This is a genomic window from Acinetobacter sp. YK3, from assembly GCF_001729365.1.
GTDB lineage: Bacteria > Pseudomonadota > Gammaproteobacteria > Pseudomonadales > Moraxellaceae > Acinetobacter > Acinetobacter vivianii.
Genome location: NZ_LZPJ01000134.1, coordinates 1 through 54,329, shown reverse-complemented (window position 1 = coordinate 54,329; position 54,329 = coordinate 1). Strand labels below are relative to the sequence as shown.

Annotated in this window: 39 protein-coding genes and 2 pseudogenes; 26 read left to right on the top strand and 15 right to left on the bottom strand. The window is 43.8% G+C overall.

Annotated features, from left to right (window positions below; translation table 11 throughout):
* A partial coding sequence (gene gspG / locus A9Z07_RS16195) for a type II secretion system major pseudopilin GspG (RefSeq protein WP_069579849.1) occupies positions 1-377 on the bottom strand: 377 nt, incomplete at its 3' end.
* Between the two features lie 23 nt (positions 378-400).
* Positions 401-1,606 carry a type II secretion system inner membrane protein GspF gene (gene gspF / locus A9Z07_RS16190; protein WP_069579847.1) on the bottom strand — a complete coding sequence of 402 codons (1,206 nt, stop codon included), beginning with the start codon at positions 1,604-1,606 and terminating at the stop codon, positions 401-403.
* Between the two features lie 213 nt (positions 1,607-1,819).
* On the opposite strand from gspF, the gene A9Z07_RS16185 reads away from it, so the two are divergent.
* From A9Z07_RS16185 to A9Z07_RS16160, 6 genes are all read left to right on the top strand, one after another.
* The gene (locus tag A9Z07_RS16185; protein ID WP_227516947.1) at positions 1,820-4,045 is read left to right on the top strand and encodes a primosomal protein N'; all 2,226 of its coding nucleotides are present in this window, start codon (positions 1,820-1,822) and stop codon (positions 4,043-4,045) included.
* Between the two features lie 103 nt (positions 4,046-4,148).
* Complete coding sequence (locus tag A9Z07_RS16180) at positions 4,149-5,966, top strand: cation:proton antiporter (protein ID WP_069579845.1); 1,818 nt, start codon at positions 4,149-4,151, stop codon at positions 5,964-5,966.
* Positions 5,967-6,083: 117 nt separating this feature from the next.
* The gene (gene hslO / locus A9Z07_RS16175) at positions 6,084-6,959 is read left to right on the top strand and encodes an Hsp33 family molecular chaperone HslO (protein WP_005255398.1); all 876 of its coding nucleotides are present in this window, start codon (positions 6,084-6,086) and stop codon (positions 6,957-6,959) included.
* Between the two features lie 119 nt (positions 6,960-7,078).
* Positions 7,079-7,690, top strand: coding sequence for a LysE family translocator (locus tag A9Z07_RS16170; protein ID WP_005255400.1), 612 nt, complete (start codon positions 7,079-7,081; stop codon positions 7,688-7,690).
* A 140-nt stretch (positions 7,691-7,830) separates the two neighbouring features.
* A complete protein-coding gene (locus A9Z07_RS16165; RefSeq protein WP_069579844.1) occupies positions 7,831-8,775 on the top strand; it encodes a DnaJ C-terminal domain-containing protein in 945 nt (314 codons plus the stop codon).
* 11 nt (positions 8,776-8,786) lie between these two features.
* Positions 8,787-9,113 (top strand): chaperone modulator CbpM, encoded by a 327-nt coding sequence (locus tag A9Z07_RS16160; protein ID WP_004774148.1) that lies wholly within the window; start codon positions 8,787-8,789, stop codon positions 9,111-9,113.
* 372 nt (positions 9,114-9,485) lie between these two features.
* On the opposite strand, the gene A9Z07_RS16155 is transcribed toward A9Z07_RS16160, so the two are convergent.
* The 4 genes from A9Z07_RS16155 to rpsO form a co-directional block, all read right to left on the bottom strand.
* Positions 9,486-10,709, bottom strand: a complete 1,224-nt coding sequence (locus A9Z07_RS16155; RefSeq protein ID WP_069579843.1) for a magnesium transporter CorA family protein — start codon at positions 10,707-10,709, stop codon at positions 9,486-9,488.
* Between the two features lie 130 nt (positions 10,710-10,839).
* Entirely contained in the window at positions 10,840-12,159 is a 1,320-nt protein-coding gene (locus A9Z07_RS16150) for a dicarboxylate/amino acid:cation symporter (RefSeq protein ID WP_005226497.1), read from the bottom strand.
* Between the two features lie 260 nt (positions 12,160-12,419).
* Positions 12,420-14,507, bottom strand: coding sequence for a polyribonucleotide nucleotidyltransferase (pnp, locus tag A9Z07_RS16145; protein WP_171067053.1), 2,088 nt, complete (start codon positions 14,505-14,507; stop codon positions 12,420-12,422).
* Between the two features lie 258 nt (positions 14,508-14,765).
* Complete coding sequence (rpsO, locus tag A9Z07_RS16140; protein WP_004774141.1) at positions 14,766-15,035, bottom strand: 30S ribosomal protein S15; 270 nt, start codon at positions 15,033-15,035, stop codon at positions 14,766-14,768.
* 238 nt (positions 15,036-15,273) lie between these two features.
* Here rpsO and A9Z07_RS16135 point away from each other — a divergent pair, with 238 nt between their 5' ends.
* Positions 15,274-16,572: a serine hydrolase domain-containing protein gene (locus A9Z07_RS16135; protein ID WP_069579842.1), complete on the top strand. Its 1,299-nt coding sequence runs from the start codon at positions 15,274-15,276 to the stop codon at positions 16,570-16,572.
* A 700-nt stretch (positions 16,573-17,272) separates the two neighbouring features.
* Here the strand turns inward: A9Z07_RS16135 and recD are convergent.
* Complete coding sequence (gene recD / locus A9Z07_RS16130; RefSeq protein ID WP_205634341.1) at positions 17,273-19,024, bottom strand: exodeoxyribonuclease V subunit alpha; 1,752 nt, start codon at positions 19,022-19,024, stop codon at positions 17,273-17,275.
* A gap of 99 nt (positions 19,025-19,123) precedes the next feature.
* The gene (locus tag A9Z07_RS16125; RefSeq protein ID WP_069579840.1) at positions 19,124-22,837 is read right to left on the bottom strand and encodes a UvrD-helicase domain-containing protein; all 3,714 of its coding nucleotides are present in this window, start codon (positions 22,835-22,837) and stop codon (positions 19,124-19,126) included.
* 215 nt (positions 22,838-23,052) lie between these two features.
* Between A9Z07_RS16125 and A9Z07_RS16120 the strand changes: the two genes are divergently transcribed.
* Positions 23,053-24,084, top strand: a complete 1,032-nt coding sequence (locus A9Z07_RS16120; protein ID WP_069579839.1) for an OmpA family protein — start codon at positions 23,053-23,055, stop codon at positions 24,082-24,084.
* Positions 24,085-24,163: 79 nt separating this feature from the next.
* On the opposite strand, the pseudogene A9Z07_RS18145 reads toward A9Z07_RS16120, so the two are convergent.
* Together A9Z07_RS18145 and A9Z07_RS16115 are read right to left on the bottom strand one after the other, a co-directional pair.
* Positions 24,164-25,273, bottom strand: a pseudogene (locus A9Z07_RS18145) (exonuclease V subunit gamma); the annotation flags it as partial.
* Positions 25,274-25,377: 104 nt separating this feature from the next.
* Positions 25,378-27,865 (bottom strand): annotated as a pseudogene (locus A9Z07_RS16115) (exodeoxyribonuclease V subunit gamma); the annotation flags it as partial.
* A 190-nt stretch (positions 27,866-28,055) separates the two neighbouring features.
* Here A9Z07_RS16115 and A9Z07_RS16110 point away from each other — a divergent pair.
* Together A9Z07_RS16110 and A9Z07_RS16105 are read left to right on the top strand one after the other, a co-directional pair.
* Positions 28,056-28,562, top strand: a complete 507-nt coding sequence (locus A9Z07_RS16110) for a hypothetical protein (protein ID WP_004774132.1) — start codon at positions 28,056-28,058, stop codon at positions 28,560-28,562.
* Between the two features lie 265 nt (positions 28,563-28,827).
* Positions 28,828-30,120, top strand: coding sequence for an MFS transporter (locus A9Z07_RS16105; protein WP_069579837.1), 1,293 nt, complete (start codon positions 28,828-28,830; stop codon positions 30,118-30,120).
* Between the two features lie 27 nt (positions 30,121-30,147).
* Here the strand turns inward: A9Z07_RS16105 and A9Z07_RS16100 are convergent, their stop codons facing one another.
* On the bottom strand, positions 30,148-31,566 hold the full coding sequence (locus tag A9Z07_RS16100; RefSeq protein ID WP_069579848.1) for a phosphate--AMP phosphotransferase: 1,419 nt from the start codon (positions 31,564-31,566) through the stop codon (positions 30,148-30,150).
* A gap of 207 nt (positions 31,567-31,773) precedes the next feature.
* Between A9Z07_RS16100 and A9Z07_RS16095 the strand changes: the two genes are divergently transcribed.
* From A9Z07_RS16095 to A9Z07_RS16020, 16 genes are all read left to right on the top strand, one after another.
* Positions 31,774-32,481, top strand: coding sequence for an FFLEELY motif protein (locus A9Z07_RS16095; RefSeq protein ID WP_205634340.1), 708 nt, complete (start codon positions 31,774-31,776; stop codon positions 32,479-32,481).
* A gap of 211 nt (positions 32,482-32,692) precedes the next feature.
* A complete protein-coding gene (gene ubiE / locus A9Z07_RS16090) occupies positions 32,693-33,634 on the top strand; it encodes a bifunctional demethylmenaquinone methyltransferase/2-methoxy-6-polyprenyl-1,4-benzoquinol methylase UbiE (protein WP_004774123.1) in 942 nt (313 codons plus the stop codon).
* Positions 33,635-33,644: 10 nt separating this feature from the next.
* Positions 33,645-34,319: an SCP2 domain-containing protein gene (locus A9Z07_RS16085; RefSeq protein WP_069579835.1), complete on the top strand. Its 675-nt coding sequence runs from the start codon at positions 33,645-33,647 to the stop codon at positions 34,317-34,319.
* Between the two features lie 18 nt (positions 34,320-34,337).
* On the top strand, positions 34,338-35,957 hold the full coding sequence (locus A9Z07_RS16080; protein ID WP_069579834.1) for an ABC1 kinase family protein: 1,620 nt from the start codon (positions 34,338-34,340) through the stop codon (positions 35,955-35,957).
* 267 nt (positions 35,958-36,224) lie between these two features.
* Complete coding sequence (locus A9Z07_RS16075) at positions 36,225-36,824, top strand: cytochrome b (RefSeq protein ID WP_069579833.1); 600 nt, start codon at positions 36,225-36,227, stop codon at positions 36,822-36,824.
* Positions 36,825-36,932: 108 nt separating this feature from the next.
* Positions 36,933-38,249, top strand: coding sequence for an FAD-dependent oxidoreductase (locus A9Z07_RS16070; protein WP_069579832.1), 1,317 nt, complete (start codon positions 36,933-36,935; stop codon positions 38,247-38,249).
* A gap of 12 nt (positions 38,250-38,261) precedes the next feature.
* On the top strand, positions 38,262-38,642 hold the full coding sequence (locus A9Z07_RS16065) for a VOC family protein (protein ID WP_069579831.1): 381 nt from the start codon (positions 38,262-38,264) through the stop codon (positions 38,640-38,642).
* Between the two features lie 91 nt (positions 38,643-38,733).
* Positions 38,734-39,501, top strand: a complete 768-nt coding sequence (gene hisIE / locus A9Z07_RS16060) for a bifunctional phosphoribosyl-AMP cyclohydrolase/phosphoribosyl-ATP diphosphatase HisIE (RefSeq protein WP_069579830.1) — start codon at positions 38,734-38,736, stop codon at positions 39,499-39,501.
* 9 nt (positions 39,502-39,510) lie between these two features.
* Positions 39,511-41,013: a UvrD-helicase domain-containing protein gene (locus A9Z07_RS16055; protein WP_004774114.1), complete on the top strand. Its 1,503-nt coding sequence runs from the start codon at positions 39,511-39,513 to the stop codon at positions 41,011-41,013.
* Positions 41,014-41,037: 24 nt separating this feature from the next.
* Positions 41,038-42,420 (top strand): ATP-binding protein, encoded by a 1,383-nt coding sequence (locus A9Z07_RS16050; RefSeq protein ID WP_069579829.1) that lies wholly within the window; start codon positions 41,038-41,040, stop codon positions 42,418-42,420.
* Between the two features lie 250 nt (positions 42,421-42,670).
* Entirely contained in the window at positions 42,671-45,523 is a 2,853-nt protein-coding gene (locus tag A9Z07_RS16045) for a monovalent cation/H+ antiporter subunit A (protein WP_005255459.1), read from the top strand.
* Entirely contained in the window at positions 45,516-45,884 is a 369-nt protein-coding gene (locus A9Z07_RS16040; protein WP_004774108.1) for a Na+/H+ antiporter subunit C, read from the top strand. Before A9Z07_RS16045 ends, A9Z07_RS16040 begins: the two co-directional genes overlap by 8 nt.
* Complete coding sequence (locus A9Z07_RS16035; RefSeq protein ID WP_047431449.1) at positions 45,884-47,695, top strand: monovalent cation/H+ antiporter subunit D; 1,812 nt, start codon at positions 45,884-45,886, stop codon at positions 47,693-47,695. The genes A9Z07_RS16040 and A9Z07_RS16035 overlap by 1 nt, the downstream gene beginning before the upstream one ends.
* The gene (locus A9Z07_RS16030) at positions 47,695-48,225 is read left to right on the top strand and encodes a Na+/H+ antiporter subunit E (protein WP_069579828.1); all 531 of its coding nucleotides are present in this window, start codon (positions 47,695-47,697) and stop codon (positions 48,223-48,225) included. Before A9Z07_RS16035 ends, A9Z07_RS16030 begins: the two co-directional genes overlap by 1 nt.
* Positions 48,222-48,497 (top strand): monovalent cation/H+ antiporter subunit F, encoded by a 276-nt coding sequence (locus tag A9Z07_RS16025; RefSeq protein WP_069579827.1) that lies wholly within the window; start codon positions 48,222-48,224, stop codon positions 48,495-48,497. The genes A9Z07_RS16030 and A9Z07_RS16025 overlap by 4 nt, the downstream gene beginning before the upstream one ends.
* An 11-nt stretch (positions 48,498-48,508) precedes the next feature.
* The gene (locus A9Z07_RS16020; protein WP_004774101.1) at positions 48,509-48,883 is read left to right on the top strand and encodes a Na+/H+ antiporter subunit G; all 375 of its coding nucleotides are present in this window, start codon (positions 48,509-48,511) and stop codon (positions 48,881-48,883) included.
* A gap of 55 nt (positions 48,884-48,938) precedes the next feature.
* Here A9Z07_RS16020 and A9Z07_RS16015 read toward each other — a convergent pair whose 3' ends face one another.
* From A9Z07_RS16015 to rimP, 4 genes are read right to left on the bottom strand one after another with little or no spacing between them, the layout of a single operon-like run.
* Positions 48,939-49,340 carry a ribosome-binding factor A gene (locus tag A9Z07_RS16015; RefSeq protein ID WP_004774100.1) on the bottom strand — a complete coding sequence of 134 codons (402 nt, stop codon included), beginning with the start codon at positions 49,338-49,340 and terminating at the stop codon, positions 48,939-48,941.
* Positions 49,340-52,054, bottom strand: a complete 2,715-nt coding sequence (gene infB, locus A9Z07_RS16010) for a translation initiation factor IF-2 (protein ID WP_004774098.1) — start codon at positions 52,052-52,054, stop codon at positions 49,340-49,342. The genes A9Z07_RS16015 and infB overlap by 1 nt, the downstream gene beginning before the upstream one ends.
* Positions 52,055-52,064: 10 nt before the next feature.
* Positions 52,065-53,549: a transcription termination factor NusA gene (gene nusA, locus A9Z07_RS16005; protein ID WP_004774096.1), complete on the bottom strand. Its 1,485-nt coding sequence runs from the start codon at positions 53,547-53,549 to the stop codon at positions 52,065-52,067.
* A gap of 37 nt (positions 53,550-53,586) precedes the next feature.
* Positions 53,587-54,111, bottom strand: a complete 525-nt coding sequence (gene rimP / locus A9Z07_RS16000) for a ribosome maturation factor RimP (RefSeq protein ID WP_004774094.1) — start codon at positions 54,109-54,111, stop codon at positions 53,587-53,589.
* Positions 54,112-54,329 lie beyond the last annotated feature (218 nt).

Genomic DNA, 54,329 nt, shown 5'->3' with positions numbered 1-54,329 from the left:
AACGAATATAAATCAAATGGACGGCCTTCACGACCTGGAATGACATACTGCAAATCATTTTCCCAACTGTCTTTTGGATAGCCACCTTTCACGTAACCACCAGGTAACCAGTTTTTCGCTGTTGCTGGCTGGTTGACCAATGCATCTAAACCACCATCTTGCATCGATGGGTAACGACCATTGTCCAACTTATATTGATCCAAAGCACCCGCAACACCTTTTAGGGTAATACTAGTGGTATCCACTTTAGCCTTTTCACCACGTCCCATCACGTTTGGAACGATCAGTGCAGCCAAAACACCTAAAATTACAATAACGACCATCACTTCTATTAACGTGAAGCCAGATTGCTTCACATATATTTTTTGATTCTTCATATTCATCTCTTTCATGTCACTCATCAGATCATATTGTTCATATTAATAATTGGCAACATTACCGCAATCACAATCACCAATACAATTGCTGCCATAAAAATCAGCATCAAGGGTTCAAGCAAGGCCAGTAAAGTTGAAATAAAGGTGGTCACCTCACGATCCTGCATGGTCGATGCCCGATCCAGCATACGATCCAGTTCACCAGAGGCTTCACCACTTCGGATCATTTGTACCATCATCGGAGGGAAATAACCGCAGCGTTCCAGTTGTGTTGCCAAATTACCACCTTCTGTTACACGCTCCATCGCCACTTCAATGGCATCCCGAATTACCCAGTTATTACTGACTTCGGCACCAATGCGTAAGGCTTCCACCAAAGGCACGCCTGAGCGGGTTAAAATGGATAAGGTACTGGCAAAACGTGCCGCATTTATACCACGCGAAAGTTTACCAAATAGTGGCAATCTGAGCGTTAATCGGTCAAATGCATAATGCCCTGCATTGGTTCTTAAGAATCGGGTAAATAGAATGATGGCAATAAAGGCAAGAATGAGCATGCCAACCCAGGTATGCCGAATAAAGGCACTGGCTTTCATTAAAGCAACCGTGATCCACGGCAAAGCTTCTTTACTTTGTTCAAAGGTTTTGACGATTTCTGGCACGACATAAGTCATCAAGCCCATCACAATACCGAAAGACATCAGCATCAGTACAATCGGGTAAATCATCGCACCCTGAACTTTCTTCTGCATGGCAAAACGGTTTTCTGTGTAGTCCGATAACTGATCCAGAATCAGATCAAGATGACCTGAACGCTCGCCCGCAGCAACTGTTGCAATATAGAGCTCGGGAAAGCGTCCTGACTGCTGCATACTTTTTGCCAGTGAATGCCCTTCCAGTACCTTGGAACGTACTGTAATCAATAAATTTCGGACATGCGCTTTTTCACTTTGTTTACTAACCGCACGGAGCGCTTCTTCCAATGGAATTCCTGCCGCGACCAACACTGAGAGTTGCCGCGTCATCAATGCTAAATCATAAGCGCTAAAGCTTTTTTTAAACCATGAACGCTGTTGTTGTTTATCTTTTTGTTCAACCGCATCGACCGCAATTGGTGTCCATGCTTTATCGCGTAACTGTTGGCGAATCTGGCGTGCGGAATCCCCTTCCAGCACACCTTTATGTTGCTTTCCTGAGGCATCGATAGCAGTAAATTGATAAGCAGGCATGGTTCTGTTCTAATTGTCCCAAAATAGTCGTTGTTAAGTGCATCCGTGTATGGCCTGAGGAACGTTGTTCCACAAGAAATTCATCGACATAACGTACAGCACTTTAGCATAATTCTATGAGATGCCGTCATGCCTTATTTAAGTTGTTTTAAGCGATTACACAACTTAAAAGGCTGAAAATATCAACATACACTTTATATGAATGAAGCCTATATGCCGACCCAAAATTCTAGCGCTATTGTTTACCGTATTCGCGTTGCCATACCTGTATATCTGTATGACACCTTTGATTATACGGTCAGTGCAGAGCAATATGCTCAGGCACAAGTCGGTGCGCGTGTTGCCATTTCATTTGGGCGGCAAAATCTGGTGGGTCTCATCACTGAAAAAGTTGACCCAGACGAAGTATTTACAGGTCAGTTCAAACTTAAAGCCATCACGGAGTTACTCGATCAGGAAGCGATTTTAGACCAACAAGTTTTAACTTTGTTGACATGGTCAGCCCAATATTATCAATTTCCGATTGGTGAGGTCATGCAAAGCGCCTTACCGGCGTTACTTAGACAAGGTCGTGCCTTAGATATCCTGTTCCATCTATGGAAAATCACGCCACATGATGACCCTGCCTCATTATTAAAGCGTTCGCAAAAACAATATGAAGCCTATCAGGTGCTAAAGCTACATCCGCATGGCACCACTGAAAATGTCTTGAATCTTAGTAGCGTCGAGACTTCGACCCTGAAAGCACTAGAAAAGAAAGGCCTGGTCGAATGTTGTCTGGAACCGCATGATTTTACTCCGACACCCGTGCAACTGGCGCAAGTTCCATTAACACCGAATGAAGACCAGAAAAAAGCCATTCAACAGATTCTCAAGGCACAACATCACTATCAGGCCTTTTTACTGGACGGTTTGACTGGAAGCGGAAAAACAGAAGTTTATCTGCAAGTGATGCATGAGGTATTAAAACAAGGCAAGCAAGTACTGGTGCTGGTGCCTGAAATTGGCCTCACCCCGCAAACCGTTTCACGGTTTAAATCACGCTTTCATTGTGATATTGCCTTGCTCCATTCAGGTCTAAATGACTCGAAACGTTTACAGGCATGGCAACATGCGCAAACGGGCAAAGCCTCGATCATTATTGGTACACGCTCTGCAATTTATACCCCATTGCCAAATCTGGGCCTGATCATTTTAGATGAAGAACATGACCTCTCTTATAAGCAGCAAGAAGGTTTCCGTTACCATACCCGTGATGTCGCCTTATATCGAGGGCATTTGCAAAACTGTCCTGTGATTCTCGGCTCAGCCACTCCTAGCATCGATAGTTTTCATCTGGTTGAGTCAGGAAAATTACAACTTCTGGAGCTGAATCAGCGTGCAGGCGTAGCAGTTTTACCGAAAATGCATGTGGTGGATTTAAAGATTGCGAAAAAGCAGCATGGGCTCAGCCAGACCTTGATTCAGCAAATTAAGCATACTTTAGAGCGCAAAGAACAAGTCCTGATCTTTTTAAACCGACGTGGCTATGCGCCCATTCTGATGTGTGAAAGCTGCGGCTGGCAAGCCAACTGTCCGCATTGTGATGCACACTTTACCCTGCATTCACAGCCTTACCATTATTTGCATTGTCATCATTGCGGTACCATCAATCGTCTGCCAGATCATTGTCCTGAATGCAAAAAACAGAGTTTGAAAACAATTGGCGCAGGAACGGCGAAGCTTGAGGAACACCTACAAGAACTCTTCCCGCACAATGAAGTGATACGGGTTGATCGTGACAGTACCAGCCGAGTCGGTAGCTGGCAGAAAATTTATGATCGGATTCAGCAAAACAAGCCAAGTATTTTACTGGGTACGCAAATGCTCGCTAAGGGTCATCACTTCCCCCATGTGACACTTGTTGCGATTCTGGATATTGATGCAGGTCTGCTCAGCGTTGATCCGCGCGCGCCTGAACGAACAGCTCAATTGATTGTGCAAGTGGCTGGACGTGCTGGACGTGGCGAGCATAAAGGCAGTGTGTATTTACAAAGCTTACGTCCTGACCATCCGATGTTGACCACACTGATTGAACATGATTATCGTACCGTCGCCAAACAAATGCTGGCTGATCGCAAAATCGCCCTGCTACCGCCTTATCGTTATGCTGTACTGGTTCGGGTTGAATCTAAAGATCGTGACTATAGTCAACAATTTCTAGCGGATATTGCCCAGCAACTTAGAACAATGGCTGGCGATCTGGTTGATATTTGGGGCCCAATCCCTGCCCCTATGGAGCGTAAAGCAGGCCGTTATCGTGCGCACATGGTGATTTTGTCTACTGATCGGGCAAAACTGCACTTTTATTTGCGTCAATGGTGGCAACAAGTGGTACATTTACCTCGACAGCATCAACTCAGGCTTTCCATTGATGTTGATCCACAAGAGTTTAGTTAAGATACTTTAGGCATATGTTATAAAAGACACGTCACAGGATTGGTCTTTTTAACCTTTACTCATTTGAGTTAGTCTAGACAGAATAGAAAAATTGAGGCATTCGATGTCCTTACTGCTACCCATTATTTTTTTACTGGCTGCGACTTTAATTTTTGTTCCATTGGCCAAGCGCTATATGGGCACCACTGTTTTGGGTTATCTCATCGCAGGGCTGGTACTCGGTTCCAATGTCTCAGGGCTGGTTGAAGATCCTCAACTGATCCAATCATTGCTCGAACTGGGTATGATTGCGGTCATGCTCTTTCTAGGTCTTGCGTTTCGACCAGTACAACTCTGGGTAGAGCGTCGAAGTATTCTTAAACATAGCGGCTTACCACTCGCAATCATTATCCCAATTTTAATCGGTGCCTGTTTCCTACTGTTGAATCAATTGCTGACCAGTTTCATTCTTGGCTTCGCACTGGCACTCTCTACGGTTACTTTAGTGCAGCAACTACTACAGAAAAAACACCAACTGCATAACCAGTTGGGGCAAGCCTGTTTAGCCACACTGCAATTTCAGATTTTTATCACAGTGGTTCTAATTGCACTATTTCCTTTGCTGGAAGAAACCGCATCTACAAGACATGGAATTGCTTATTTTGCTGCAATTATTGCCACGATTTCGGGTCTATTTCTCGCCAGTCGCTATCTGGTACGTCCAGCTTTCCGCTTTTTAGCACAAAAAAACAGTATTCAACTTATCCCTGTGCTGAGTGCCTTGATCATTGTCTCGGTCATTCTGATTATGGATATTTTGAATATTCATGTCTTGATTGGTGCATTTTTAGCAGGCTTATTATTAGCAGAAACCGAATTTAAAGCTGAAGTTGAACGTATTCTTGAACCCTTTAAAGATGCTGCAATCGGGTTGTTTTTTCTGGCGATTGGTCTAGGTCTTTCGCTTGAACCCTTAGCTCAGACGCCATTATTAATCTTAGGTTCAATCTTTGGATTGGTACTGATCAAGGCGGGTGTTATTGCAGCAATCCGTTATTATCAGCAACGTCATGCCAGATTCAGCACATTGTTTGCAATCACCTTGGCTCAAAGTGGTGAACTCACTTTTATTCTGCTCAAACTGACAGAAAGTGAAGATCTGCTCAGCAAAGCCTTATTACACCCTGCTTTGCTAATTGTGTTCGGTTCGATGTTATTGACGCCTCTGCTGTACTGGCTCTTTGATGCAGAAATTTTGCCACGATTGCAGAAAAAAGTACCCGTTGCGCCTGAAGATGTGCCACAACATCCGATTCTGATCGTCGGTTTTGGACGCTTTGGACAAGTGGTTGCCCGAGTTTTGCACGCGCAAGGCAAACAATTCAGTGTAATTGATAGCAACCAACCTGATGCTGATTTTATTGAACAATATGGACATCGTTTTTTTGATGCCGACGTGACTCAGGTCGACAACTTACGTGCTGCAGGAATCGAATACTGCAAGCTACTAATTCTCGCAATTGATGATGTTGAAGACAGTATGAATCTAGCGCGTTATCTGCGTTTGAATCATCCCGACCTGACGCTGTTTGTGCGGGCACGCGACCGTCATCATGCCCATTTACTCAATGGTTTAGGCATTCAATATATGTGGCGTGAAACCTATGCCGCTTCGCTGGATATGGCACAGCAGGCTTTAGTCGAAACTGGCCTGACAAATCTTGATGCACAAACGCAGATGGAACGTTTTAAGCAACAGGATGAGCTGCTTCTGATCCAGCAACATTGGGTACAAGAACAGCAAGAGATTGTTGAACATTATCCAAGTGCGATTGCAGAACTTGAGTATTTGTTTGAAAACACAAAAACTTTGCAGCCAGATCGCATGCGCAATGATCAAAACACACAAAGTGATGCAAATTCACTCAATGAAACATCTTGAGTTTTAGCAAACTGACACCATTATTGACTGCATACATGCACCTTTTTATAAAGCCCTAAGTGCTTTTCAAAGCAGCGCATTGCTTTGTTTTCCCTGTGCGGGATACTGGAGAAAAATATGTCTGATTTACGCCAACGCTTTTTTATTGAGGACTGCCCTGTTCGCGGTGAAGTGGTGCATCTGGAAGAAGCATTGCAAACCATTTTGGCGCAACGTGAATATATGCCTGCAGTACAAAGCCTGTTGGGCGAAATGTTAAGTGCCACAGCATTACTTGCCAGCACACTGAAAATCCGTGGTCGTATTAGCTTACAGATTCAGGCAAGCGGCACCTTCAAATGGGCAATGGCTGAATGTAACCATTTAGGTGAAGTTCGTGCTCTGGCTGATTATGAAGAAGATCCAAGATTTGTAGAAGGTCATGATAGCCGCACGGTACTTGCAGCATTAACCAATCCGGTTCTGTTCATTAATATTGAACCTGAGCACGGCGAACGCTATCAAGGGATCGTACCGCTTGATCAACCGACCTTGGCAGGCTGCTTGACGCAATATTACGATTTATCGGCGCAGATCCCGACGCATATCGTATTGGCGACCAACAGCAAACGTTCAGGTGGTTTACTGATCCAATTACTTCCTCGTAATGATGAAGAAGAGCAAAAAATGGTGGACGAAGACCTGTGGCCTCGTCTGACAATGCTCACTGAAACCTTGAAACCAGAAGAGCTGACCGATCTTTCAGCCAATGAAATCCTCTATCGTTTGTATAACGAAGAAGAAGTACGTTTGCCTGAAATTGAACAGTTAAAGTTTGGTTGCACCTGCTCTAAAGAGCGTTGTGCCAATGCATTGATTCAGATTGGTGTAGATGCGGTACACGAAACTTTAGAAGCACAAAACCCGATCCAGATGGATTGCCAGTTCTGTAATACACGCTATGAATTTACAGCAGAAGAAGCTTTGGCTTTATTCGGTGAACATTTAAGTTAATTTACCCAATGTTCAAAAATAAAAAGAGACGGGCTTCCGTCTTTTTTTATTTTGTATTAAGGTCTACCCGATAAAACAATTTTCAAATCTCCCAATAATATCGACCTTATGATTAAGCTATGAATTACTTCGAATATTTGCTGTTTATTGTGAGTGTGGTGGTCCTCATTGCCACGCCCGGCCCTGTGATGATTCTGGTAGCCAGTGCTGGACTCAAAGGCGGTTATAAAAAAGCTTTACAGACCATCTTTGGAACCAACTTTGCCTCTTTAATCCTGATTTTTATTTCAGTGCTAATTCTCAAAGGCTTTCTCACCATTGATGAAAATTACCTGAAAGCCATTCGGGTATTAGGTTGCCTTTATATTGCCTATCTTGGTTATAGCATTATTAAAGAAGTCATTCAGGCACCGCATCCAACTGCAATTCAAACCGTATCGGCACAAAATGGCGGTTTTAAGAAAGGGTTTCTGGTCGGAATTTCCAATCCCAAAGATATTATTTTCTTCTCGGCATTTTTCCCGCAATTTATTTCAATTTCACCCAATATCAATTTTAGCCTCAGTCTATTGACCGTGACGTGGATCGTTCTGGATTTCTTGACCTTATCTTTGGTGTATCTGTTCTTCCGTCGCTTATCGCAAAGCAGTATTTATCCAAAAATTCTCGGTTTATGCGGTGCCTTGCTGGTCTTGATTGCGCTCTATGGTCTAATCGAAACCTTTATCTAGACGTTCAACCAAGCCAAATAAAATTATTTACGCGCTCTTTTCTGATTCAAACAGAACAAGTCTTATACAATCGAATCCATTGAAATCTCTTGGATTCGTTTCATAATGAAAGAAACACAACATTATTATATTTAAAGATCATGGCAAAAAATTATTATGAAGAGCTAGGTGTTTCCAGAGATGCCTCAGCAGATGAAATCAAAAAAGCCTATCGAAAACTGGCGCGTAAATATCATCCTGACATTAGTAAAGAAGCGGATGCGGAAGCCAAAATGCAGGCGATTAATGTCGCCTACGACACCTTAAGCGATAGCACCAAGAAAGCCGAATATGATCAAATGCTGGATCATCCACAAGGTTTTTCCAACTTTGGTCAAGGTAACCAAAGCGGTTTCGATGGTTCGCAGTTCTATCGCCAGAGTTCAGGTGAAGGGGCAGATTTTAGTGGCTTTGAAGACCTGTTTGGTCGTTTTGGATCAGGCTTTGGTGGCGGGCAACAACGGTCTCAACGCCAACAACGTAGCTATCGTGGTGAAGATCAACATGCCAGTATTCAGGTCGATTTAGATATCGCCTATCACGGATCAACCCAGCAAATCACGCTACAAATTCCGACTTATAACGTCTATGGTGAGCCTGAGGTTCAACGCAAAACCTTAGAAGTTAAAATTCCAAAAGGAATGAAGGAAGGTCAGCAAATCCGTCTCAATGGTCAAGGCCAGAGTGGTATCAATGGCGGCGCAAATGGCGATCTTTATATCGAGATTCAGTACAAGGATACTGACCGTATTCGTGTTGAAGGTGCTGATGTATATCAAACCATTGATGTCAGTCCTTGGGAAGCGGGTCTCGGGCAAAGTATTGAAGTCGATACCCCTGCTGGGCAGCTCAAAGTGAACTTGCCGAAAAATGCCAAGAATGGGCAACAGTTACGTTTAAAAGAGAAAGGTATTCCGAATAAGACTGCGGGGCATCTGTACCTGATTATTAATATTGTTTTACCGCCAGCGCACAGTGAGCAAGAGCAACAGGCTTATCAACAATTTGCCGAAGCCTTTGCTACATTCAAACCTCGTGCCTCATAAGGAGTAAGATCATGACAACGATTCAATACAAAGAAATTCAATATGACGGTCACTGCCAAGTTGAAATCATTGATGAACAATTGGCACTTGATCTTGAACACTTTGCAGAAGCATGTGGTCAAAGTACCGAATGGGTACTCAAACTGATCGATTATGATATTTTGCAAATCTCTGTCGATCCGCAAAGCTATCAGTTTATCGGTGAAGATGTCAGTCGCGCTCGACGTGCCTATCGCCTGCAACGTGACTTTGATGCAAGCCTGTCAGCAGTAGCCGTGATGCTGGATTTAATCGATGAAGTGCAACAGCTTCGCAAACAGCTCAAACATTTTCATTAACCAATATTCTTAATTTAACGAACAACTAGATAAAATCTGATACTCGAGGGGGTCATCCACAACCTGAGCGAAGATAAACAAAGCACTGCTTTGTCTGAAGCGCAAGACGAACAGCTATACTGTGAGTATGGTATCAAAAGTGAACCTTGCGGAGCTTTAGTCGCTCTTCATGTGGACGACGGTGCCTTTGCTCTTGCGAAGCTTTAAACGCTTCTCAGGGCGAAACCAAAGTAAGGCGAGCCTGAACGAACCAAAGCGATTAAAGCTTTGGTGAAGTGCAAGACGAAGTAGTTAATCCTGAGAACAGATGAGAACTCCGTATGACTCCACTAAAAATTACTTTTTAACAATGAAATATTTGAACGAAATCTGTTATTTCAGCTTGGTCATTTTCTCCACTTCTTTTAGCGTTTGCTTAATCGGTTCGTAGTCCAGAAACCATAGCAAATTCAGATTACGCTGTTTATGTTGCTGTGCAAGCAAATCAATCACACTCCGTTCACCGCGCCCAACCAGATGCTGACGATAGAAATAATATAGCAGCAACACGGTACTCATCAGCATCACGCCCAGCATGATCCAGAATCCGACAGGTGATTTCAGCCCTGGAATAAACTCAAAGTTCATCCCGTATACACCCGTTAATAAGGTTAATGGCGCAAAAATGGCCGTAATAATCGCCAAGATGCGCATGTTTTCATTGGTTTGATTGGCAATCGCAGAAAAGTGCAAGTCGATAGCCGACTGAATCGCATTACGCAAACGTAAGGTATGTTTCTGTACCCGTTCGACATGGCTCATCAGGTCATTCAAGCGCACCAGCAAGATGTCTTGCGCCTTATGCTTATGCTCACCCACGACATGATGATAATTATCGACCAGTTCATCTCTAAACTCCTGCAAGGTTTCAATCTGCTCCTCACATAAATTTTCGATTTGCTGAAATGCCATGTCTTCATGGAATAACTGATGCCATTGCTTAAAACGACGATTCCCCTGTAACAACTGCTGCTGCCAATATTCAACCCGACGCGTTAACGGTGTGCGCAGATTCAAATAGCCATCAATCATACTATTCAGTAAGCGCAAGCAGAGATCTGCGGGTGTCGCAGGTAATTTACGTGGTTTATTCTGCTCGGCAATCAGACGTCCCATAATGGTCTGTAGACGCTGTATATAGCTTTCGACGGCCTGATTGCCCTGCTCGCGTACACTCACCAGAAATTGTGGCGTCAGGATAAAACTCATTGGCGTGGTGGCGAGCCCAAAAACACTCTCATGGGATTCCAGAACATTCTCACTTTCAAGAATTTGGTCATCTGGGCTAATTAACTTACGGAACACCAAGAGATCGTATTCTTCAACCGTATCAAAAGCACAAGGATGCTCAATATTGAGTAAATCGCGCATATGGAATTCATTCAAAACCAATCCCGTATGCCGACAAATATCGCTTTGCCACGTCTCGGTATGATTGACCAGATCTTGCCTTAAACTATCGACCCACAAAAATTCCAGCGCGTGTTCAGCTTGTTGTTCTGTACTAATAAAAATTGTATTTTCACTGTTATGGCGATAAAAATAATAAAGCTGCATAGGACAATATGAATTTGGATAGCTACTGAAATGCTGCCATGAAGCGTCGTAAAAAGCTATCGCTATTCAACCCGCTATTTCCTGCACAATAAAAAAGCCTCATACAGAGGCTTTTTTAACAGATAAAAGATTATGCATCTTCTTTAACGATACCGTGCTTTAACGCCAGATCGAGTTGTTCTTTATCTAATGCCTTATCCCATTTCGCAACTACGATAGTTGCACATGCATTCCCGACAAGGTTGGTCAATGCGCGACATTCAGACATGAAACGGTCAATACCTAAAATCAGCGCCATACCTGCAACTGGAATTGCGGGTACAACTGAAAGTGTAGCTGCCAAGGTAATGAAGCCTGCACCAGTGATCCCTGCTGCACCTTTAGAGCTCAGCATCGCCACCAATAAAATAGTGATCTGTTGAGTCAGCGTCAATTCGATATTACATGCCTGCGCAATAAACAAGGCTGCCAAGGTCATATAAATATTGGTACCATCCAGATTAAATGAATAGCCTGTCGGAATGACCAAGCCGACCACTGATTTTTCACAGCCCGCCTTTTCCATTTTCGCCATTAATGAAGGTAATGCTGCTTCAGATGAACTGGTACCGAGTACCAACCAGAGTTCATCTTTAATATAACGAATCAGATCAATAATCGAGAAGCCGTTATAACGTGCGACTGCACCCAGAATCACAATGACAAACAGTAAAGCCGTAATATAGAAGGTCGCAATCAGTAACATCAAATTACCAATCGAGCTAATCCCATACGCACCAATGGTAAAGGCCATTGCACCAAACGCACCAATCGGCGCGAACTTCATCAACATCCCAACCAAGGTGAAAACTGGATTGGTCAATTGTTGAAGAAAGTCTGTGACTGGACGGCCTAAATCACCTGATTTTGCCAAAGCCAAACCAAATAATACGGCGACGAATAGTACTTGAAGAATTTGTCCTGATACGAATGGGCTAACCAAAGTATCTGGAATAATATTCATTAAGAAGCCAGTAATCGAAGATTCATGCGCCTTAGCTGCATATTCATCGACTTTGGTGCTGTGCAAGGTACTTGGATCAATATTTAAACCATGACCTGGCTCAATCACATTTCCGACAATCAGACCCACAATCAAAGCCAAGGTTGAAAAGGTCAGGAAGTAAATCATTGCCTTCCCGGTAACTCGTCCAACACTTCCAATATTTTTCATCCCTGCGATCCCTGTTACAACCGTCAGGAAAATCACAGGAGCAATGATCATTTTCACCATTTTAATGAATGCTTCGCCTAATGGCTTCAAGCTTTCACCAAACTCAGGAAAGAAATGACCGAGTAGTATCCCCGCAACAATTGCGAAGATCACTTGTACATAGAGAATTTGATAGAACTTTGGTTTCTTGGGAGGTTGTTGGTCATCTTGACCTGCGGCTACATGATCGACAAGCATGTGCAATATTCCTTCATATTGAGATGAACAAATAGACTTCCGACTGTCTATCTAAAACCACATAAATACGGCAGGCACGGAAATTTGGGGAATTCTACGTTAGTTGTTGGGCTCAGATTTAAAGCATTAGACTAATGTCTAATATAAAGAAATTTTATGTTTACAGTTTCAACTTTTTATACTTATAACAATCATTAACTTAATAAAAAAAGCGCATTGTTTGTACAATGCGCTTTTTTTAGTCGAAAGACTGAGCTAGCTTATGCTTGCTCGATATCTTTCATTGTCAACTTGATACGACCACGGTTGTCGACATCAGCAACTTGTACTTTAACTTCCTGACCTTCTTTCAATACGTCAGTCACATTCGCAATACGCTCATTTGAGATTTGTGAAATGTGAAGAAGACCATCAGTACCCGGCATGATGTTGACGAATGCACCGAATTCTACAATACGGATTACTTTACCGTCATAGATCTTACCTGGTTCAACCTCAGCAGTAAGTGCTTGAATTTTTGCAATCGCAGCACGAGCAGCAGCTTTAGTTTCACCAAATACGCGAACTGTACCGTTATCTTCAATATCAATTGCAGCTTTAGTTTCTTCAGTAATGGCACGAATCGTTGCGCCGCCTTTACCAATCACATCACGGATCTTGTCTGGATTGATGTTAATCACTTCAAACGTCGGTGCATTCGCACTGATTTCTGCACGCGCACGTGAAATCACTTTATTCATTTCATTGAGGATGTGCATACGACCAGCAAATGCTTGGTTTAATGCAACCTCCATGATTTCTTCAGTGATACCTTCGATCTTGATATCCATTTGAAGTGCAGTAATACCGTTTGCAGAACCTGCGACTTTAAAGTCCATATCACCTAAGTGATCTTCATCACCCAAGATGTCAGAAAGTACTGCGAAACGCTCGCCTTCTTTCACTAAGCCCATTGCGATACCCGCAACTGGTGCTTTAAGTGGAACACCTGCATCCATAAGTGATAATGAAGCACCACATACAGAAGCCATTGAAGATGAACCGTTAGATTCAGTAATATCAGAAACGATACGAATTACGTATGGGAAGCGGTCAGCCGCTGGAAGAACAGCTTGAACACCACGACGTGCTAAACGGCCATGACCGATTTCACGACGCTTAGGGCCAGATTCACGACCTGTTTCACCTACAGAGTATGCAGGGAAGTTATAGTGCAACATGAAGTTGTCAGTTTTCGTACCTGAAAGGGTATCAACCATCAACGCATCACGCGTGTTACCTAAAGTTGTTGTAACCAACGCCTGAGTTTCACCACGCGTGAATAACGCAGAACCGTGTGCACGGTCTAATACGCCAACTTGTACGTCGATACCACGAACAGTTTTGGTATCACGACCATCAATACGCGGCTTACCAGACAAGATGTTGTCACGTACAGTACGGTATTTAAGGTCTTCAAATAATTCATTTACTTCGTCAGCAATACCAGTCTCGTCATTTTCAGGAACGAACTGAGCAACCGCTTCTGCATAAAGTGCATCAAGTGCCGCATAACGGTCTTGTTTGATTGCAATGGTATATGCTTCAGAAATCTTCGCTTCGAAAGCTGCTTTTAATTGCTCAAGAAGCACTTCGTTTTTGCTTGGAGCAACCCAAGTTGATTCAACTGCGCCCGCAGCAGCAGCAAATTCTTTAATCGCTTGAATTGCGATTTGCATTTCGTCATGACCGAAAAGAACAGCACCAAGCATTTGGTCTTCTGAAAGCTCTTTCGCTTCAGACTCAACCATTAATACTGCAGATTCAGTACCAGCAACGACCAGATCAAGATCAGATTGTGCAAGTTGTTCGAAGTTCGGGTTAAGAACGTATTCACCGTTAATTAAACCAACACGCGCACCACCGATTGGACCACGGAATGGTGTACCTGCAATTGACAATGCAGCAGATGTACCGAGCATTGCAGCAATATCGGCATCCATGGTTTTGTCAGAAGAAACAACAGTTGCTGTTACTTGAATCTCGTTGAAGTAACCTTCTGGGAACAACGGACGGATTGGACGGTCGATCAAACGTGAAATTAAAGTTTCAGCTTCAGAAGCACGACCTTCACGCTTACCGTAACCACCAGGGATACGACCAGCTGCATATTGTTTTTCTTGGTAGTTAACAGTCAACGGGAAAAAGTCTTGACCCGCTTTTGCTTTAGGTTGGGCAACAACTGCAACCAGAACAGTCACGCCACCCATGGTAACTAAAACTGTATTGGCTTGACGTGCAACACGACCCGTTTCTAAAACAACTTGATGTTGACCAAATTGAAATTCTTTACGAATGATATTAAACATTGACATGTATTATATTTTCCTAGTTTTATTCTAGTGAGACCCCTAAGGTTTGGCATTCAGACCACCACTAGCGTGTGGATAAATGACAAAGCTTAGAAGCCATCGCACTAGATCAAAAATTTTTAAATAAAAGTTAAACACAAAGAAGGAGCGAACAAGCGCCCCTTCTAAACTCACCTAACGGAAATTAGGCGAAACTCTCTTTTCAGCGATAAGGCATTGCAACATGCGAAATAGCGAAAACAAAGTAAAATCGAATTAACGACGTAAACCTAATGCGCCGATCAAAGCAACATAACGACCGTGATCTTTACCGTTTAAGTAGTCAAGTAATTTACGACGTTGGTTTACCATACGAATCAAACCACGACGGCTGTGATGGTCGTGTTTGTGTTCTTTAAAGTGACCTTGCAAATCATTGATTTGAGCAGACAATAAAGCAACTTGTACTTCAGGTGAACCAGTGTCGTTTTCAGCACGAGCAAATTTAGCGATGATCTCTGCGCGATCTGCGTTAGTTAAAGCCATTCGATTTCTCCGAGATGCTTAAAAAATAAAATGATATTGATCAGTTGAAAACAACTGACTGCCGTGCATCACTACAGCAAGGCGCTATTTTAAGTGATCTATCGCTATATTGCAAAATTGTTTTATGTTTGCTGGCATTTCGGCAGCTGACAGCATTGCACAAAATAGGCACACTACCCTTGCTCTGTTTAGATTCATGACAGAGGAAAAAAGAAAATGAAAAAATTGCGAGGGATGCGTGAAAATTTTATCAACCAATACTTGCTACGTTCCACATGACCTCAATCAGGTGATTCGCACCAAAGATGAAGTTTCGGCTGAATTGGGTGGCATGACAGAAAAGCAGATTCAAAAAATCTGGAGCAGTGTCGAAGCGCTCTATAAAACGGGGAATTATCCACTCATCACCTTATGTTTACGCCGACAGGGACAAATTCTGTTAAACCGTAGTATTGGTTATGCGCAAGGCAACTCGACGGAAGGCTTAGCACCTGATGCCAAGATTGCGACCCCAGATACACCTGTCTGCCTGTTTTCTGCATCTAAAATGGTAACAGCCATGTTAGTGCATATGCTGGATGAGCGTGGCGACCTGAATTTACTTGATCCGATTAGCTATTACATTCCTGAATATGGCGTCAATGGCAAACGCCGTGCCACGATTTTTCATTTGCTTTCGCATCGTGGGGGGATTCCACGTATTGATAGCGAAGTAACGCCAGAGCTGCTCTTTAATCAGGAAGAAATCTTAAAACTGCTTTATACCGCGAAACCAGTTTCCCCTTCAGGTACGCATCTTGCCTATCATGCCGTTACTGCCGGTTATATTCTGGGTGAAATCGTTCAACGCGTGACAGGACAAAGTGTTCGCGAATTCCTCGCAGAACACATCGAAAGACCGATGGACTTAGACTATTTCAACTATGGTTTAAAAGCTGAATATCGCGATGATGTTGCCTTGAACTATGCTACTGGGATTCATCCAAGCTTAGGCACAGATTTTTACCTCAACCATGTGTTAGGAGGTGGTCTGCAACTGGCGGTGGATGTCACCAATGATCATCGCTTTATGGATACGATTTGTCCTGCGGGTAACATTTATACCAGTGCTGAACAGGCGGGACGTTTTTTTGAAATGCTGCTCAGTGGTGGTGAATATCAAGGCAAGCAAATCATGAGTGAAAAAACCGTATTCCGCTCAACCTTGCCGACCTCTGGCATTAGTCTGGATCGAACCCTCTTGGCACCAATGCGCTATGCGCTGGGCCCAATGCTGGGTAGTAATCCTGTTGGCTTATTTGGTCCAATGACAGGTCAGGCGTTTGGTCATATCGGTTTCTCAAATATTTTGTGTTGGGCTGACCCTGAACGTGACATTAGTGTGTCATTGCTCACCACAGGTAAATCAGTCGTAGGTACACATCTGCCTGCACTGGCAAAAACGCTGTACCAGATCTCCACAAATTGTCCAAAAATTCCGAAAAATCAGCGCCGTTCACTGTTTGCGACAGATCGTACTGAGGCGGATCTGGTTTAGCACTTAAATTAGGACAAAACCTCAAAACAAAAAAAGCCCAAGTTCAACTTGGGCCCTTGCGCTGAGGTTTTATTATTATCATTTTGCTTTATTTTTCTTGTTAACTCTTCTTCTCCTTTCACATTCATACCCTCTGAATGATCTTACACACATCATTGTCTTTATTATCTCGTTCTTGTGTGTGCTGTTTCTATACTGACTATTCTGTCAGAATCAATTGTGGAGAAAAATAGCATTTTTCTTATCTCTGTGTAAGAAAAAACGTACAAGTCTGTATAACATTTAACTTAATAATAACAAAAAATTGTTCTACAACAGAATTCTCATTTCTTCTTTTTATCTAACTTGATTCAACGCACACAAAGTGACAAAAACATGAATATTCACGTTTTTGATTAGGTTATAGAAATAGATTGATGGTGAAAAATTTGATGTGCTGAAACAGTAAAAATAAAAAAGCCCTGTAGTCTCTCCCAAAACTACAAGGCTTAGCGGCTGTAAGTTTCCTCTCTTATCACTTACTTCACTGTAAGTTCGCTGTCATCACGACGTTATTATTATATTTTTGCGATTTACCTAGCTTTCCGTGCTAGGCTCTTTGTGGGTACATAATCTCAAAAAGCTTCAACTTGCTCTAGCGACAATATCTCGAATCTTTGTAAGCTTTTACTTACAAAAGCTCATATTTTGTAGAAAAAGTTCACAATATAACCAAATTGATCTTTTGCACTAAACCACTGCGGCGTACTGTCCGTGTTGTGAATGCCTGTTGTAGCGCATTTGGATCAGCCAAAATACTTACCACTTTTTTCGCCCGGGTGACCGCTGTATAGATCAGTTCCTGACTCAGTAATTTCTCCGCACTTGCATCCAGTACAATTGCGGTATGAGTAAATTCGGAACCTTGAGATTTATGGATCGTCAAGGCAAACGCAGTCTGCATATTTCGTGGTAAACGATGTGCTGCAATCCATTTGTTCAGGCTAGGGAAAAAGACTTCAAATTGCTGAGGTTGGGTTCTATGTTTGAAGCAAATCCCGATATCCCCATTGGAAATGCTGAGCTGGTAATCATTATAGGTCATCATCACTGGACGCCCGATATACCAGTCCCCTACGGCAATTTGTTTGAGTTGCTGGTTCAGCCATTGTTCAGCATGACGATTCAGCTGTTCAATCCCCAATTGTCCGTGGCGAATCGCGGTTAAAATACGATAGTCATCAAAGGCCTGAATCACCTGTGACGTATATTGCTCGGGTTCATCTGCCTTTAGATATGTTTTTAATGCCTCGACATAGCCTTGAAAACCATACATTAATTTCTGCTGTGCTGTCGTAATATCAGCCTCATTCTGTTCTGGCAGATATTCAAGCTGAATCAGGTCAGGCATATCTTTAGATAAGACCACTGCTTGTAAAGCTGTTGCTGGTACGATCTGGCTTTCCAGATTTTCCAATACAGAAACAGCTTCTGCCTGATTGTGCTGATCCTGAATAAATCTTGCCAGTTGTCCAATCTTGGCCTCTCCAGAGAAACGACGACTGGTTTGCAGTTGCACCCGATTCTCCGCCAGTGCAGGAACTTGCTGTAAATCTGCCAAGACTGACCCAACATCAACCGAAGCCAACTGATTGGCATCTCCCAATAAAATAATGCGGCAAGCATCAGGCACCGCTTCAAATAAGGCAGTTGCCAGATTTAAATCCAGCATTGATGCTTCGTCGACGACGATTACATCATAAGGTAAAGGTTGTTTCTGGTTAAAACGAGGAATCTGCCGATTACCCATGCCCAATAAACGATGCAAAGTTTGCGTATTCTGATGGCGTAATTCATCGGTAATCAGTCCCGAAGCCACCAGTTTTGGATCATTAAATGAGTTCTGTAATGCTTCCTGCATACGTTGTGCTGCTTTGCCTGTCGGGGCAGCCATGGCAATCCGAATATCAGGAATCATCTGATTCAGAGCAGCAATAATACGTGCCAACGTATAGGTTTTACCTGTACCCGGCCCGCCTGTAATAATACTCAGCCCTTGTTGCAACACCATTTTCAATGCCGCCTGCTGATATTCGTCACTCAGTAAGTCGTGATAATCCTCAGCTTGAATGCTCTGAATCGTTTGTCGCTTTAATCGACAAATCTGATGAGCGAGGCGTTGCTCTAGTTGCCAATATCGGTATAATGCCAAGCCCTGCTGATCATAGACGCACGGCGCCACCTGAGTGGTTGCAAGCTCACTAGAAACAGCAAGATCTCCGAGGGCTTCAAGCTGTAGTGGATTAACTTCAATACAACTATCGCCTTGCAAGCTGGCCTCAACCAGTTGCTGTAATACTTGTGCAGCGCCAACGGATTGCGATGATTGAGAAAATGTTGCTTGTGTGAGGTAGTTACTCCACATATTCAACCAAGTCATTTGCTCAGGCTGATTATCCACTAGCTTGTCCACAGAGTTATCCTCAAACTTACCCACACGCTTGTCCACAAGGTTATAAACATATTTATCCACATGATAAGTTTTTGTTTAGTTTAGCTTCATACATTTTATCTACACCATTTTTCCAGCTTTATCCTCAGAGAAATATCCAAGAATTGCATCCAAACGCAAGATAAATTCGTCCTCAGGTTTCCAGTACAGACAGCCTTGTTGTTCTTGCCCATTCATCCCACGTAAATATAAATAAGATGCCCCACCCAAATGCTGCTCTATGCTGTAGTTCTGCAATTTCACGCCCAGATAACGGTGCAACGCGACCAGATATAAAGCCGCTTGTAGCCAATAACTAGAGATCGACATACTTTCTGCAATCTGCTCATGTTGATAATCGGCTTGGTCCGTACCTAAATAATTACTTTTATAATCGGCGATATGGTAACGCTGACCATCGAAGTAAACCAAATCGATTGAACCATTCAGATAACGGGCAGACTTGGCCTCAAGCAGTTCAGGCATCTGTATCTCATATTCTTCAAACAGTTGCTGCACACGCTGCATTGCCAGCACCCGATCCGATAACGCCAGATAGAATGGACATTCCGATAGATATTGCCCCGCGAGCAGTTGCTTTAATTGAAAGCCCTGATTCAGTGGCGTTACCAGTACATCCTGTAACCATGCCGCAATCCATTCATACAGTTGCTGTTCTGGTTGCTCCTGCTCTGGAAAGTGCTGTTGATATTGTTCGAGTAAATCGCCCCATAAACTTTGATAGGTATTTTTAAAACGACGGCGAATTTCCTCAATCCACGTTTCTGGTCGCTGAAAATCAATCTGCTCAAAAATCTCATGCAGAAAGTTGCCCGCCAGCGTGCCTTTAGGAAAGTATTGCTTAATCCATGCGATCGGTTGAGAGGTCGCTAAACTCTGATTACTGGCAAGATTGAGTTCATCTTCGGCCTGTTCAAAATCGGGGTCGATATTTGCCAGTCGGTCAACGCGATTGGCCTTGTGCTTTAGATGCTGCGCCAGATAACTGAAACTGGTCTTGCCACGTGCATAAAAGCGTTGCTCAGGTAAAGGCTGGGCAGCAAGCGGGAGCTTTTGTTTGTCCTGCTGATGATAGGCGGCATACGGTCGTTCAAGTACCAAAGCCTCATCTGCACAACAAGGATGCTGAAACGGCTCACCCTGATTTTTCCAGAATGCCAGACCAGAAAACTTATTTTTATCCCCTTTTTCAGGTTCAAATACCGCATAAACCCGATGGCTGGCACGCGTCAGTGCCACATACCATAAACGGTTTTGTTCAGCTAATGCGCGTTGCTGATGTTGATCTAGCTCAGCCTGCTGTAGAAAGTTTTTATCTGCGACAGCAACCACCCGTTGGGTACGAATCTGCCCTGTTTCTGGATGCTGAATCTCGGCAGTCGAAAAGTTTAAACTTTTCTGCATTTCAGCAAAGGCTTTGTTGGCACCAAGCAGAAACACGATTTTATATTCCAGCCCTTTGGACTGATGAATCGTCATCAACTGTACACCGGCTTCACTGGACAGCTTATGTTCTAGCTCCCATTCACGATCACTAGGCGAATGCAGTTGTTTGAGATACCAGTGATACAGATTTTGTATACCTTGCACATGTTCGCTATGCTGACTCAGAATATCGGTGAGATGACGTAAATTGACCACCGCACGCTCATTATCCTTACTTTGCGTTGCCACCAGTTGCTGCCAGATGCCAAACTGGTTTAAACAACGTTGCCACGCCGCCAGAAAACCTTGATTGAGCCACATTTCCCGTATTTCATCCAGTTGCTGGATATAAGCACTTAAGCCTTCTGGACTTTGCTCAAGCGTCAACAAACGGGTTAAGTCAAAGCCAAATAAACGACTCAGCAAGGCACGCTTTAATTTGGCCTCATCATAAGGATTGAGAATGGCCGTTAATAACGCCCCGATATCCTGTGCAATGGCTGAATCAAAAACACTGCGTTTGGAAGGACGGTTGACCCGAATCCCCAAACGTTCCAATACGTATTGCACTTCATCGAGTTGGCGATGGCTACGGGAGAGTACCGCAATATCATCTTCGCAAATGGCTTGAGGGGCCTCACCCTCCAAATACAGTTGTGTTGCATGCGCCTGATTGAGCAGGGTCTGTATTTTCCAGGCCACTTGGGTCGCTTGTTCATTACCATCCTGTAGCTGCAACCAGCGTAATGGTGCGGGATTGATCTGGTTATTTTCAATCAAGGCAGGATGTGGACGCGATCCCGCCTGAATCGGGTCATACAATACCTGCTCACCAAAATCAGTCTGTCGCTGGAACAAGACATCCACCACCTCGACCAGCTCTTTCACTGAACGATGGTTATGAATCAGCTTATAGACACGCCCCTGCTTGGCCATAATATCCTGATGGGCATTCAGGAACGTCAGCATATCGCCCCCACGGAAACCATAAATGGCCTGTTTACGATCCCCGACCATGATCATGCAGCCCTTTTTATAGCGCTGTGGATGTCGCCAGATACTGGCTAACATATCATCCTGATCTTGGTTCGTATCCTGAAACTCATCCACCAGAATCAGCGGATAACGTGCCTGTACAAATACGGCAAAACGTTGTCCCTGCTCGCCCTTTAATGCTTCAGACAAGGTTTTAATTTGCTGGGAAAATGTGGTTTCGCCCTTTTGCTGCAATACTTGTGGCAGCCTTTTTTTGACCTCAATACACAGATAGGCCTTTAGATAAACCTGTAATTGTTCAAATTGTTGCTGGGTTTGTTGTAATGCCTGACCAAGCGTCTGTAACTGCAATATTGCGGGATGCTGATAAAACCCATCGCTAATATCTGCAGGACATTTCTTAAAAATTTTCTGATTATCGAGCTTGTCTAAAAATTTGAATAAGGCATCGCGATCTGCTTCAAAATAAGCATCAAAAACCTGTATCGATGCAGGTTGCTTTAAAGCATTTAATAGCGCAGGACAATGCACTGTAAACAGCTTATTAAAAGCATGGTTGCGGAAAGACGTACCATTAATATGGGAATAATGCGCGCCATCCAGATGAAAATATTCAGCCAGCTCAGCCAATTCAATCTGTTCAGCTTGCTGCTGCCATTGCTGTAATTGCGCCAGTTCAATCTCAGGCATGACTGGCAATTTAAATTGAGCCGAACTAAAGTTGAGAGAACTCTCGACCATCGAGACAAAATGGTCGACACTCTTGAGACCGCCTACGCTATAAAGTGCATCAATCACTTGTTGTGGTTGAGCCTGAATCCACTCACGCAACACATCATGAATTAATTGACGAGTATAGCTTTTTGCATCATCAGTAATCTGTGCCGCTTCGATCTTGCCACTTTCAAAAGCAAACTCTCTGAGCAACTTCTGGCTAAAGCTGTCTAGGGTTCCGACAAATAACTCATCTAACTGATCAATCACAAGTTTCAAGCGTTCACAGGCGTAGGCAATACGAGGTGCAAAAGTCTGTAAAACCTGCTGTTTGAGCGGATCCGACTCTTGTACAGCCAATGCCTGAATATCCTGTTCCAGCACTGTACGTAACGGTTCCAGATATTGCTGCATCTCCACCAGACGTAAACGGATACGGCTTTTTAACTCGGCAGCGGCTGCACGGGTAAAGGTGGTTGCAATGACCTGATTAGGCAGATATTTCTCCAAGAAAATACGCACCATCAAGCTAGACAGTGTATAAGTCTTGCCTGTCCCCGCTGAGGCTTCAATCAGATGTAGACCTTCGAATTGAATATCCCGAATCGGTTGAAAAGACGTATTTTCTATAGATGACATAAGCCCCATACTCTGAAACTAAAACGATGCGCGAAGGCATAGCAATCATTTTTAATCATAACTGATTGTATTCGAACTTTCACAGCCGTTGTGCTGAGTCCACATCTCTCCGAATAGATGTTATACATCTATATTTCATCGTATTTCAGGATCTATCGCGATGAATATAGACGATACAGGATATGCAATAAATAAATTCGAAGGACAATAAATCTATGAAAAATATTATCTTTCTATCTGTCATTATTGGGGCAACTTTAGTTAGTGGATGTAGCAAGTCAAATAATAGCTCGACAGCCCCGAATCATAGCGACACAGCAGATACAACAAAAGATGACATTTCAGGTCATGATGACACAAATCACTCATCCAATACTTTTGCTATTCAAAACATCCCAATCTCAACCCATCAGTTTGGAGAATTTCCCTTTTTTAATCTTCCTGCAGGGTTGATCACCACTAACCCACCGATTCAACGTAAATATGACATCGTCTACTTTCCTATTAGCGGAGTGATGACGCCCATCGAAGGCCGTGTATGGAAATCTCATATTTCTCTAGAGAAACCAGAAAATGGGGGCTGGTCTCTGCCTTACTTCTTAAAAAGTTACGATGATGCAGTCACTGCGGTCGGCGGGAAAAAGATATTTGACGGAAAAATCACAGATCAGGAATATAAGCGCTATCACGATCAGGCACCCTATTTAGGTGAAGATGGCTCGATTGGCTACGCGGATCAGGACATTAGAGTCTATATTATTCGTAGGCCAGATGGCGATGACATCTACCTTCAACTGACTGGCGATACTGCTTCTGGTCGCGTCAACATTTTACAAGAAAAGCCATTTAAACAGACCATCACATTACTCCAGTCAGAGGAGATCCAGCAACAACTGGAAGATACAGGTAAAGCCATTCTGTATATCAATTTCGACAGCAATAAAGCGACCTTAAAACCTGAAGGTATGGTCAGTATTCAAGAGATCAGGGAAGTACTCGATAAAGATCCTCAACTTAAGCTTGAAATACAGGGCTATACAGATGATATAGGCAGCGCTGAGCATAACCAGATGTTGAGTCAGGCACGTGCAGAAGCTGTCAAGAATGAGCTTGTTAGAGCCAACATTTCATCTGATCGGCTTCAGGCAACAGGCTTTGGACAGACTAAACCGATTGCAGATAATCAGACTGAGCAAGGAAAAGCGAAGAATAGACGGGTCGAGCTGGTCAAACTCAATGCTGACTAACAGTCCCCATACTCCAACGCTTGTTGATATAGGACAATCAAGATATTCCTACACTCAGCAAGCGGGTGTTGTCGATGTGCTATTCCACACGTAAAAATTCAAAAATAGGCTGGTACAAGCGATAGGAATAGTGATCACAAGCATATTGCAATAACGCGACTGCATCCTGTTCTTGCAAAATAAACTGCCAGTCCCGATGTAACTTACAGGCTTCATTCTGGGTCATATCAAAGCCAGAGAAATCGCCTGTGTCATTCCAGTCTTTCAGCACCTGCTTTTGACTGTCTTCCACGAACACCTGCTTTGAATCCAGTTCAAACCATTCGTATTGCTTGGCTTTTTCCAGTGGCTTTAATATCAAGGCCGCAGGTAAAACCACAGGCTGTTGTTGTGCAGTTTGCCAAAGTTCCAGCCACGCCTGTAAATAAGTCTGTGCTTGCTGGGAACTCAAGCCTTCACAAATCATCGTCTGATCACTAAACACCACGATACGGCGTTTTTCAGTTGCAGCCTCATGATTCAATACCGTGAGCCACAACAGATACTCCAGCCAGACCTTGGCAAGACGCTTGGCACGTGCGCTTGAGGCATCCAGACTAATCCAGTCCTGCCCAATGTGTTTCGGGGTCATACAACCGATCTGTAAATGTTTCGACACCCGCCAAACACGCTGTGTGGTTTCTGTCGGCGCTGGGGCATATTGCTGCAAACGTTCCAGTAAACGCTGTTGCTCTAAGCGGCTTTGCTGCCAGGCACTTTGCTTGACTTTGCCTACAGGCAACTGATCTTGTAATAACTGAGGTGAGGTCTTGTCATCATGCTGCTGTAAAAAATGACGAATGGCATATTTACCCAAGCCATCTAGCAATAAAGGCTCAGTTTGATCAACGAGTTCTGTTGCACTCAGGTTTTCTACACCCAAAGTTTTTAAGTACAAACGGGCTGGAAAAGTAACATCCTGAATCCATTGCTGACCATCTAAAATCAGCATTTCATTATTTTCAACGGGATAAACGGTATTGACCCAAGCCGCTCGTTCGCCTTTTTCCTGCTGGATTTGCGAAGCAACTTTAAACCATTGATCTTGAAAACGAATATGGCCTTGTTCTGCCATAAAGCCTAATGGATCAAAGGGTTGTAAGCGATGAATATAGAAAAGTGGATACAACTGTGTCGGGAGTTGCAAGGCTGCAAATTCTTTAGAAAAATCCTCCACCATCCCCGAGTCACCCTTTTTTAAAGATGGGCTGAGAGAAATTTCTCCCAATGAAGTCTCTTCCTCTGAGAGAGATTTAGAGAGGGGTGGCTTTATAATCAGTGCCAAATGATCACGGAAATTTTGTAACACACTGGATGGCTCTCGTACTTCACCATCATTCACATCAAAACCATTATAGAATAACCATAATTGTTCCTGCGCCAACAAGACTGCATCTAAAAAAGCCCCCTGATCATCTTCTAGACGAGAACGATCCCCCAATTGCTGACGTAACGCATCCATCAAATCAAAAGGAATATGACTATCACGATTTGGAAATTTTCCTGTATCCAGATTCAACATCACAATCAGTCGATAAGGAATTGGCCGAATCTGACCGATCTGGCTAAAGGTAATTTGCCCTGTGGGTTCAACCTGTGCTGACTGGCTTTCCAAGGTCCGTTGAATTTCTTCAATGATATAAGGCAGGGGCAAAGAAATCTGGCGTAACTGGCTTTCCATATCTTCATAATAACTTGCCAGCGTCAGCATACGTTCCTGCTTCTGAATAATCTCACGCACAGCTTTTAAGGCCACAATATCCGCCTGCTCAAACTCCTGAACATCTGCTTTCAGGCGTTTTAGCCATGTCTCTACCGGTAAGCGCTGGCCCTGCTCATGTGCCACCAGCCAGTGACGTCGCACCGACAAATCCTGATATATCTGGATCAAAATACCAATCAGTTCAAAATCACTTGGTTGCACCCCTGTATAACTTAAAGTTTGCTGCACCATTACATGCGCAGGCACGGCAATGCCTAAAGCCAAACGATCTAAAGCAAACTTAAAGCTATAGCGGTAGTCTTGATCATCGGCACTTAAACTGTGCTTGAGATGCTCCTCATCCAGACCGCGTTTAAAACCCGCTTCATTGAGTAAGGTCAGGATGCATTGTGCCTGACTATAATCCAGTCCATAACGCTGTTGGGTTGCTGATAGATTCAACCAGTCAGCAAAATCATCTTGCGTCATTCGGGTTTGCGTCAGTTGCAAACGCCCTAGCACTGCCCGCCAAGCATTCAGTGCATCGAGCTGGGCCACACCTGCAATTTTAACGGGTAAGAACACATCATGCTCATTGGGCACTGCAGGAAAAACACTACGAATCAGCGGCTCAAGCTCAGCCAGATTCGGGGTAAGAATCAGAATATCGTTGGGACGACGTGGTGATGAATCTGACTGGGAAAGCCAATGTAAGAGCTGTTCTTTTAACACCTCCAGCTGTCTGAGGCTCGAATGACAGACATGGAACTGAACCGATTTATCCTCGGCTGCCAGTTCATATTGCTCAGGTAATGGCTCTGCCAGATAGAAAATATCCGACTGGATTTTACCCAGTAAGGTCTCGGGAAAATAATCTTCAAATGCATCGACCCATTTCCCCTCCTCGCCCGTTGCAAGTTGTGATAACAAGGAAAAGTGATCACGCGCCTGCTTGCCTAAACGGGTGAGTAAAGGATGACGAGATTCACGATTTAGAGCATTAAAACCTAAACTAAAACGCTCAAAAAAAGCAGTAATTTCTGCATCGGTTGCCTTGGGATGCTTGGCAATAAAACGTTCTTTCACACCCAAGTCATAACGTTGCTTCCACAAGGGATCGACACTATCCGCCCAATATTCTTGTGAAGGGTTATAGTGCAAAATCACCACATCCAGATATTGACCTAAACGGCGTAAAAACTGCAGCTGGCTGGGTGGCAAATCAAGCACCGTAAAAACGATCACCTGATTCGGTAATTGTGCTAAAGCTTTTGCCCGTGTCTGCTCATTGTCTAAAGTCTTCCAGAAATCAGCATCAATTCCCTGCATTTCAATAAAATCATCATGGAAATAGTTTTGCCATAACCAGCGTTGCCACGCTTCCAGTTGTTCGGTCTGGGTTAGGCTAAAGGCTGAGGTCTGCTGATCCGTCTTGGCGATCAGCTGTTCAATATCCAGTGCTTTATTCTGTCCCCAAGTCGAGAGCCAGTTCGTTGTGCAACTGCATTCACTGCGACAGCCTTTTTGACAATGACCGCGATAAATCATGTAGTTATTAAAGAGTTGCGACACCTGCTCCGCCACCCAATACAACATGCTCTGCTTTTTTAACTGTTTTTCTGTGCCCTGCGGTAATTGGGCCGCACTGTCATAAATGCGCTGCACAATCGAATATAAAGGATGATCTGTAGCAAGATCGAGCTGATCAGCACGGATAAAGGGCTGTAAGGCTTGGTGAATACGCCATTTTAAAATTAATCGTGGAATATTGGCCTTTCGCACCTGCTCTTTATTTTCAAGCACCTGCTGATAGGCGTACCACTGAAAACCACGAATACGCTGATGAAACTGATAATTGGCGGTCATGCCTTGCTGTTCAGCAATTTTTTGTGTTAACCATTGTTCTTGTGCAGGACTCGGGACAATAAAATGCTGGGTTTTAAACACCTGAAAAGGTGAATCACTGGGCTGGGTAATTGATGCCATCACGCCTTGTAATAACACTTCAAGACGTTGACTTTGAATAACATGAATACCCATGTATTAATATAACCTCATCAAAAAATGATCATTTTGTTGCACGAAAACGTCCATAATAGTCACTATACAACATTCAACTTCATATCATGAAGTCACGTTAAATACACAATCCAACAAAAAAATTGTTTTGAAATTCACCATTCAATACGATTGAATGTACTATCAAGGGATAGACTTTAGGTATAACTTTATGAAAATTGAAAAAATTCCTGATTCCATTGACCCAAGTTTAAACTTGGAACAAATCCGTGACGAATGTTTAGAACTCGCTAAAAAACGTGCATATTGGTCCGCAGGTGCAGCAATTGTACCGATTCCATTCTTTGATGTGGTGGTTGATTTGGGCATGCTGACCCAGATTATTCCCGATATTAATGCCCGCTTTGGTTTGGCACCTGAACATATCAGTGTTTACGACCCTGAAACTAAAAAAGTTCACTGGGACGAACTACGTAAACGCGGATTTGAGTTTTCAGGTTTTGTGGTGGCGCGTACCGCGATGAAAAAGTCGTTTAATGGATTTTTCACCAAAATTGCCACTAAACAGGTGACTAAATTTATTCCTTTAGGCGGACAACTTGTGGCGGCCAGTCTCGGCTATTTCATGATGCGCAAAATCACTGAAGCGCATGTCCAAGATTGCTATAATCTGGCAAAACGGATTCAGCAAAAAAGCCGTAATACCATTGTTGCTTAAATCAAAAAATAAGCAGGTATCGATTTAAATACCTGCTTTTTATTGGTTTGGTCATGTGAAATGAAAAACTGAAAATTGCCCCTATTACTCGACCAAATTCATGTGTTATTTACTTCACACCTCAAGAGTCCTGTTTACATCACACCAACATATCCATAAAAAAACACCACAATTACGTTAATATTCACTTAATTTTTTAAGCTTTCATAAAGATTGTATTTTTAATCTCCACATCTCGATGATAATTAGATGATGGAGCGTCGTTGTGCAAACTAGCCAATCACCTTCTCGTGTCCGTGCGATTTTTAACGTGACCAGCGGGAACTTCCTTGAACAATACGACTTCTTCCTTTTCGGTCTCTATGCACAGGCGATAGGCGAGACTTTCTTCCATTCCGATAGCAGTTATGCCGCACTGATGAAAACCTTTTTGGTGTTTGCTGTCAGTTTTCTGATGCGTCCAATTGGTGCGCTGGTACTTGGTCCTTATGTTGACCGGATCGGTCGCCGTAAAGGTCTAATGGTGACTTTGAGCATTATGGCTTTTGGTTCTTTAATCATTGCATTTACGCCAAGCTATGCCAGTATCGGCTTTGCAGCCACAGTCCTTATTTTCGCGGGTCGGCTTGCGCAAGGTTTCTCTGCTGGCGTTGAACTTGGCGGGGTCTCGGTTTATTTGGCAGAAATTGCCGAGCCACATAACCGTGGTTTTATCACCAGTTGGCAATCGGCGAGTCAGCAAGTAGCAGTGATTTTCGCTGCTGTGTTGGGCTATATCGTCAGTGTCATTTTCACCAAAGCTCAGGTTGATGCATGGGCATGGCGCATTCCCTTCTTTGTCGGTTGTGCCATCATTCCATTTATCTTCTGGCTACGTAAGTCATTGGCTGAAACAGAAGCCTTTGCCTCCCGTAAAGAACATCCAAGCACTCGACAAATTCTCAGTACTTTGGCGGCCAACTGGAAAATTGTGCTGGCAGGTGTGTGTATGGTCGCGACGACAACAACGATGTTCTACTTTATTACTGTCTATACACCGACTTATGGTAAAGAAGTACTCCATTTAACCCGCACCGAAAGCTTAATCGCCACGATTATGGTTGGGCTAAGTAACTTTATTTTATTACCGATTGGTGGACATCTTTCTGACAAATTTGGTCGAAAACCACTGTTAATCACCACAACCTTGTTGATCTTTATCAGTGCTTATCCACTACTGAATTGGCTGACCCATACCATTAGCCTGTCGCATATGTTGATGGTGCTGTTGTGGTTCTCTTTGCTGTATAGCTTCTACAACGGCGCGCTGGTGGTTTCACTAGCTGAAATGATGCCGAGTTCAGTCCGCATTGCCGGTTTCTCCGTGGCTTATAGCTTTGCCACCTCGATTTTTGGTGGACTCACACCGATGATTGCAACCTATCTGGTACAGACCTCAGGCAATAAGAGCATGCCTGCTTTCTGGCTGATGTTCGCCGCAATCACCAGTTTAATCGCGACACTGATCGTATTCCGTCAGCATCGCAGTTATAGCGCCCAATTAGCGAGTAACAATTAATTTAATTGAAGTTAGCTGTAAGGCGGATTAGTCCGCCTTCAGTTGTTGCAAAATTGCTTTTAAAACCTGAATCCGTGCTGAATATTTATCATCCGTCGCAATTACATACCACGGTGCATAATCGGTATCGGTTCGTTCAAACATATCCGCTGCTGCCTTGAGATAATCATCCCATTTTTCGCGATTACGCCAGTCTTCTTCTGTGATTTTAAAACGTTTATGTGGTGTTTGTTCACGTGCCTTGAATCGGAGTGCCTGCTCGTCTTTACTAATTGCCAGCCAGATTTTGACAATCACCGTCTGGCTATCCACCAGATTTTCTTCAAAACGATTAATTTCACTATAAGCTCGTTGCCATTCTACTGTAGAGGCAAAACCTTCAATGCGCTCAACCAACACCCGCCCATACCAGGTACGGTCAAAAATGGTAATCTTGCCGCTATCATTTAATCTATTCCAGAAACGCCATAAATAAGGTCGGCGCAACTCATAGCGTTCAGGCGCAGCAATGGTATGGATTTCATATTCTCTTGGATCGAGTTTTTTGACGATGCGTTTGATCGCACCGCCCTTACCTGCTGCATCCATCCCTTCAAAGCAGATCACCACTTTGCGCTCATCAAAACGCAGCTTATCCGCCACTTTTTTGGTCAGCTTACTCAGTTCTTCTTTATAGTCTTCTTTTTCCAGACTGGCTTGCTCTGGTTCCAATAAGCGCTGTGGAATTTTTGCCTGTTGCCACTTCTGGGTCACTTTAGTCTGGTGTTCTGGCAACTCTTGCAAGGTTTGCAAAAGATATTGTGCGAAACATTGATCACGCAACTTTTCATCTTCGCCATCAATAATAAACCAGTCATCGGTAAAGCGTTGGCTCAAGCCCTGCAGGGTATCGTATTGTTTTTTATTCCGCCAATCCAGACCGTGTAATTTATGCCAGCGTTGTTCCGAAGCATCGATTTGGTCTAAGCGCTTTTGTAGCGATTTCCACGATAAATCAAACCAGACTTTGACAATATGTACATGATTATTTTGCAAATCATGTTCAAAAGCCCGCATTTGTTCAATATAGGCATCAAACAGATTTTCATCTAGTGGCTTGGACACATGCATCGCGGTGGTAAGCAAATCGCTATACCAGTTACCAAACATCACCACGATTTGCCCTTCAGCAGGAATAAATCGGGTGTAAGACTGCCAAAAAGGCTGGTTATTTGTTAAAAATTGCGGTGCATCAGCCTTTACCCGTAAATAACGTGGATCTAGCCATTCACGTAACTGTTTCACGGCCTCACCTTTACCAGCCAGCTCAATGCCACTCACCAGAACCAGAACACTTTTTGCATTTTTCTTATCACGGCTTTCTTTTAATGCATATTGCGCCTCAATCAGCTCTAAAGAGAGTTCATCTTCGTCACGTAATTCAAATGTGGGTTGTTGTTTACTCATGTGCTGCTCTAACTGGCTCATTATTAAAATTAAAATTGCTATGGTTCAAACTATAAATGTTCGCAGAAAAACCCGTGTACAGTTTATGTTGACTGTACCGACACGGCTATAGTGACTAATTATTAAGCATTTAAAGTTTATGCTGTCATGGTTCTCCGCTATGATGATGCCTATGATTTTATCGTTTTATTTCCTTTGAGTTCGAACATGTCAAAACTCGCTGCATTTGATCAACTTTTATTACAATATCAATCTTTGAATTACCACCAGAATCCAGCGATTGCGCAGAGATTGCATGAAGTACAGGCATGGATGAAAGCACGTATTGCCGAGACGCATGCAGAGTTCTTTGCCGAACCCAAGAACCAGCTTATGGCAGCGTACTTTTTAAATCGCTTATATGGTGGGCCAGACTTTGATGCAATGGCGCAACAAATCGAACGTCTGCTCAAATATGCCCATAAAGCCGAAAGCCTTCTCCCGGAAAATGCGATTAAAACAGGCACTAAATCAGTGAGCTTAGCGGTACTTGCAACACGACTCGATGAGCAAGTTGCCCAGCAATTGTTAGAAGATTATCCCCTCGAAACCCCTTTAACGGATGAGATCATGCGCCAGACCTTGATTAAACTCGATCAGGGTGAAGCGCGTTATGAACAACTCCAGTTGCTGGATGAATTAGGCCTGACGCTTGATAAATATATGCGTTCAACCATGATGTATGCTGCCTTTAAAATGTGCAAAGGCATCGCACATAAATACCAGTTTGATGGCATGTATGAGTTTATTCAGGAAGGTTTCGCTGCGATGAAACCCATGAAATCTGCGGCAACCTTTATCAAAACCTTCAGTGAAAAAGAGCGTGAAATTATTGATAAAGTTCATGCAGGACACCCAAATCCATTCCGTGACTAGGATAAGTCTGCTTCTATTTCAGCCACGCACATGATGGCTGAAATAGAAAAATGAGTCTTTTCAAATCTTAAGAAAAATTAAAACCCTTTTGAGAAAGTGACTTTCTGTATATTATTCATATCAATTACATGCGAAACCCTGTAAAAAGATACAAAATCTGTCATCATGCTTGCTGATTCGTGCCGCTAGAGCGAAAGTTTAGGAGAAAACAATGTCTAACGAAAACCAACAGCCTACCCCAGAAGTTGAGCAAAACCCAAGTTCAGACAAAGTCAGCCCTTTCTTAAACACACCACTTCCACAAGGCACACCACAAGGTCAGCAACAGTCTTTACAACAAGATGCAGCGCCGACCTCAACAGGTTCAATCCCAAAATATAATTTGCCGCGCGGCGCCAATACAGGCAACGTTGGTGCAACTACACACTTCGGTTATCAAACCGTGAGTAGTGATGACAAGGCACAAAAAGTTGCCGAAGTGTTCCATTCCGTTGCCAGCAAATACGACATCATGAATGACTTGATGTCATTTGGTATTCACCGTCTATGGAAACGCTTTGCGATTAATATGTCAGGCGTTCGTCGTGGTCAGCACGTACTCGATATCGCTGGCGGTACAGGCGATTTAGCCAAAGTATTCAGTCGTGAAGTTGGGCCGCAGGGTCATGTTGTTTTATCAGACATCAATGAATCAATGTTAAATGTCGGTCGTGATCGTCTGATTGATGCAGGCTGCACCAACGTTGATTTCGTACTTGCCAATGCTGAAACTTTAGAGCCATTTGCAGACAACAGTTTTGATTTAGTCACCATCAGCTTTGGTTTGCGTAATGTGACCGATAAAGATGCTGCGCTACAAGCCATGTATCGCGTGCTTAAGCCAGGCGGCCGCTTATTGATTCTTGAGTTTTCTAAGCCAGTGTTTGAGCCATTCTCAAAACTGTATGACCTTTATTCATTCACAGCATTGCCGATCATGGGCAAACTGGTTGCCAATGACTCGGAAAGCTATAAATATCTGGCTGAATCGATTCGTATGCACCCAGACCAGCGTACCCTGAAAGGGATGATGGAAAATGCAGGTTTCCAAAGCTGTGACTATCACAACTTAACAGGTGGTATTGTTGCGGTTCATCGTGGATTCAAACTTTAAGGTTTAAGATATGTGGTCGATTTTAGCACTCGGTGCAGTCGAACGTATCATTCATCATGTGATTGATTTGGATGCGATTACTCGCATTCAACTTAATCAGTTACAAGGTCAATTATTACGTGTTGTGATCGATAGTCCACAACTCTCAGTTGATGTTTTTTTTGATGAAAATAGAGTTCGTCTAGAACCGACCGTGACGGGACAAAGTCAAAGCCCTTCTATTTTTGAACAGCGCCCTTTTGATCCTCAGCATAAACTTACGGATGCAACAGCAACCTTACATGTTGAAAATACGGTTGAGCTGGTTAAATTATTGCTCAGCGACATGGATCAGATTGGCAATATTCCATTGCAAGGTGATTATCACTTATTGCAGGATATTCAAAAAATCATGCAGCAAGCAGAGCCAGATCTCGCAGCGCATTTATCCCCGTGGATCGGTCCACAACTGGCACATGAGTTGGGTAAAGTGCAACTTGCACCGAAACAGTTAAAACGCTCACTACAAAGCCATTTATTTTTTGTTGAAGATGCCTTAAAAGAAGATAGCGGTTTATTTGCCCCACGTTGGCAAATGGATGATCTCAATCGAGAGACCCGCCAACTCAATCAGGAAATTGATCGTCTGGAAGCCAAGCTTCAGCAGCTCAATGCTCAATTCAATCCACAAAAGCAACCCACATAAGACTAGGTAAGACTTTATATGATTCCGCATGTTACACGGTTACACGAACTCTGGCGTATCGCAGCACACTATCGCCTTGATACCCTGTTCCCTGCGGAAGAATTACCTGTTAAAGCACGTCATGCATTAAATATCATTAAAATGCATCCCGCGGCTTGGTCAAGTCGTGAAAAGAAGAATCCGCTTAAACTGAAAGAAGCACTTGAAGAAATGGGGCCGCTGGCGATTAAGCTGGGACAACTGTTGTCTACACGCCGCGACCTGATTCCACCAGAAGTATTATCGCAACTGGTGTTATTACAAGATCAAGTCAAGCCCTATGACACCCAACTGGCAAAACAACGGATTCAGGAGTCACTTAAAGCAGATGTGACCACCCTGTTCTCCCGCTTTGATGAACAACCGCTTGCTGCCGCTTCGATTGCACAAGTGCATACAGCAGCTTTGCATGATGGTCGCGAAGTCGTAGTGAAGGTCACTCGTCCTGATATTCGCAGTCAAATTTTACAAGACTTTGAAATTCTGGCTTGGTTAGGTGACTGGCTGGAAAACCGTTTGGAAGCAGCCCGTGCCTTGCATCTGACAGAGATCATTCAAGACTATCGTCAAATCATTTTAAATGAACTTGATCTAAGTCTAGAAGCAGATAATACCCGTCGTATGCGCCATTACTTTACGGGTTCAAGCATGATGTACGTGCCTGAAGTTTATATGGACAGTAAAGACGTGATGGTGGCGGAACGTATTACTGGTGTGCCGATCTCTGACATCGCGACCTTTGACCGTTTAGGCATGGATCGTGCGGATCTGGCAGAAAAAGGCCTGACCATTTTCTTCACCCAAGTATTCCGAGATAATTTTTTCCATGCAGATATGCATCCGGGAAATGTCTTTGTCGAGACCATTAACCCAAGCAATCCACGCTTTATTGCGCTGGACTGTGCCATCATGGGTGAACTGTCCAAACATGACCAGATGACGGTTGCACGTATGTTGCTTGCCGTAATGAACAGCAACTTTATGCAATTGATTCAAATCGTGCATCAGGCAGGCTGGATTCCACCGGGTACGGATCAGGATGCATTATCGCGTGAAATGCGCCGTACTGTTGGGCCAATGGTTTCAAAGCCGATGGATCAACTGGATTTTGCAGGTATCCTGATTCAGGTCATGGATATTGCCCGTCGTTTCCATCTGGAAATTCCACCACAACTCATGCTACTGCTCAAGACACTGGTGCATGTGGAAGGTTTGGGTACTGATCTTTATCCGCAACTGGATATCTGGAAACTGGCAAAACCGATTCTGACCGAATGGGTGAAAGCCAATATGAACCCCGTCAAGAATGTCAAAGAACTGGGCCAGCAAATCCCAGATCTGTTACTTGGCGCGCAAGACATTCCAAGCCTGTTGATTGATAGTCTGAATGGTTTAAAAAACCAGTCTGCATGGCATGACAAGCAACTCCGTGAAATCCAGCAAATGCGTTTGCAAATGCAGCAACAGCAACGTCGTAGCTGGATGTTTGGCAGCACCATGCTGATTTTGTTAACCATTGCCATTATTACACCATGGTTTATTTCCATTGTCCTGATTGTGCTAAGTAGCCTGTTGGCGCTTTGGCGTATTGCGAAATAAATTCTGCTTTAAATCAAACAAAGGCTATATCGATAGATATGGCCTTTCTTTTTGCCCTCAAATTCATTTTTTCTTAAAACCCAGCAAAAACGCAGCCAATTTTCAATTTAAAAATCATTTCAGGAAAATTTTATATTGAACTTAGGCCATCCTTACCTAAGCCCTTTTCCTGTTTTGAGAAGTAGATGATCATTTTTTGCTGATTGCTCATCGAAGTTACGACTAAGGCAATCAAATTAAAAAAAACAGATGTGAAAGGATGCAAATTTGAGTTTAAGGAATAGCGCAGAGAATTACGGCACAATTGCAAAATGGCTACACTGGACCACAGCATTGCTATTTTTATGTGCCTATTGCAGTGTTTATTACCGCCATTGGTTTACCGAAAAAGGTACAGCTGAAAACTGGACTGCTCTACAAATGCATCTTTCTGTCGGGGTAAGTATTGCAGTGCTTGTCACCCTTCGCATGATCTGGCGTCTCAGCAATCCACAACCGAAGTTAGAACCTGCCAGCCCGCTCATGACTTTTGCAGCGCATGCAGGGCATTTTGCCTTATATGCCATTATGATTATTGCACCATTAACAGGCTATTTAGGTACTAGTGTAAATACGGAATTCTTTTTCCTGTTTGAGATTCCCCAATTTGAGCATACAGCCCTGTTCCAAAGCTCGATTTCACAAGGCTTGGGCTTAACCTTTGAAGAATTTGAGCAACCGATTGATTTTATTCATAAGCAAATTCTTGGACAATGGCTGATCTGGATGTTGATCCTCGGGCATGCAGGCGCAGCGCTATATCACCACTTTATCAAAAAAGACCGCACCCTCCTCAAAATGACCACTGGGCAAGATCAACCTAAATAAACCCATCTATTATTTAAAAAAGCGCTTAGATTTTCATTTTTAAAAAGTCGTGCAGATCAGTTAAGATCATCACTGAATGCTCCAATAAAGACTTTATAAGAATAAGCAATGAAAACTCCACACTTTGCGATTGTCGGTGCAGGTACTGCTGGACTTGCCACAGCCATTTTACTTGCACGTGCAGGCAATCAAGTCACGCTATTTGAACAGGTTGATGAACTTTCCCCTGTGGGTGCAGGTTTACTTTTACAACCCGCAGGTTTAGCCGTATTTGAACATCTAGGTGTACTTGAATCTGCACTAAAATTAGGCGCGAGAGTCACAGGATTAGAAGGTCAGCTTGCAGATAAACGACTGCTGGTAAATAGTCATTATCGTGAGGCAGGCAGCAATCTGTATGGACTCGGCATTCATCGTGCAACTTTATGTCACGTTCTCATCCAAAAGCTGGCTGAATATTCTAGTCATGTCACTTGGCGGATGAATCACTCGATCGACCAGATTCAGGAAAGTGCCCATGAAGTTCGGCTATTCGGTACGTATCAGCAACAGAAATTTGATGAACATTTTGATGCGGTACTGATTGCCAATGGTGCACGTAGCCAGTTACGCCCTAAAGCATGGGTAAAAGTGGATCAGGCTTATCCGTGGGGTGCAGCATGGAGTATCGTGCCAGAATGCCCAAAATTAAATCCTGAAATTTTGCATCAATTTTATGACCGCTCAAAAATCATGATGGGTGTGCTGCCTACAGGTGCAATCCCGACCGCTCCACAGCAACGCCTTTCTAGCGTGTTCTGGAGTTTGCCTACCCCGCAACTGGGCGCTTTTCTAAAAGATGAATCAGCGAAACAACAATGGTTAAAGCAAGTCGGCGATCGTTGGCCTGAAGTTGGAGAATGGCTCAAACAGCTTTTGGCAAATGAGCAGAATCAACCGCAATGGCTATCCGCTCAATATCGTGATGTGGTGATGTCACAATTTGGACAAGGTCGAATCGGTGTGATCGGTGACGCTGCCCATGCCATGAGTCCACAACTGGGACAAGGTGCCAATATGGCTTTACTGGATGCATGGGCCTTTTCTCAATCCTTACAGGCTGCAACCCATCATCAGCAAACTGACTGGCCGATGCTCTGGCAACACTACCATCAACATCGACATTCTTCGACCCAGTTCTACCAGTTTCTCAGCCGATTATTAACGCCATTGTATCAATCTGATCATTGGTGGGCGGGCGGCATACGTGATCTGACTTTCCCCTGGATGTATCAAATTCCCTACTTCCGTAAAGAAATGGCAATCACCATTTCAGGTCTAAAAACAGGACTATTTCAACAACTGGATTATCAGCAAGTGGCACATTATGCTGGATCAAACCATACATTGAAAAATACCAATGCATCTGTCCCTGAATATGAATGAGCACAGTGAAATATGAAAATTAGCCATCTAGATCATTTGGTTCTGACCGTTGCCGATATTGAGACAACTTGTAATTTCTATCAATCTGCCCTGAACTTTAAAGTCATTGATTTCGGTGAAAACCGCAAGGCATTACAATTCGGCACTCAAAAAATTAATCTGCATCAAGCAGGCAAAGAGTTTGAACCTAAAGCATTTCGACCGACCGCAGGTTCAGCCGATTTATGTTTTATTGCGGAAACACCACTCAATGAAGTAATTGCACACCTTCAGGCACAGCAGATTGAAATCATTGAAGGTCCTGTGCAAAGAACAGGTGCGATGGGAAAAATCCTTTCGATTTATTTTCGTGATCCAGATCAGAATTTGATTGAAATCTCAAACGCTCTTTAATGCCCTATCCACGATTTTTTACCCCACAAGCATAGCCAACCCCAGCCACAAACGCTACACTAGCTGCTTTCCACCCAATGGATTTTCACTCATGTCAAACTGGTTAGATGAAGTTAAATTTGATTCCAATGGTCTTGTTCCTGCCATTGCACAACATCATCAAACTGGTCGAGTGTTAATGGTTGCGTGGATGAATCGTGAGGCTTTGCAACTCACTGCTGAAAAAAATCAGGCGGTGTATTACTCGCGTTCACGTCAAAAGTTGTGGCACAAAGGTGAAGAGTCCGGGCACTTTCAAACCGTGCATGAAATTCGTCTCGATTGCGATGCCGATGTCATTATTCTACAAATTGAACAGCATGGTGGCATTGCCTGTCATACGGGCCGTGAATCTTGCTTCTATCGCAAGCTCACCCCACAAGGTTGGGAAATCGTAGATGCCCAACTCAAAGATCCAACAGCGATTTACGGCGCATCTGCAAAAGTTGAAGCACATGATCACGTTCAAAGTGAACAGGTTGATGTGCTTGCTTATCTCGGGCGTTTGATGCAAGAACGCAAAAATGCCAAAGCAGATAACTCTTATGTTGCCAGCCTGTACAAAAAAGGCATCAATAAAATTTTAGAAAAAGTCGGTGAGGAAAGTGTCGAAAGCATTATCGCTGCCAAAGATTATGCAGTACATGCCTCACTAGAAAATAAACACGATCTGGTTTATGAGGTCGCTGATCTCTGGTTCCACAGTATTGTCATGCTGGGTTATTTCGACCTTGATCCGCAAGTGGTACTGGATGAGCTAGCACGTCGCCAAGGTTTGTCTGGTTTAGTTGAAAAAGCGAACCGTAGTAAAGAAGCGTAAATAGAGCCTGTGTCAAATATAGAAAAACCAAAAGCCACCTATGAGCAAGCCATTGCCATAGACAATGCCCGTTTAGGTCAATCTTTTAAAGTGATTGCGTATGCTGGCACAGGTAAAACCACCACTTTGCAAATGATCAGTGATGCCATGCCTGAGCGGCGTGGTATGTATCTGGCCTTTAACAAGGCGATTGCTTCAGAAGCACAGAATAAATTTCATGGCAACGTAAACTGTCGTACCTTCCATTCACTGGCATTTCGCAGTGTTCCACGTGGAGTCACCGACAAATTACGTCTGCCCCGTCTCAGCCCAAGTTTTATTGCCAAAGAATATCGCTTAGAGCCAATTACCCTACGCCGTCTGATGGGCGGACGTTATGAAAAATATGTGTTGATGCCCAGCCGTCTAGCCAGTCTGGTGGCCAATGCGGTGAGCTACTTTTGCTCAACCAGTTCCCAATACCCTGCACCACGACATATTCAGGCACCGAGCTGGTTACATCTGGATGATATTGAAGCCTTACAGCAGCACCTTTACCCTGCGGTAGAACGCCGTTGGTTGGAATCGATTGATCCGAATCATCAGGCTGGTATCGGGCATGATATTTACCTGAAACTATGGGCCTTATCAGAACCGAATATTCCTGCCGATTATGTGCTGTTCGATGAAGCACAGGATGCAGACCCATTGATGTTGGGCATTTTACTGCGTCAAAAAAGTACCCAAGTGATTTATGTTGGTGATGCGCATCAGCAAATCTATGCATGGCGTGGTGCAATCAATGCCATGCAACAAATGCCTTTGCCTGAAAGTCGTCTCACCACTTCTTTCCGTTTTGGTGAAGCGATTGCTGATGTTGCCAACAGCTTGCTCGGTGCATTGAATGAAACCGTTCCCTTACTCGGTAATCCAAATGTAAAATCGAGTGTGGTGAATAAACCGCACACCAAAATGCGTGATGCCATCCTCTGCCGTACCAATGCCCGCGCGATGGAGTTACTGCTTTCTGGTCTAGTACATGGCGATAAAGTCAGTCTGCAAGCCGATCATCAAAAACTCAGCCGCTTTGTCGATGCCGCAAGTTTGCTGAAACAAGGTAAACGCATTACAGATGTGCCTGAACTGGCTTGGTTCAACTCATGGCATGATGTGCATGAATATTGTGAAACCAATGATGGTAGCGATATCAAACCTTTAGTGAAGCTGGTGGATGATCACGGGACTGAACCGCTGAAAAAAGCATTGGCAAAAATTACGCCGATTGAACAGGCGGATTATGTCATTTCAACTGCACACAAAGCCAAAGGTCTGGAATGGAACCGGGTTCATATCGAAGACGATTACCAATTTAAAATAAATGGAATGGAACATAAAATTACAGATGAAGAGTTAAGACTACTTTACGTGGCCTGCACGCGTGCTAAAGTAAGTTTAAATATTCATCATTTATACGACTTAATACAACAATTAAAACAGCGGGCGCCCTCAAGTCTTCGTCAGTCAGCAGGTTAAAGCGCTCATGATTGAGGTCAGCTTATGCAACTTGAATCGGTTCTATTTAAACACATCGGGATGTTTCGGGATTTAAAACTCGATTTCTATCCTGAACAACACCCCATTACCTTGATTCTGGGTGATCAGGCCACTGGTAAAAGCACGATTTTAAAAAATATCTACCAAAGCCTGACCTGGTTTTCTGCACGCTATAAAGATATACGCACCGCTGGGGTAGTGATTGCCGATCAGGATATTCTGTTAAATAGACTACAAGCCAAAATCCAGATTCATGTCCGCATGAGCAGCGAGCTGAATGGCGCTTTGCCTGAAAGTAGTACTGCACAGACCGAAGATACACAAACTTGCATGTGGAAGTTGTACAAAACCTTCAATGCACAAGGTGTTGGCATCAGTCAGGTGGAAACCCAGCAACTCGACCAACTGGTAACGCTGTACCAGAAAACCAATCAGCAGGATCCGCTACTTGGCTTGCCATTGATCGCCTATTATCCCGCTGAACGCTTTGTACAAGATATTAATTTACAAAGTAAAAATACGCCAGGGACTTTGCAGGAAATTGCCGCCTATGATCTGACTGCAATTCCTTACACCACTTTTGCGCGTTTTTTTGAATGGTTGCGTGAAATCAGTGATGTGGAGAATGCGCATTCGGCTCACATTGTCAGACGCTTAATGGGCAACGATTTTAATCAGCAAAACCAGTCAGAAATTTTGCAAGAATTGCAGCAGGAACTGGTCAATCATCCTAAACAGTTATCTGCACCGAATTTGTATGCCTTGAAAAGCAGTCTGCAAACTGTTTTTCCCGAACTGAATGATATTTACATTCAATACGTTCCCAAACTTCAGTTAATGGTGCGCTATCAGGAAAAGACGCTGCCATTTCAACTGCTTTCTGCTTCGATGAAAGCATGGATTGCGCTGGTGGGAGATATTAGCCGACGATTGTGTTTATTGAATCAGCATTGTTTTAATCCCTGTCTGGAAGGTGAAGGCATTTTGCTGATTGATCAGATTGATCATCAGCTCGACCAGCATATGTGTGCTGAAATTCTGGCGCGCTTACATGAAGCATTCCCTCGTCTGCAAATTATTAGCACAGGCAACCGCGATGCTTTGCTTGAGCATGCTGCGCAATACCAATGCCTGAAACTGGATCAAAAAGGCATTTATGAAATCGATCTGGACGCATCCCAACAGCAACTTTCAGCCTTGTATCAAGAGTTAGCGCAAGCAGAAGAAATGAGCTTAATCGAACAACAAAATTTGCTCCAAGCTGATCCTTTATCGAACAAAGTGGATGATTTATTTCATCAGATTCAGGGTCTAAATGAACAAGAAAAGAGCGATTTAATCAACTTGCTCAAGATAGATGACACCCCTCAGGAGAGCCCACTTTAAACGATTGCCCGAACTGGATAATTCTGTGGTTTAAAACAAAAAGTGTTGTTATTTTCATGTAATAACATCAGATTTTTATTGATGTTTTGTAGTAAAATAAATCTCATTTTTTATTTTCAAGTTGTGCAATACAACTTGCTGCCTCCGTTAACTTGATTGGGCTTCAAGATTTAAAGTTTTTGGTATTCTCTTTGAGTGCCTGTAAGTCTTGAAAAAAATTCACCCTTAGGTCTCGACCTAAATCATCGACATGGATACCAGTGTGCTACCGATTATTATCCTATTACCGCTCATACTCGGCACCACCCTTGTCTCACAATTGCAACGTATTTCACGGGGCGTGACGGCACTTGGGGCGATTGGCATCAGCCTTAGCTGTTTTATTTTACTTCTTACTCAGGCAGAAACGGTTCTTCAGGGCAATACCCTGCAACAAAGCTGGGACTGGCTTCCACAGCTTGGAATCAATCTTAGTTTTCGCCTAGATGCATTAGGTTTATTGTTTGGTCTGCTGATTAGCGGTATCGGCACACTCATTTATATTTATGCCTATTATTATCTCAGCCCGAAGAACTCGCTCAGTAAACTCTATCAATTATTAATGCTGTTTATGGCAGCAATGCTCGGGATTTCGCTCTCCAACAACCTGATCCTGTTATTGGTGTTTTGGGAGTTAACCAGTATTTCCTCTTTCCTGCTGGTCGGTTACTGGAGTCAGTATGATGCTGCCCAGCGTGGTGCCCGTATGGCACTTACGATCACAGGAATGGGTGGTTTGGCAATGCTGGGGGGCTTTGTCTTACTGGGTCAAATCACAGGCACCTATCAAATTGATCAACTGGTGCTGATGAAAGATACCATTCAGCAACATGAGCTTTTTGTTCCGACCTTACTGTTAATTTTACTTGGGGCTTTCACCAAAAGTGCGCAGTTCCCGTTTCACTTCTGGTTACCCAATGCCATGGCGGCACCCACGCCTGTTTCGGCCTACCTGCATTCGGCAACAATGGTTAAGGCAGGGATTTTCCTGCTGGCACGTTTAGCGCCTATTTTTATTGGTGCTGCGCTATACCACAACATCGTTACTTTTGTCGGTTTATTCACATTGTGTATGGCCGCAGGTTTTGCGATTTTCAAAGAAGATCTCAAAGGACTACTGGCTTATTCGACCATTAGTCATTTAGGTCTGATTGTCTGCTTACTCGGTATCGGTTCACCGCTCGCAGTTGCAGCGGCTGTATTCCACATCATTAACCATGCCACCTTTAAAGCGGCATTGTTCATGATTGCAGGGATTATCGACCATGAAACGGGTACACGTGATTTACGTAAGCTCAGTGGCGTTTGGCAACTGCTTCCATTCACTGCCACCCTGACCATGATCACCGCTGCATCTATGGCAGGCGTTCCACTGACCAATGGTTTCATCTCCAAAGAGATGTTCTTTACTGAATTACTGGCAAATCTATCTGGCCCAGTCATGGTGATCTCAGCGATCGTTGCGACCTTGGCAGGTATTTTTGCGGTGAGTTATTCGATTCGTCTGGTTCACGGTGTCTTCTTCGATGGCCCACTTGGTAAACAGGTTCCAAATAAAGATGCGCATGAACCACCATTAGGCATGCGCTTACCTGCAATCATTCTTGCGACTTTATGTATCTTGGTCGGTATCCTCCCTGCCCTACTCGCTGGCACGCTCGTGAATAGCGTAACACGTGCAAGTTTGGCTCAACCTGAATTTGAAGGTGTGCATCTTGCGATTTGGCATGGGATTAATGCACCGTTGCTAATGAGTGTGATTGCCTTGATTGGTGGGGCATTGTTCTATTTCGCACTAGCGAAAGACGGACGCATTCGCAAGATTGATCTTGATCCTCATTTGGGTAAATTTCAGGGCAGAGTCCTATTCGATCTATTCCTGAAACATTTACTGCTCAGCAGTCGCCGCATGAAGCAGACCACCGAAAATGGTTCTCTGCAAAGCTATCTGCTCTGGATCGTCCTCTTTAGTATTGTCATGGTGGCACTGCCGCTGTTGAATCAGGGACTCACCACAGGTACACGAGAGCTGACACATGCACCGTGGGTGGCTATCGTTTTATGGCTCACATTGTTCTCTGGTTGCTGGATGATGCTTTGGTTCCATCATGAACGAATCAAAGCGGTTCTAATCAGTGGTGCGGTTGGTTTAGTGGTGACCATGGTTTTCGTGACCATGTCTGCACCTGACCTTGCATTAACCCAAATTACCGTAGACGTTGTTACGACGGTTTTACTGTTAATGAGTCTGTCGTTATTACCGCAACTGACGCCATATGAATCAAGTCGTTCACGTCGCTGGAGAGATGCAAGTCTGGCAATCGCAGGCGGTTTAGGGATTGGCTGGATTGCATGGTTGTTACTGACACGTGACCATAATTCAATTTCATGGTTCTTCATGCAACAGGCGATTCCACTTGGCGGTGGATCAAATGTCGTCAACGTTATCCTCGTGGACTTCCGTGGATTCGATACCTTCGGTGAAATCACCGTATTGGGCATCGCGGCAATTGGTGCGCTGTGCTTGATGGATGGCATGCGTGCGCATGGCACGACTATGACACAAGGTCTGACTTATCGTTTTAACCCATCTCCACTGATGTTACGTATTACTGCGTCATGGATCTTGCCACTTGCACTTGTAGTCAGTGTGTATATTTTCATGCGCGGTCATAACCTTCCAGGTGGTGGCTTCATTGCGGGCTTAATTACCTCAATGGCCTTGGTGATCCAGTACATCGTGCTGGGACAAGACCAGACTGAACAGATGATCAAAGCCAAATCTGGACGTCTTTATGAATTGTGGATTGGTTCAGGTTTAACCATTGCAGGCTTAACTGGTATTGCAGCTTGGTTCTGGGCGCGTCCATTCCTCACCAGTGCACATATTTATGTGGAAGCACCTTTACTCGGAAAAATGCACCTTGCATCGGCTGTTGCCTTTGATACTGGTGTCTATATTACCGTTGTAGGGGCTGCCATGTTATTGATCTCGGTCTTGGGGGACTCACGTCACTCCAGTATGTCAGGCCCGATCCCAAGTGGAGATAAAGAAAATGGTTAGTATTGAATTTTTACTCGCTTCAGGGATTGGTTTATTAACGGCAACAGGTATTTATTTAATTCTACGTGCCAGAACGTTTCCTGTTGTGCTTGGCCTTGCCATGATTGGTTATGCGGTCAACCTGTTCCTGTTCGCAATGGGGCGCTTGCAAATTAACGCCCCTGCTGTTTTGACACAAGCCACCAAAGTCACCGATCCATTGCCACAGGCACTGGTCTTGACGGCTATTGTCATTGGCTTTGCAACCACAGCATTTATTGTGCAACTTGCCTTACGCAGCCGTTATGAATCAGGTACTGATCATGTCGACTCCAAAGAAGAACCTACCTTGACTTATGACCCACGTGAGGATGAGCCATAATGTTTGATTTTTATACTTTCTGGCACGCTCACGCTCCGATTATCAGTATTCTAATTCCGGCTTTTACCAGTTTTATCTTGATTTTACTGGGTAATCCGGGTGCAGGTTCTTTAAAACACGATTGGCGTCAACCTTGGCGTCGCGGTATCAGTCTGGGTTCAGCAATTTTAGGTCTGATCACCGCAATCAGTTACCTCTCGATTGCCAGTACCGGCCAAATCACGGTTTATCAACTCAGTGAATGGTCTGCACCTTTTGGTATTGTTCTGGTTCTCGATCAACTCTCTGCATTTATGCTGGTGCTCACTTATCTTCTTGCCGTACCTGTAATCTGGTTCGCAAGCGATAACTGGGACACGCGTGGACGCTATTTCCATACCATGGTGCATTTCCTGTTGATGGGAATCGCAGGTGCATTCCTCACAGGCGACTTGTTCAACTTATTCGTATTTTTTGAAATCCTGTTGATGGCTTCGTATGTGTTGCTATTACACGGTCAAGGTCGTCCACGTTTTCAACTCGGAATTCACTACGTCACCATTAACTTACTTGCCTCTGCCCTGTTCCTGATCGGTTTAGGGATGATCTATGGCAGTGTAGGTAGCTTAAATATGGCCGATGTCGGTCGTCTTGTACCGACCTTGGATGGTGATCAGCACAAACTTGCAATTGCAGGTGGTTTTTTACTGTTTGTGGTATTTGGTATTAAAGCAGCCATGCTACCTGTCGGCTTCTGGTTACCAAAAACCTATGCCGTTGCCAGTACGCCTGTTGCAGCACTGTTTACCATTATGACCAAAGTCGGCATCTACGCGATTTTACGTGTCAATGGAACCGTGTTTGATGATGCTATGGCACAGAGCATTTTCAAGAATTGCTTATTGGTCATAGGCTTAATTACTTCACTGTATGGTGTGGTTGGCGCAATTGGTGCTGAACGTCTCCGTCGTTTTGTCGGCTTTATGGTGTTGTCATCGATTGGTACCTTGCTGATTGCAATTGCCATGTTCAATACAGCAGCATGGGCTGCGGCACTCTATTATTTGGTACACAGTACCTTAATCGCAGCCGCATTCTATTTATTCTGTGGCTGGATGACATCACAACGTGGTTCTTTCAAAGATCATTTGAAAGTTGCACCTAAAATCAAACAGGAAAAAGCAGCAGCATTTACCTATTTCATCATTGCGTTAATGTTGGCTGGTTTACCACCTTTCAGTGGTTTCTTGGGCAAAGTCTTTATTTTACAAGCCACAGCTGAAACGCCCTATCAAGGCTGGATCATTGCAGTCATCTTGATTGTCAGCTTGCTCAGCATTATCGCGCTGACACGTGTTGGTTTTATTCTGTTCTGGCGCGCAACGCCTCCAGAAGAAGACCAGAAAGAAGCTGCTTATGCCGAATATCAGGCCTTACCTGAAGTTGCACCAAAACGTAATGACAAGGCAATCTACATTCTGCTTGCCAGCTTGATGGCCTATGTGGTTTTTGCTGCGCCAATACAAAGCTATACCACAGCAACTGCTCAGCAAATCCAGAACCATGCATTGTATAACCAGACTATTCTGAAAAATGATGCACAAGGTCGTCCAATCAGTGTTCAGCCTTACGATCCAAGCTATTTGCCTGAAACTAAATATGGTGGTGAAGTAGAAGATCATAATGCCGTATTGATTCCGGATATTATTTCCAAGCCGACCTTACAAGGTGAACATATTTCCGAATATAAACAGCGTCAAATCGCTGGGCAGGTTTTAGAAGCACCGACCATTCCAAATAACACGCAGTTAAAACCAATGGAGGATCACTAATGCAAAAATCATCTTTGCTTGACCGTTGGTTCCCACATCCATTTGTGTCTGTTCTGATTTTCCTGAGCTGGCTAATGCTGGCTCACAGTCTGGATGCAACTGATATTTTAATTGCCGTGATTCTGGCAGTCGGGATTGCACGTTTAGTGAGTCCATTTATTGCCAGAACACCACATATTCACTGGACGCCTGCCATTAAACTGGTTTTTGTGGTGCTTTGGGATATCGTGATCTCTAATTTCCGTGTTGCTAAAATGGTACTCGGACCAATGGATCAATTGCATCCTAAATGGTATCGCGTTCCATTGGAAACCGAACACGAACAAGTGAATACCTTGCTGGCAATGATCATTACCACCACACCGGGTACAGTTTCGGCGGGTATTGATCAGGAACGTGGTGATATTCTGGTGCATGCGCTCAGTACCGATAATGCCGAGCTAGATATTCAGGACATCAAAAAGCGCTATGAAATGCCTTTAATCGAAATCTTTGACGTGAAGATTACAGCAGAAGGAGCAACCAAATGACTATTTTACCTTATACATTGGGTATTGGTTTAATTGCGATCACCATCTCTATGTTCATGTGTCTGATTCGTCTGATTGTCGGCCCTTCTGTGATTGACCGCTTGCTGGCACTGGATACACTCTTCCTGAATGCTACCTGTTTAATCGTGGTATTGGGCATTTATTGGGTCAGCACCAATTTATTTGAAGGCGCACTTCTGGTGGCGATGCTGGGCTTTGTTTCAACCGCTGCCCTCGCCCGCTATTTCACAACCGGTCACGTGATTGATTAAGGAGCTCCAGCATGCAATTGATTTTTGAGATTATCATTTCATTCTTTGTGGTGTTTGGCGCATTCTTTATGCTGGTCGGTTCGATCGGCATGATCCGCCTGCCAGACTTATTTATGCGTCTACACGCACCGACCAAATCCAGTACGCTGGGCCTCGGGAGCTTCCTGATCGCTGCAATGATCTTCTCAGCGACACAAGGCCGTTTTGGTTTTGCAGAGCTGCTGATTACTTTATTTGCATTTATCACTGCGCCAGTATCAGCGAATTTGATGGCTCAAGCGGCAATTCACTTACGTTTACGCTCAACCAGTGGTGATGTACCAGAAGCGTTAAATCGTCCTCTTCCTTGGCAACGCTACCGTCGTCATCCTTTGAAGAAAGATTAACACTTTTATTCAGCGCATAAAAAAGCCACCCGAAGGTGGCTTTTTTTATATCTATTTACTTTTGTTCATCTTGCTCTTGTTCAGGCAGATCTTTAACCGCTTCAGCAATCAGACCAAACATATAGTTACCATAGGCATTGGTCTTGTCGTAATGGAAACGCAATCTTGGCGTAATACGTGTCTTGATACGACGACTCAACTCATGACGCAGGAAACCAGATGCTTTATTCAAGACATCTAAGGTTTCTTTATTTGCAGCTTCACTTTGGTCATCACCAAGTTCACGGCCCATTACAGTGACATATACTTCAGCATATCCCATATCTGCACTGACTTTCACGGCTGAGATGGTCACAAGACCACCCAGACGTGGATCTTTAAGCTCCTGACGGATAAGCTCAGACAACTCACGCTGTACCGAATCCGCCATGCGCTTTAAGCGTTGGCTACCCGCCATTAAAGACTCCGTTTAATCAATTGAACATCATACACTTCGATCTTGTCTTGTGCCTTGATGTCTTTATAGCCTTTGACTGCAAGACCACATTCCATACCAGCACGAACTTCTTCAACCACTTCTTTATAGCGACGAAGAGATTCAAGCTCGCCTTGGAACACAACCACGTCATCACGTAATACGCGAATTGGCTTGTTACGGTGTAATACACCTTCAAGTACCATACAGCCTGCTGCTGCACCAAACTTACTTGAGTGGAAGACTTCACGCACTTCAGCAACACCCAAGATTGTCTCACGGTGTTCAGGTGCAAGCTTACCGCTCATTGCAGCTTTCACATCGTCAATCAATTGATAGATGATGCTGTAGTAACGAATATCGATACCATCTTGGTCAGCTTTTTGACGTGCTGTATTGTCGGCACGTACGTTGAAGCCTAACAATACTGCTTCTGAAGATTCAGCCAACGTTACGTCTGACTCGGTGATTGCACCTACGCCAGAACCGATTACACGGACTTTAACTTCATCAGTTGCAAGCTCATCAAGTGCAACATGCAATGCTTCCAAAGTACCGCGTACGTCAGTTTTGAGTACCACGTTAACTGTTGGAACATCTTTTTTGCCCATTGATGCCATGATGTTTTCAAGACGCATCGAGCTTGCGCGCTCAAGACGTTTTTGACGTTCACGGTCTGCACGAGCATCAGCAACTTCACGTGCTTTCTTCTCGTCATTGACAACAAGAACTTCATCACCCGCCATTGGCGCTTCTGGTAAACCTAAGATTTCTACAGGAATTGATGGACCTGCAGAAGTGATACGCTGACCATTTTCATCTGACATTGCACGTACACGACCATACGATGAACCTGCCAATACAAGGTCACCAATGTTCAATGTACCGTTTTGTACAAGAATCGAGGTTACTGCACCACGGCCTTTATCAACACGTGCTTCAATAACAACACCTTGTGCCGCACCTTCAGCAGAAGCTTTAAGTTCCATCAATTCAGATTGGATCAGGATCAGGTCAAGTAAACCATCGATACCTTCACCAGAATGTGCAGATACTTTAGCGATTGGAACATCACCGCCCCACTCTTCAGGTACGATACCTTTGGTGGTCAATTCGTTTAATACGCGATCTGGATCAGCTGATTCTTTATCCATTTTGTTGATTGCAACAATGATTGGCGTACCAGCAGCACGCGCATGGTCAATTGCTTCAGCTGTTTGTGGCATTACACCATCATCAGCAGCAACAACAAGTACCACGATATCAGTTGCTTTCGCACCACGTGCACGCATAGACGTAAACGCTGCGTGTCCCGGTGTATCTAAGAAAGTAATAATGCCTTTCTCAGTTTCAACATGGTAAGCACCAATGTGCTGAGTAATACCACCCGCTTCGCCCGCTGCCACTTTAGAGCGACGGATACGATCCAATAATGACGTTTTACCATGGTCAACGTGACCCATGATTGTAACGACTGGTGGACGAGTTGTTTGCTCACCACGTGCTTCTTCAGCTGCAACCAATAAGTTATCTTCTGCTTGTGTATCAGAAACTAATACTGGGTTGTGACCCAATTCTTCAACGACAAGTACAGCGGTATCTTGATCAATCGCTTGGTTCTGAGTAACAAGCTCACCCATTTTCATGAGGGTCTTGATTACTTCACGAACTTTAACAGCCATTTTCTGTGCAAGATCGGCAACAATGATTTTCTCACCAATCTCTACATCATAAACCTGTTTCTTCACAGGCTTTTCAAAACCATGCTTGTTGGCTTGGCTTGTTTTCAAGCCGCGCTTGTGATGGCTCTTGCTAAAGCTTTGTTCAGACTGAGCATCGCCACCACGACCGCCTTTCTTACCACCACGTGGGTTTGCAGTCGCGCCACCGCGTTTGATTTCACGGTCTTCCTTATTGAAAGAATCTTCATATGCCTGACCAACAAGACCAGCAGCTAAAGGTGAATCATCAATCACACGAATGGTTGCAGTTGCATCATCATTTGAATATTTTGATGCCATCTGACGCATTTGCTCAAGCGTACGTTGCTGCGCTTCTTCAGCTGCTTTACGACGTACTGCTTCTTCAGTCGCTTTCAACTGAGCAGTTTGCTCTTCACGTGCTTTTTTCTGTTCTGGTGTTTCTGTAGGGCGAACAACAGGGGCTTTAATGACCTTGTCGCTATTACGCTTTTTCACCACAACAGCTGCTTTCGCAGTAGTTTGACCTGAACTATCAGAAGTATGCGCTGCACGCATTGCTTCTAATGTTGCATTTGCTTTTTGTTCAGCGCTATGACGAGCTTTTTGATCTGCTTCATCACGTACTTTTTGTTCAGCACGTACTTTAGCATCTGCTTCTACACGCGCTTTTGCTTCAGCTGCAAGTAACTCTGGATTTGGCTTAGCAAAAACTTGTTTCTTGCGAACTTCAACATTAATGCTTTTTGCTTTACCTGAAGTACTTGTAACTTTAGCAGTACTCGTTGTTTTACGTTTCAACGCAATCTTTCCTGTGTTACCACTTTCCTGACCATGTACTTTTTTCAAGTGATTGACCAAAGTATCTTGCTGTTCAGTGGTAATAATGTCATCTGCTTTACGCTGTGGTAAGCCTGCTTCGCGAACCTGTTCCAGGAGTTTCTCTACAGGACGTTCTACACTGAGTGCTAACTCTTGAATCGACTTGTCCGTCATCTATTATCTCCTAGTTAAACCATGATTCACGTGCTTTCATGATTAACTGACCCGCTTTGTCATGACCTAAACCTTCGATATCAGAAATATCGTCAGTTGCCTGGTCTGCCAAATCATCAACAGTAACCACACCACGCGCCGCCAATGCATACGCAATCTCAGTTGTCATACCTTCCATACCGAGAAGTTCTGCACTTGGCTCTTGAATATTTTCTTGCTGTTTCAATGCATCCGTCAAAGCAGCTTCTTTCGCACGACTCTGTAGCAATTCAACCAAATCAGCTTCAAGCTCGATTTCGTCAAATGTTTCAGCTGGAACGTAAGCAATCTCTTCTAATGAAGTGAAGCCCATTTCAACCAATGCCATTGCCAAGTCTTCTTCAATATCAAGACGTGTAATAAACATGTCTAAATATTGCTGTGCTTCATTTTGCTGACGAGCACGATACTCTTCTTCTAACATCATGTCGAGTTTATAACCCGTCAATTCAGATGCTAAACGAACATTTTGCCCTTGCGAACCAATTGCACGCGCTAACTGATCATTGGTTGCAAAGATGATGTCAGCACTACGTGCATCTTCATCAAGGACAATACCTGATACATCAGCTGGCTCTAACGCACTTGCGATATATTGTGCTGGATCATCAGACCACACCACCACATCAATACGCTCACCGTTCAACTCTTGCTGTACAGCTTGGATACGTGTACCACGCATACCAATACATGCACCTACTGGGTCAATACGATGGTCATTGGTTTTCACTGCAATTTTAGCACGAACACCCGGTTGACGCGCTGCTGCTTTAATTTCGATGATTTCTTCAGAAATTTCTGGAATTTCTTTCTTCATCAATGCAATCAGCATTTCAGGACGTGCACGAGACAATAATAATTGTGCACCACGACCTTCACGGTTTACATTGTACAAAATTGCATTGATACGCTGTTTAGGACGTAAAATTTCTTTGTGAATGGTTTCTTCACGCGCCAAGTAAGCTTCAGCGTTGTCACCAAGATCAATGATAAAGCCATCTTTGGTTTGCTTTTTCACTTCACCGTAAATCAACTCACCGACTTTAGATTCATACGCATCTGCAACCAGTGCACGCTCTGCTTCACGAATCTTCTGTACGATCACTTGCTTAGCGATTTGCGCAGCAATACGACCAAACTCGATTGATTCAACTTCAAGCTCACGCACATCACCGATTGACCATTTCGCAGGGTCTACATCAGAAATTGCGTCTTGGCATGCTGGCATTTCATGATCTTCATCCGCAACAACTGTCCATTGACGGAAGGTACGGTAATCACCAGTTTTACGATCAATCTCAACACGGAGTTGAGCTTCTTCAGAATGTGTGCCTTCGTAAAACTTTTTCTTCGTTGCCGCAACAAGTGCTTGCTCTAACGCTTGGAAGATCGCTTCACGACTAACACCTTTTTCATTACTAACCGTTTCTGCAACGGTAAGAATTTCGCGGCCCATAAGTCACCTACCGATTTCTTATAAAATTAAGTTAATATTAGTCTTGATAGATTAAATTTGCTTTATCAATATTATTACTATCAATTTCAAGCACATGATTACCTTCAACTTCAACCTGAATGATTTCATTTTCCAAGTCTACAGAAAGTAATTTCGCCTGAAATTTGCGACGGTTCTCGACAGCAGCAATTAATCGTAAAGCCACTTGTTGCCCGATATAGGCAGGTAATTGATTAAGTTGGAAAAATGGACGATCCCAACCCGGTGATGATACTTCTAAAGCATATTCACCCGAAATTGGATCATGGACATCAAGCATTGCACCCACTTGTTGTGTTACCAGAACACAATCCTGAACGCCAATACCACGCCCGAGTTCAACTTCACCATCTTCATTGAGGACAGGTTCAGCATTTTCATCTACGACTTTATCTATATAAATACGTAGTAAAGAACGCTTACCTTGTGGCAGGAATTCAATCCCCCACAGATCTACACCACACGCAGCTACAGCTGGCGCAATAAGATCATGCAATGCTTGTGATTTATTTGATAATTTCATGTACTCTCGTCGCTCTTATACGAGCCAATCAATCTTAACCGTATAGTGAAGCACGACTATTTGACCAATTGATGTCGAACAACTACACGATAGCTAAACAACCAATAAAAAAGGGCGTAAATCGCCCCTATGTTACACAGAAAAGCTTAGCCCACTGTGCAAAAAGGCCCACCTTATTGTGAGCCTCTTTTTAGAAACTTGGTAGCGGGAGCTGGATT

Bases quoted from the DNA above. Each gene is read 5' to 3' on its own strand.
- gspF (WP_069579847.1), bottom strand. From the start codon at position 1,606: ATGCCTGCTTATCAATTTACTGCTATCGATGCCTCAGGAAAGCAACAT.
- A9Z07_RS16185 (WP_227516947.1), top strand. From the start codon at position 1,820: ATGCCGACCCAAAATTCTAGCGCTATTGTTTACCGTATTCGCGTTGCC.
- A9Z07_RS16180 (WP_069579845.1), top strand. From the start codon at position 4,149: ATGTCCTTACTGCTACCCATTATTTTTTTACTGGCTGCGACTTTAATT.
- hslO (WP_005255398.1), top strand. From the start codon at position 6,084: ATGTCTGATTTACGCCAACGCTTTTTTATTGAGGACTGCCCTGTTCGC.
- A9Z07_RS16170 (WP_005255400.1), top strand. From the start codon at position 7,079: ATGAATTACTTCGAATATTTGCTGTTTATTGTGAGTGTGGTGGTCCTC.
- A9Z07_RS16165 (WP_069579844.1), top strand. From the start codon at position 7,831: ATGGCAAAAAATTATTATGAAGAGCTAGGTGTTTCCAGAGATGCCTCA.
- A9Z07_RS16160 (WP_004774148.1), top strand. From the start codon at position 8,787: ATGACAACGATTCAATACAAAGAAATTCAATATGACGGTCACTGCCAA.
- A9Z07_RS16155 (WP_069579843.1), bottom strand. From the start codon at position 10,709: ATGCAGCTTTATTATTTTTATCGCCATAACAGTGAAAATACAATTTTT.
- A9Z07_RS16150 (WP_005226497.1), bottom strand. From the start codon at position 12,159: ATGCTTGTCGATCATGTAGCCGCAGGTCAAGATGACCAACAACCTCCC.
- pnp (WP_171067053.1), bottom strand. From the start codon at position 14,507: ATGTTTAATATCATTCGTAAAGAATTTCAATTTGGTCAACATCAAGTT.
- rpsO (WP_004774141.1), bottom strand. From the start codon at position 15,035: ATGGCTTTAACTAACGCAGATCGCGCAGAGATCATCGCTAAATTTGCT.
- A9Z07_RS16125 (WP_069579840.1), bottom strand. From the start codon at position 22,837: ATGTCATCTATAGAAAATACGTCTTTTCAACCGATTCGGGATATTCAA.
- A9Z07_RS16120 (WP_069579839.1), top strand. From the start codon at position 23,053: ATGAAAAATATTATCTTTCTATCTGTCATTATTGGGGCAACTTTAGTT.
- A9Z07_RS16110 (WP_004774132.1), top strand. From the start codon at position 28,056: ATGAAAATTGAAAAAATTCCTGATTCCATTGACCCAAGTTTAAACTTG.
- A9Z07_RS16100 (WP_069579848.1), bottom strand. From the start codon at position 31,566: ATGAGTAAACAACAACCCACATTTGAATTACGTGACGAAGATGAACTC.
- A9Z07_RS16095 (WP_205634340.1), top strand. From the start codon at position 31,774: ATGTCAAAACTCGCTGCATTTGATCAACTTTTATTACAATATCAATCT.
- ubiE (WP_004774123.1), top strand. From the start codon at position 32,693: ATGTCTAACGAAAACCAACAGCCTACCCCAGAAGTTGAGCAAAACCCA.
- A9Z07_RS16085 (WP_069579835.1), top strand. From the start codon at position 33,645: ATGTGGTCGATTTTAGCACTCGGTGCAGTCGAACGTATCATTCATCAT.
- A9Z07_RS16080 (WP_069579834.1), top strand. From the start codon at position 34,338: ATGATTCCGCATGTTACACGGTTACACGAACTCTGGCGTATCGCAGCA.
- A9Z07_RS16070 (WP_069579832.1), top strand. From the start codon at position 36,933: ATGAAAACTCCACACTTTGCGATTGTCGGTGCAGGTACTGCTGGACTT.
- A9Z07_RS16065 (WP_069579831.1), top strand. From the start codon at position 38,262: ATGAAAATTAGCCATCTAGATCATTTGGTTCTGACCGTTGCCGATATT.
- hisIE (WP_069579830.1), top strand. From the start codon at position 38,734: ATGTCAAACTGGTTAGATGAAGTTAAATTTGATTCCAATGGTCTTGTT.
- A9Z07_RS16050 (WP_069579829.1), top strand. From the start codon at position 41,038: ATGCAACTTGAATCGGTTCTATTTAAACACATCGGGATGTTTCGGGAT.
- A9Z07_RS16045 (WP_005255459.1), top strand. From the start codon at position 42,671: ATGGATACCAGTGTGCTACCGATTATTATCCTATTACCGCTCATACTC.
- A9Z07_RS16040 (WP_004774108.1), top strand. From the start codon at position 45,516: ATGGTTAGTATTGAATTTTTACTCGCTTCAGGGATTGGTTTATTAACG.
- A9Z07_RS16035 (WP_047431449.1), top strand. From the start codon at position 45,884: ATGTTTGATTTTTATACTTTCTGGCACGCTCACGCTCCGATTATCAGT.
- A9Z07_RS16030 (WP_069579828.1), top strand. From the start codon at position 47,695: ATGCAAAAATCATCTTTGCTTGACCGTTGGTTCCCACATCCATTTGTG.
- A9Z07_RS16025 (WP_069579827.1), top strand. From the start codon at position 48,222: ATGACTATTTTACCTTATACATTGGGTATTGGTTTAATTGCGATCACC.
- A9Z07_RS16020 (WP_004774101.1), top strand. From the start codon at position 48,509: ATGCAATTGATTTTTGAGATTATCATTTCATTCTTTGTGGTGTTTGGC.
- A9Z07_RS16015 (WP_004774100.1), bottom strand. From the start codon at position 49,340: ATGGCGGGTAGCCAACGCTTAAAGCGCATGGCGGATTCGGTACAGCGT.
- infB (WP_004774098.1), bottom strand. From the start codon at position 52,054: ATGACGGACAAGTCGATTCAAGAGTTAGCACTCAGTGTAGAACGTCCT.
- nusA (WP_004774096.1), bottom strand. From the start codon at position 53,549: ATGGGCCGCGAAATTCTTACCGTTGCAGAAACGGTTAGTAATGAAAAA.
- rimP (WP_004774094.1), bottom strand. From the start codon at position 54,111: ATGAAATTATCAAATAAATCACAAGCATTGCATGATCTTATTGCGCCA.